The following is a 57,671-nucleotide window of genomic DNA, read 5'->3' on the forward strand; positions in this document are numbered from 1 at the left end:
GTATCTAAACTTAAAATATCGTTTTTTTACACAAGCTGTCATTGTGTAAGCCTTTATACTTACATACTTTTTTATTATTAGCAGCTAGATAACTAATTTTTATTGTTAACTTATAACTATTTCTTATGAAACATTCAACACAACTAATTCGAAGCTTGCTAGGGCTTACTGTTCTTCTGGCTTCTTGTCAAGTGGACGACTCACCTGGTATCTTATCTGACAGTGAAGCTCAATTATTCGTATCAGAGGCGTGTAATTATTATGAGCAAACTATCTCTGAAGCTGCAGAAAAAAGTAAATTAGTGCAAAACAAAAATATGTCACCCGGGGAAGTTACTCCTTGCTGGCATAAAGCTCACATTAAGCAGGATGCAAATTATGAGTATGTATATGTACCTATTATTGCCGGAAACAACTACATACGCCGAGTTAAAATAGGCAAACAGGGAGAGAAGAAGAACTACAGAATTCCGATTTCGCAAACACTGTGTGTACGGAGAGATAAAACGGGTAATTATGATGCAGCTTATGTGACGATAATGCCGTCCCTGAATTATTATCGTGCCAACAAAAGTACTTTCACTGAAAAGGTTATCCATGATAAAAGTCTATATGGCAATTTGTCCGGATATGTAGTGTATAACAACATAGTGAGCAGTAAGATGATAGTGGCAGACAGAGTAAAGTCTGGAAAGTGCTTATGGTCATATTCACCCGCTACATTCAAAGATAAAGCATTATCCCGGAAAATCAAAAAAGAGATCTTTCAAAATATTAATAATATTGGGATGAGCCTCACCCGAAATACGATAGACGGAGGATGGCTTGAAGAAGTTGACATAACACCGGATGGTGAAGATGATGATGATGATGACGAGGATTATTTTTGTGGCTTTTGTGCACAGTATGTACCTTATGGTCATATTTGTTCAGAGGATGAAGAGGTAGAGGAGATTCCTTCTGGTGGTGGAGTCTGGGGAGGAGGAGGCGGTTCGCCTGGTGGTGGATCATCAGGGGGAAGTTCTTCCGATCGTCCTTCTTTCATAAGTCTTCCTCCTTTTAGTACAATTACAGAGAAATTCAAAATCGTTGCTAAAATGGAGCCTATTGATGTAGCAAAATTAATAGGTGGAAAGGTACTTGTTAATTATCAAGGTAATCCAGCCTTTGTGAACGGATGCACAGTTAGATTAAGCTATGCATTAAATATGTGTGGAGGAAGCCATAAAATTCCATTTTCGTACGAAAAAACAATATCAGGAGATGCAGATCGTAATAGTCAGAATGAATGGTATTATTATAAAGTTGCCGATATAATTCCTTATCTTGATGGAAAATATGGTACACACCAGACTGTCACCTTGGAGGATATTAAAGGAAAAACTGGAATTATTGGACAAACAGATTGTGGTTGGGGTGCTGGAGGACATGTAGATATTTGGGATGGAACAAATACCATATCATCAGATCATCCGTACTATGAGTGTAAAAATCTATATTTTTGGAATCTTAAATAAAAGAAAGACATGAAAATAAATATTATAATAACAATACTTTTAGTGTTCATCTCAATGAACATGTATGCCCAAGATAACAAACTGTATATTTATTATTATCCTAATTTCGAGGCTGTTGATGCAACCCTTGGCTATGTAGATTCGAGTGGGAAAGTTATTATTCCTGCAGGGAAATACCCCTATCTTTTTACTGATGTATTTGATAAAATAGCATTTGTTCTTCTTAAGGATAAGAAAGGTGTATATGCAATTGACAGAAGTGAAAAAGTCCTATTTCAAGTTTGTAGTTTTGAACTCGGTCCGGATATAATATCGAATGGCTTATTTCGAATTATAGAGAATGGAAAAATAGGCTTTGCAAATATGAATGGGAAAATAGTTATTAAGCCCAATTGGGGGTTTATATTCCCTTTTCAAGAAAATGGTCTTGCTATATTTTGTGAAAAAGGAAATTGGATATGGATAGATAAAGAACATAGAAAATTTTCTGGTGGAAAATGGGGAGCAATGGATACAAAAGGAAATATCGTAATCCCAGCTATGTATGATGACGGAAAAGAAAATTATTTAAAAAAAGACGGAAAATGGTATAAGGTGAAGAGCTCTGGAGATTTAGAACCGGAATAGAAAAGTCATTAAATAAAGAAATTGTGCGGGGTGGGTGTTAGAGGATATGTAGATATCTGGCATAGAACAAATATATACGTATCCTCCTCCCCTGTCATCTACTTATAAAACTGTATTTTAGTGCTTAAATTAATAGAGGCATACTCCCCTAAATATACCAGTGAAAAGATATGAACTTTAAAATGCTAAATACAAGAATGAATTTCATGCTTTATTTTTTGCAGATATGCTTATGGGGGATACTGTTGCTACCTATCAATTTTATATATAAAACAATCTTATCAGACTATATCTTAATCTCCATAGAAACTATTATATCCGCTTGCTTGGCAATTGTCTCATTGGGATTAGCTATAAGGAACAAAAGGTTTCCCGAAATCTCAATGGTGGACATCATTATTGCCTGTTATGCCGGATATATACTTTTCAACAGCTTCTTCATACGCCCATTACCTGTTACAAATCTTTTTCTACTTAAGTTTCTGTCTGTTTGCCTTATTTATATATCAATCCGAATGATGACGGATAAACAGCAGAGAACGGGAAGTTTATCCATCGCAATAATTGGAACGTTGGAAGCAGTATTGGTCATTTTGCAAAACTACGGATGGGTGGAAAGCGAGCATCTGTTGTTTAATTGTACCGGTTCTTTTTTCAATCCTAGTCTTGCCGGAGGATTTCTCGCTTGTTCATTCTGCATTTCCGTTTATCTTCTTATAATAACACGTATTTGTTTCAAAAAAATATGCTTATTCATAAGCGGTGTTTTACAGATAAACGCTCTTGTACTGACTCATTCACGAGCCGGATGGATAGCTGCCATCATAGGATTATGTTATCTTTTATGGCATACGGATAGCATTGTCATTCAACGAAGTAAAGCATTTATTAAAAAGAGTCTTATTGTCCAATGTATAATAATAGGTATTGCCATAATCGCAGCAATATCTGCTTATCAATATAAGAAAGCATCGGCAGATGGACGTTTGTTCATTTGGGGTATCTGTTTGGACATGAGTAAAGACAAACTAATAACCGGGCATGGGACAGGAATGTTCAGAGAGAAATTCCCCAACTATCAGGCTGCCTTCTTTATGCAAAATCCGGACTCTGACAATGTAGACTATGCTGGCAACCCTTTATATCCTTTCAACGAATATTTGTCGGTACTTGTCACGCAAGGACTAATAGGAGTAGCTTTTCTAATCTTGATTGTAAATTCTTTGTCCTTTCATTCTTCTTCCAAAGGTGTCCGACAACAAAGGGCTTTTCTTCTAACCTGGGGAATTTTTGCCTGTTTTTCATATCCTATGGCGCACTATCGTTTAATGATTCTGCTACCTTTTCTAATAGCACTACTTCCGATAAAGAGTAGGATATTAAGAAACCACCTCGGATTGTGGACAAAAATTATTATTTTAGGAGTAATCATATCAGGAATATATGTAGGAATAAGTGGAATACTTACTTATTCCAAACTTGAAAAAGCCTATAATAAACATGAACGTATTTCACAGGAACTTTATAATGATATAAAATATGATCTTACTTTATTGAATCATTATTATAATTCCATAGCGAATAAATTACCTGCTTGCGAGGAATTCTATTTATTAAAAGAATATGTAGAATTATATCCTTCATCTTACGGATTGTGTGAGCTGGGAAGAAGGTATAAAAGCCGAAAACTTTTTAGTCGTGCCAAAGAGTGTTTCATTTTCGCATACCATATCAACCCTTCGTTAATTGTTCCCCAATATGAACTGTTTCTATTATATCGGGAAGAAAAAAACATGAATCAAATGGTTGCTATTGGAGAACGAATACTACACCAGCCTGTCAAACAAGAGAACACAATATCCATTAAGATCAAAACAGAAGTAAGAAAAATACTTAGGGATCATTTAACTAAAAACATGGTAACAAAGTAATGAAGAAATTAATTTTATTTTTAGTATTGGGAGTATTACTGTCTTGTCAGAGTACAGATAATAGAAGATTGGAAAAGACGCTCGATTTGGCGCAATCTAATCGTGGAGAACTGGAAAAAGTAATCCAATATTATAGCCAGAATGAGGCTGACAGTTTGAAATTAAAAGCTGCTCGATTCTTGATTATGAATATGCCCGGACATTATTCTTTTATTGGCAGAAACTATGAAAATTATTGTAAAGCATCGGAGAAAATTATTTTCTCCAAAACCTCAATGAACAAGAAGGTTGACAAGCTAAACAAACTGATACGCCAATATCCGGCGGAATGTTTTGAAAGGGTAGAGGATTGTTCCATTATCACGGCAGATTATTTGATACAGAACATAAACATAGCATTTGAAGATTGGCAACGAGGAAACTGGGCTAAAGGAATTACTTTTAATGAGTTCTGCGAATATCTATTACCATATAAATGTACAGAGACACAAGCTTTTGATAATTGGCGAACCGTCTTGCGTCCCATAGCCAATGATACATTGCAAGACTTCGAACACAACGATCTTTGGAACAAAACCTCTTATTGGGCTGCCGAAGCCATTAATATGAAATTGCATGATACGGTAATTATACATGTGAGAAAAAATATGAACGGGCATTATTTATACAAAGTGCCATTCTGGTGTAATATACCTTCTAATTCATGCGAAACGAGGACTACAACTGCGTTGGCTATTTTAAGAAGTAAAGGTTTTCCTGTTTCCTATGATTTTATTCTACAATGGGCGACAAATAACAATGCTCATTCATGGTTAAGTGTACTGACAGACCATAACCGAAGAATTCCATGTGAGGGAGGGCATGAGCCTTTCTTGGCAAGTGTCCGCCCCGGAGAATGTAAGGGAAAAGTATATAGAAGAACTTACTCTGCCAATCCTGATCTGGTTTTAATGAACCAACATTCTTCAGATATTCCACCGGTATTTCAAGACTTGTTTATGAAAGATGTGACCGATGAATATGCTGCGACAGAATCTCCCGTATTTCCCGTTTTATCAGAGAAAAAGGAGTCAAAGGAAAAATACGCTTATCTAACGATTTTTAATGGTGTAGATTGGACTCCTATTGGCTTTAGCCGGATAAATAGTCGGAAAAAAGTGACTTTCGAAAAGGTTGAAAAAGGAGCGGTATATATGCCGGCATACTATATAGACGGTAAAATTAAACCGTTTAATTATCCGGCATTGTTAAATGAAAGAGGGAGATTAGAGTTTCTTATACCGGGCAAGGAGAATATACAAAGTATCTTCGTTAAACGAAAATATCCTTTAATTCGCAAAGCTTTTATTGCGGCACAACGTTTAAAAGGAGGTATGTTTCAGGCGGCTAATAAAGAAGACTTCAGTGATGCGAAAACATTGCATACGTTTGACGAATATAGTGTTTCTGGAAATATACTTATTTCTGATACTACCCGGTACCGATATTGGCGCTATTTTAGTCCTCGACCCTTTCGCTGTAACATAGCTGAACTTATATTCTATACAGTAGGAAACAAAAAACTGACAGGTGAAATAATCGGTTCTGAAGAACGGAGTAGCAATCCAAATTATCTCCGGAAGGCTGCTTTCGATCTGAATCCATTATCATATTTTGCATCTAAAACGGTAAGAAACGGATGGGTTGGGTTGGATTTGGGGGAACCTAAGCAAGTAGAAAGAATTGGTTATATGATTCGCAATGATGGTAATAATATATGTGTTGGCGATACATATGAGTTGTTTTATTGGGATATAGATGGTTGGCATTCAATAGAGAAACAAATAGCAGATGATTTTGAACTGACATTTCACAATGTTCCGCAAAATGCTTTGCTGTTATTAAAGAATCGAAGTAGAGGAAAAGACGAACGAATCTTCTTATATCGAGATTCTAAGCAAATATGGTATTAATAGATTATGAAAAGTTTCGTTTCTTTCCATGAGTGCTCCGAATGATATGTAAAAGCCTTGCATTCGTATGGAGTAGTGAAATTAGCCGTATTGCCTTCCAGGACAAATCTATATATGTATACGCATTTGTATACGGTTGAAGTTTGCATTCTAATTTATAAATGTCGTCCTTTGTTACAACAAGAGTGATAAACTTTTATTTGCACTAATATTATGTAAAAATGAGCTCTTTATCTTATGTGATATGGACGAAACTGGAAAATGAGCTAAACGATTATTTACTAATATGAAGAAACGATTTAAGATTGTATTAAAGCCTATACTGAAATGATAAAGGCGAGAATAGAAGAATGTGAGCGAAGGAAGGGTAAGTATCCTATTTAGCATATCATTAAATGTTGAAATAATTATATCTATATTCTAATTTGTAATTGATATGAAAACAAAAAGGCAGGTCTTTATATTACTTGTTGTAGTGTTAGCGGGAATTCTCACTCTTTCTGCTCAAAACAGGAAGGAGCAAAGAGCGGAAGTCGTCAGAAATATTATCAGTTCAAAGAATTATAAGATATATGTGGACACTTACATCCCTCCATATAGAGATCCTAAACAATTGAATTACTTGGATTCGATAGAAATTAAAAATGATTCGGTATTTTCCGACCTCCTTTATCTCGAGGAATCTGATATTCCTTATAGCGATAGGGGAAATCAACTTATCTTTCAGGCTCCTATCAAAAAATATGTTATGGATATAGATGAAAAAGGGAATGCTCGTATCTGTTTTTCAACACGTACGACAGCAGACTATTTCAATTTTAAAATTGAGGTATATTCTAATGGAAGTGCGAACATCAATGTCACTATGCAACACAATCAAAGTGTAAATTATATGGGAGAATTGGATATGCGAAGAGAATGATCGAAATATACCCGCAATACCTGTAGACACTTCTCCGTGAAAAGTATCAGAATTGGAAGAATTATGCTGTGATACTGGAAAATGGAATAGAAGAGTGGGAGCGAGGCAAGGGAAAGTGTACTATTTTAGCGTATCATTAAAAATTGAAAAAGTATCTATATTCTAATTTGTAATTATTATGAAAACAAATAAACAAATTCTTATATTGTTTTTGATAATGTTGATAGGGGCTCCTATCCTTTCAGCTCAAAGCAAGAAAGAATATAATCCGGAAGTTATCGAAAAGATCGTTGCATCAGGAGACTATAAGATAAACGTAGGCACTTATATGCCTCCATCTGGGGAATACATAGAATTAGATTACCCCGAGAATTCGATAGAAATTAAAAATGATTCAGTCTTTTCCGATCTTTTTTTTGTTGAGGAATCTGATATACCTTATAGCGGCAGAGGAAATGAACTTCGCTTTCAGGTACCCCTCAAAAAATATACCATGGATATAGATAGGAAAGGGAATACACATATTAATTTTTCAGTACGGACAAAGGTTGATAAATTCAACTTTAAGGTTGTTGTGTATCTTGATGGAAGGGCGATTGTCAATGTTTTTATGCAACACCATCAAAATCACTTCCGGTCTTATGACTCATTCTCCCGGAATGCTGGGATTCGGAGCTAGTTACAGTATCAACAACTGGAATATTGATTTATATATGCGAACACCGTACAAGGCAGTCTCTAAAGGACACCTTCAACAAATTGGCTATGAAAGAAGAAGTGAAAGCCGAACACCTCGCGTCAGCGATCATGTGATTAGCTTATCAGTAAATTATCGTTTCACTTTTGGAAAGAAAAAACATAAATTCGACAACTCGGTTATAGAAGATACGAATCAGTCAACTATATCAAGAGATTAAAACAAATATATTATTGAACGGGAAAACTAATTGGTAAGGAGCATTCTTTAAAAAAACTAAATCAAAATAGCTCTTCTTAATATGAAGTTTGGGTGTAGTTGCTCTTTTGAAATTTAGTTGGGAAGCTCATAATGGTGCACAAAGTAATTAAATAGTGATTAACGGATTAGTAATTAATCGGTGTGGTTTTTAATTATTACAGAATAGAATGGATTTTCTCATCGGATATTTATTTTCAATCTTTCTATGTTTTCTTTCACCTTTTCTCTGTCTCTTCGATGAATAAGGAGTTTGCGGGTGAAGGGTAACAACTTCACCACCTCTTCACCTGTGGCGATTAGTTTCAAAAATAGTTTCACTGCTTGAAACGATTCGTTTCTCGGTGTGAAACACTTCGTTTCAAAGCATGAAACACTTTGTTTCTCGGCGTGAAACTTTTAGTTTCAAATAGGGTTGAAACTAATTACGAAATAGCTTTACTAATCTTGTTCAATGGTTAAATCAGGAAGCAGCTATTTGATTTGATTCACGATGAAGAGAAGGTGAAAGACCGACTATTCACCTGCAAACTCCTTATTCATCGAAGAAACAGAGGAAAGTGAAGGAGATGGAAGAATTGACCATGTTATAGAGAAAAGCATTGAATTGTTCATAACCGTACCGATTATGAACCAATGCAAATCATTGGTCAGTATATGGAAAAAATGACATAAATATGGATAATAATCCTTGTTTCGAAATAGCCTGCTAAGTTTTTTGTATTCATTATTCCTTTTGGCTAGTTTTGCTTGTGTAAATCTTAAAAAGTCATGAAACACATAACTAAAATAAAAGCAATTTTCGCTATTTTACTATTATATATTATAATAGTTCCACCATTATACGCCCAATCTATAAGTGTCCGTTCATTACCTGGCTATGTAAAAGCGATAAATCAATTCAATCAACTGAACCCTCAAGAAAAGGTGTATCTTCATTTTGACAATACTGGATATTATTTGGGTGATACTATCTGGTTTAAGGCTTATGCGGTATTTGCAGAGCAACTTCGTCCCACCACTTTAAGCAAAGTGTTACATGTAGAGCTGTTGACTCCACAAGGAATAATAGTGGATGACCGCCAATTAAAGCTTGAAAATGGCGAATGTCATGGTGAATTTGCCTTGAGTTCCCGTTATCATAGTGGGTTCTATGAAGTTCGTGCTTACACTCGAAGTATGTTGAATTTTGGTGACGATTGTATTTTTTCTCGTGTATTTCCTGTTTATGATTCTCCAGAAATAGAAGGGTATTATACTGATCGGAAGATGGATAGTGGTTTTGGCTTGAAAGACGAACGTAAAAAAAACACAAAAGCTAAGAAAGTCAACCTTTCCTTTTATCCTGAAGGAGGAAATGCTGTGGTTGGGTTACGTTCGAGAATCGGTTTCAAAGCTACAGGAGAGAATGGAGAAGATTTGAATATAACAGGTGCGGTATATGATTCTTCCGGTGAACTGGTTTCATATTTCTCCACTTATCACCAAGGCATGGGATTTTTTGAAATGATTCCTGATAAGATTACATATAAAATTGTAGCCGATTATGATGGAAAGAAATATGACTTTTCTTTTTCAAACATTATTTCTTCAGGATATGTGATGCGTGTGACAGATTTGGATGCAGAGACTTATCAGGTACATCTGCAAAAATCTCCGGACTTGCCGGCTGATACTTTAGCCGTTTCTGTATCATGTCGTGGTACAGTTTATTCAGCAGAAGCTTTAATTTTGGGTGATAAACCTTATATTTATCAATTGAATAAAGGAAAACTTCCTGCCGGTTGCCTTCAATTTACTCTTTATAATCAGGATGGCAAAATTTTGGCAGACCGTTTGGCTTTTAATCGTGCTCCGTTAGAATATTGCCGTGTTACGGTGGAGGCGGATAAACCTTTCTATAAACCTTTAGAAAAGGTGAGACTATCACTTGCTGTGAAAGATTTGTCCGGTAATCCTGTATCAGGCAGTTTTTCATTGTCTGTGCGTGATGCTGGCACAGAAATTCATACTGGTTATCATGAGAATATCCTGACAGACTTGTTGCTCTCTTCTGAAATACGAGGTTACATCGCTCATCCGATGCAATATTTCGGGACGGACGACCGTAGTAATCGTATGAAGTTGGACTTATTGATGATGGTACAGGGGTGGCGCCGTTACAATTGGCAGGTGATGGCGGGGGTATCTCCTTTTCATGTGGCACATTATGCTGAAGAGGGTTTACCAGTGAGTGGTGTAGTGAAATCTTTACTCAAGAATAAGGTGGAAGCGAATGTGGATGTTGTGTTTTGGATTGTTAAGGATAGTGCTTCTTTCCATGGTCATTGCAAAACTGACAAAAAAGGGCGTTTCCATTTCCTGTTGCCGGATCATGCGGCAGTAGACGGTGAATGGCAGCTGGCTCTTTCTGTGACTTCGAAAGGCAAACCGAAACATTGCAGGATTATGCTCGACCGCCTTTTTAGTCCGGAAGCCCGCAGTTATTCTATTTCGGACTTTCAGGTGAAGGATACGGTTATTGTTTTTGCAGATACTTCAGATAGTCTGGCCAATAGTAATGTTTTAGGTATGATACAGAATCTTCCTCAAGTGGTGATAAAGAAAAAACAGATAAAGAATGAGATATTTCCGGATCTGGTTTGTAATGTGGAAAAGGATATTAGTAGGCTGATGGATCAAGGGAAGGATTATCCAGGAACATTGGGGGAATATATGGAAAGAAATATTTCTGCGGTAAACATGGTAGATACTGCGTATACGTATGCTAATAGTGCTATTTGTTATATTTTAGATGGTGGAGGTTCTGTTAATCCGCGAAAGGGCATCGGTGCTTCCGATCATCCGATAGAGAATATAAAAACAATAGAAGTGTATGATGGAAATCTTCGGGCTTGGATAGTGAGAAACATAGATAGTAATTATGGCTATTATCCTCCGAGTGATCCGACATCAGATTTTTATAGTATGAGACATTTACATGATGCTGTTTTTCAGGCTAACCAAAGGCTGGTATTATTCATCGTCCGTTTATATAACGATGTGTTGCATGACAAGTATAAGAAGGGAATGCGTTATACTTTTTTCAAAGCCTTTTCTCCTGTAAGAGAATTCTATCAGGTAAATCATAGTAATAGTGTTCCGGGAGATATCGATTTTCGTCGAACTTTGTATTGGAATCCTGATGTGAGGACTGATAATAATGGAAAAGTGAACGTTAGTTTTTATAATAATGCTACTTGTCGACAAATGACGATCAATGCAGAGGGGATAAATCGTGGGAAGTGTATTATTAAAGAATAAATTTATATGGAGATTTTACTTTTTCATAGTGTTACATTCTATGTTGCAGTGCAAAAGATGTATCTTTGTAACCAGCAATCAAAATAACCCCAACCACTATATGAAATATAAATTATTATGCCTCTTCGTTTTGTTAAGTTTTTCTTTATCGGATTTGTATGCTGATATTGAACTTAGTTCCAAACAAATGAGAACCAGTGATGGGCTACCTAGTAATTCTGTACGATGCATGTTTCAGGACAGTAAAGGATTCTTATGGTTGGGTACTTTAGACGGATTGACCCGTTATGATGGAAATACTTTTCTTACTTATCAGTTGGAAAGCGGGAAACACGATCGGATTTCTTTAGCAGATAACAGAATAAAACATGTGGCAGAGGATAAGAATGGTTTTTTGTGGATAAAGACTGTGCCGGAATTATTCAGCTGTTATGATCTACAGAAAGCTTGTTTTGTAGATTTTACCGGTACCGGAAGTGATGGAGAGAACTATTCAGAAATATTTATGTCCTCTAATGGAGATGTGTGGCTTTGGCATAGAAGGAATGGTGTGCGTCAAATTGTTTGTGAGGATGATCGGACTATGACCTCTGTGAAGTTTAGAACGAAATTTGGAAACCTGCCCGATGACCGGATTAAATTTATAAATGAAGATTCTAGTGGCAGGATCTGGATTGGTACCATGCAGGGACTTGCGTTTGTTTATAAAGGGAAAGTTGAATTTATCGATAGGAAATTGAATTTTTCTTCTTCTTTCCCTCATGGAGAGGATATGTATTTTCTGACAAAGAGTGGAGATGTGTATCGCTGTGTAAATGGATCGAAAAAAATAGACTGTTTAGCGTCGCTGTCTGCTATTGCCGGTAATACATCTGTCAGTACACATTCATTGATAAAAGATAAATGGGTTATATTTACTTCCAGCGAAGGAGTATATGAATTTGATTTTCAGAATTTTCAAATAACTCCTTGCCGGGAATTGAAAATAAATAATGGAAAAGTGATTCATGACAATTATGGAGATTGTTGGGCTTACAATAACACTGGACGAATTTATTATATAAACTCGAAGAGCGGAGAAATAAAGAATTTTCAACTGATCCCTGAAGAGAAGATGAAATATATAGATTATGAACGCTATCATGTGGTGCGTGATGACCGGGGGATTGTGTGGATTTCAACTTATGGAAACGGACTTTTCACCTACGATATTCAGGAGGACCGGTTGGAACACTTTGTTTCCGAAGGGAAGAATGCAGGACCTATAGGGTCAGATTTCTTGTTATGTTTGATGAAAGACAGGACAGGAGGAATATGGGTAAGCTCCGAATATTCCGGTTTGTCTCATATTTCCATTTCAAATAAAGGCATTACACATGTCTATCCAGAATCACCGGATGTTTTTGACCGTTCGAATACAATCCGGTTACTGACTAAAATGTCGAATGGAGATATATGGGTAGGAACGCGAAGAGGTGGATTGTATAATTATGATTCTCATCTGAAAACTAAGATAGATAATCATTATTTGCCCTATAATATTTATGCGATTTCAGAAGATAGTCGGGAGAATATATGGATAGGAACCCGGGGAGACGGACTAAAAATAGGAGATACGTGGTATAAAACGGATCCGTCTAATCCTTTTGCCTTATCTCATTCTAATATTTATTCCATTCTTCGCGATAAGAAAGATCGTATGTGGGTGGGAACATTTGGAGGAGGACTGGATCTGGCAGAATCAACGGAAAAAGGACAATACAAGTTCCGTCGTTTCTTTCAAGGAAAGAAGTATGGCTTACGGATAGTCAGAGTAATGGCAGAAGATGAGAAAGGGATGATATGGATGGGCACAAGTGAAGGTATCTGCATTTTCCACCCTGACTCATTGATCGCTAATGAAGATAACTATCATTTGTTCAGCTACACCGATGGCAATTTTTGCAGCAATGAGATTCGTTGCCTGTTTCGTGATAGCAAAGGGCGCATGTGGGTAGGAACTTCGGGTGCCGGGCTGAATCTATGCGAACTGTCAGACAACTGTCAGTCTTTGAAATATACACATTATGGAATAGCGGAAGGACTGGTTAATAATATGGTGCAATCTATTTTGGAAGATCATTCGGGACAATTATGGATTGCTACGGAATATGGAATTTCAAGGTTCAATCCCAACAGCCATTCTTTCGAGAATTATTTCTTCTCATCTTATACATTAGGAAATGTGTATAGCGAGAACAGTGCGTGTATGGGGGCAGACGGTAAACTGATTTTTGGAACAAACTACGGATTGACGATTATTGACCCGAAGAAGATTCCAACAGAGAGATTGCTTTCTCCTATTGTTATCACAGGATTGTCCGTTAATGGAATTCAGGTGAAGCCTAATATGCCGGGTTCTCCTTTGCAAGAATCTTTAGCCTATTCGGATAAGATTACATTGAAATATTTCCAGAATTCTTTTATGCTTGATTTTTCTACTCTCGATTATTCGGATAATGGTCAAATCAAGTATATGTATTGGCTGGAAAACTATGACAAGGGATGGAATGTTCCGTCTTCGTTAAGTTTTGCCACTTATAAATATCTGGAGCCGGGCAGTTACATTTTCCATGTGAAATATTGTGATGGTGCCGGTATTTGGAATGATACCGAAACAACTTTGAAGATTGTTATCGTGCCTCCGTTTTGGAAAACAAATTGGGCTATGCTTGGATATTTCATCCTGATGTTAATAGCTTTGTACTTTACATATCGTATCATTTTTAATTTCAATAGGTTGCGCAACCGCATCAATGTTGAAAAACAACTGACAGAGTATAAACTGGTATTTTTCACAAATATCTCTCATGAATTCCGTACTCCGCTTACATTGATCCAAGGAGCATTGGAGAAAATGTACCGGATGGATGATATTCCACAAGCCTTATTGCATCCGTTGAAAGTCATGGATAAAAGTACACAACGTATGTTGAGGCTGATTAATCAGTTGCTGGAGTTCAGAAAAATGCAGAACAACAAGTTGGCTCTTTCTCTGCAGGAAACTGATGTAGTTGCTTTCCTGTACGAAATATATTTAAGTTTCAGTGACGTAGCAGAACAGAAGAATATGGATTTCCGCTTTTTGCCGTCTGTGCCATCCTATAAAATGTTTATTGATAAAGGTAATTTGGATAAGGTGGTGTATAACTTACTTTCAAATGCTTTTAAGTATACTCCTTCGGGTGGGACAATTCTGTTTTCTGTGAATGTGGATGAGGTGAAGAAGTGTTTATACATTCAGGTAGCGGATACCGGAGTAGGTATTCCTAAAGAAAAGCAGGGAGAATTGTTTAAACGTTTCATGCAAAGTAGTTTCTCCGGAGATAGCATTGGAGTAGGGTTGCATTTGAGCCATGAATTGGTGCAGGTGCATAAGGGAACGATTGAATATAAAGATAATGAAGGGGGAGGTTCCGTATTTACGGTATGTATTCCGACTGATAAAACTGTTTATTCGGAAAAAGACTTCCTGGTTCCCGGCAATCTCCTGTTGGAAGAAGCGAATATGCAGACTCACCATTTGCAGGAGCTTTCAGAGGAATGTCAGGAACATGAAAAGACAGTCACCACATCAAGAAAACATAAAATATTAGTCATCGAAGACGATAATGATATTCGTGGGTTCCTGCAGGAGGAGCTTAGTGCTTATTTTGAAGTAGAAGTGGCTGCGGATGGAATATCCGGATTTGAAAAGGCATGCAACTATGACGCAGACTTGATTATCTGCGATGTATTGATGCCTGGGATGACCGGTTTCGAAGTGACAAAGAAACTGAAAACTGAATTTGCGACAAGTCATATTCCTATTATTCTGCTGACTGCCTTGACTTCACCGGATAAGCACCTGGAAGGACTTGAAGCGGGAGCGGATGTTTATGTTGCAAAGCCATTTAGTTTTAAGCTTTTGCTTGCGCAGGTGTTCCGGCTGATAGAGCAATGCGAAAAGTTACGGAAGAAGTTTTCCAGTGAACCGGGGGTAGTGCGTCCTGCTTTATGTAACACGGACCGGGATAAGGAGTTTGCAGATCAGTTGGTGGCTGTGGTGGAAAAGATTTATTCTCAATACAACATTTCTATTGATGAATTTGCGCAGATGATGGGGATGGGACGAACTGTGTTTTATAAGAAATTACGCGGAGTGACAGGATACTCACCGAATGAGTATTTGCGTGTCGTACGAATGAAGAAGGCTGCCGAACTGTTTTTGACCGAAAGGGATCTGACTGTTGCGGAAGTTTCTTATAAAGTGGGTATTAACGATCCTCTTTATTTCAGTAAATGTTTTAAAGCGCAGTTTGGAGTATCTCCTTCGGCTTACCAGAAAGGGGAGAGAAGTAAAACGTAGTATATACTTACCTTGAATCCGGTTTGTGAAGGATAGACCGGATTCAAGATAAGTATGTTTATCAGTTACATATTGAGGTCTAATTTATAGATTTCACTTCCGGCAAGAAGGAAACATCCTGTTCCGAAATCCTCAAAATCAGGAACTTTGTCGTATGTGACAGGTTGACTGTCTTTCGGTTCTTTGCCGGTTCCCTGTACATAACCAAGAAAACCATTCGGGTGAACTGCATCCTTCACCATAGCATTCCATGCTTTTATGATTACAGGCAGATAGGTCTTTTTATCCAATAGACCGTTGCGTACGCCCCAAGCCATACCATATACGAAAAGAGCTGTGCCGGAAGTCTCTTTGCCTCCGAAGTTTGACGGATCGTGGAGGCTGACATTCCAAAAGCCATCTTCACGCTGGCATTGTTTCAGTGCTTTGCTCATAGCCATAAAATCATTGATGTAATCTTGGCGATGTTTTTCATCAGATGGAATTTCGTTCATTACCCGCACCAAAGCTGCGTATACCCATCCGTTACCACGGCTCCAATAACAGTTTTCGCCATTAGGCTCTTTGTATGGAGGATCGAAATTATGGTCTCTCCACCACAAACCTTCTTTGACATTGAACATTCCGTTCTCTCCGTGTTTATTACGGGTATATTCGTACATATCCCACATTTTGTCGAAGTACTTCTGTTCGCCTGTAAGTTTCCCCATTTTGGCAAATATAGGCATCCCCATCTGGATAGCATCTATCCACCACCAGTCGTTTATTTGTGGAGTATTGACCAGCATATCCATATTGGCTTTCGTTTTCCGTATTTTTTCAGGATCGGGGCAAATGTTGTATAAATCGAGATAGATTTGGCTGGCGCAGTAATTATCTGCATTACGGGTGGTTGTCCCACGGTGGAAGCCCCATTGGTGGTAATCCGCCCATTCTTTGGCATAGAGATAATATTCGTCTGCGGGATAGATGGAGTAGAGTGCCATTAAGCCTTCGTAATATACGCTTCGTGTCCAGATATTACTGGGGCGAACTACTTTTTTCACAAAGGAAGGAGTGCGATAGTCGGCATATTTCTTCATGAAATAGTCGTTCACATGAAGAGTTACTTTCAGAATTTCTTTTTTATCGGGAACTGTCTGTGCTTTTATGTTCCCGTAACTCAATATTACTCCTGCAAAAAATAGTATAAGATGCTTTTTCATTTTATAATAAATTAGATTACTATTGTTCTTAGATTTAGGCACACAAAGGTGAGCCTTTCTTTACCTGTTGCAAAGAAAATGCATTGTAAGGAAAGTGATATTGAAATTTGTACGGAAAATATGTAATATTAGACTTTATTCTTTATTCATATTAGTCATGGATAAGAACCAAGTATGAATAATTAGCAAGAGCGATTTTTTTGTAAGTCATATTGTTGTATTGATATTTATTGTATATTTGTAGAAGAGTAAGGGGAGACGAATATGAAAAGTCATACAAATAAAATATTAGAGTCTATTAAGCAGGCATTGACAGAGCATTTACCAAAAGGTGGCAAGGCTTTGTTGTTTGGTTCTCAAGCTCGTGGGGATGCACGGATTGATTCTGATTGGGATATTTTGATTATCTTAGATAAAGAAAAATTGGAGCCTGAAGATTATGATAAGGTAAGCTTTCCCTTAACTATGTTGGGATGGGACTTGGGAGCGCGAATTAATCCGATTATGTATACGATGAAAGAATGGGCTGCAAGTTGTATTACACCATTTTATAAAAATGTAGAGCAGGAAGGAATTGAATTAGTATGAAATTGACAGATGAAGAACGTAATTCTTTGGTGATATTACAGTTGGAGAAAGCTAAAGTATTTTTGAAACAAGCAGATGAGATGTTTGATCTGAAGTATTGGGATATTGCTTCCAATAGATATTATTATGCCTGTTTTCATGCTGTTCAGGCTTTATTAATACAAAATGGATTATCATGTAAAACCCATGATGGGTTGATAGCTTGCTTTGGCTTGAATTTTATAAAAACAGGCAAAATTAGTGCACGTTTGGGAAGTTTTTTGGCGCGTATGGAACAATTACGGCAAAAAGGGGATTATAATTGCATTTATTCAATATCGGAGGATGAAATCAGTACGATAAAAGCTCCGGCAAGAGAACTTATTGAGACTATTGAAGTTTTACTTGCCGAATCATAATTATTCTTGTAAGGATATCATCGTTAAAAGACCATTTTTTTTATTTTTTCGGCCACATCTGTCATATATGCCGGATTAAATTCTTCTAGTTCCGTGCGTGGTCGGAATCCCCATGTCACTCCGCAAGCGGTTACACCGGCATTGGCTGCTGTTTGCATGTCTACACCGGAATCACCTACATAAAGAACATCTTCTTTTCGTACATCGGCAAGTTTTAATATATCAAAAACGATTGTTGGATCAGGTTTGACATTTACTCCTTCCCGTTGGCCGAAAACGGCAGTGAAATGAATTTCCGGAAAGTAGTGGGCAACCAGTTTCTCGGTAGCGGCCTGATATTTGTTGGAGGCTACGGCAATCTGAATGCCTGCGGATTGCAGATAAGACAATAACGCTGAAATACCCGGGTAAGGACGACTATCGTCTGCATTGTGAATATCATAATAAGGAATAAACTCTTTTCTTACCCGGAGCACATTCTCTTCTGTCTTTTCTCCTTCGGGTAATGCACGTTCAAAGAGTTTGTTGATACCATTTCCTACCATGAAGTTATACTTTTCTACATCGTGTGTGGGGTATCCTAATTTATTCAAAGCATAATTAGTGCTATGGGCGAGGTCTGCGATAGTATTTAATAATGTACCGTCCAAATCGAATATTATTAGTTTTTTCATTAAGGCTTATGTTTATAGTTAATTCTATATTTAAATCTTTTATTCTGCAAAGGTATACTAAAAAAATGAGATTGGGAAGAATGAGGCAATAGTTTAGAGAATATCGAATGAACAACAAAGCCGGAAATATATTTGTTATTCTACCAGATTGGCTTAACTTTGCGAAAAACTAAAGAATAATGAATGCAGAATGGTTTGAGGCATTGCCTGAACAATGTCCCCCAACGGATGCGAAGCGGTGCGAAGGCTGTTATTATAGAATTGCAAATGGTAATCCTGTTACAACAGAAGATTTCTTTTCGCAAAGAAAAATGCAGCCGGATAAGGTCTTTAAAGGATTAGGAATAGATGAATGTGTGACAAGGGCAGTCTCTCTATTTTCAGAGAGGGAAGAAGCGGAGAAAAGATTAAAGCTTCCTAAGTTCAAGAAGGCAAATATTGCTTTAGTCATATTGGAACCAAAAGATGGAGTGTTAAAGAAAACATTTGATATAGCACATTATTCTTGGTGGAGAACAAAGGATTTTAATGTTTTACAAGCTAAAATAGTCTGATTATGGGAATGGAAGATGTGTTAAGGATAGACAAAATTCTGGATTTCTGTGATGTGCCTCAGCTTTTTGTGGCAAGAGATGCCTTTGATACACTGTATCTTTGTCTTTTATATGATGATGAGACGGTTTATCGCTATACGGGAATACGTATCTCTACACGTAGACTTGAATCCTTCTTAGCAGGTAAAGCCGATTTGCGTTTACTCTATCTACAGCCTGAAAATGAACATGAGTATTACGATGTTGTGTTTCAATCGGGTGAATACCAGAAAACGTTATTAAAGGAAAGTGTATTGTTGGAAGATAAATTGCCGGCTGAGGGATATGTTTTATCTGGAGAGAAGCGCGAGAATGTGGTCATTAATTTGCCAATAAAAGACCGTAGTCTGCTTGCAGAGCTTGTTCGTAAATTTGGCTGGGCTTGTATGTAAGTTTAAAGAAGATAAAAAAGATTGTCCCGCTACTGCTTGAAAGTTGTGGGACAATCTTTTTTCATCCTTATATATACTTTGATTACTTCTTCGTAATACGGAACCAGTCAACGTCTGCCCAACCGCCGTCATTCGTTTTAATAGCCGGACGCGTACAGAACATACCGACTTTGGCACCAATCCATTGTCCTTCTCTTGCCTGGAAAGGAACACCTAATGATTCATATTTCTTTCCGTCGAGGCTATAGCTGAAATTACACATCACAATGAGGTCATGTCCGCCTTCACTACCCTTGATTTTCTTTCCGTCACAACTGAAACGCACTTTCAGATAAACCGTGTTTTGCGAAAGATCAACAGCGGCTTTCACTTCTTCTGGTTTGCCTTTATCTGCTCTGTCACATTCAACTTGCGACAGAACCAAACCTTTGTCTGTATTTTCTAGAACAAGTCCGGCATAATCCCTGCCCATAACGACAAGTCCAGTGCGTTCGCCTTTATTCTTTTGGTTAGGGCTGAACGTCAGTTTCATTGTTGCGGTAAAATTATCAGAAGGAGTTTTTTGTAATAAGAGGTTGGCTACATCCCACAGGTTCTTATAATCTTCTACTACCGGATAAGAGTATAATCTGACATAGCTTTTGTCACCTGCATAATACGCCCATTTTTCATTAATGTTAGCATGCCATTGCCACTGCGGAGAAAGTGTATACCCATCAAATTCGTCACTTTCTTGTGGAGTGCAGATAGGATATGTTTTACCGACATTTGGCTTCTTGTAAGTCAAAACAGGTTCTCCGCAGCCGTCACCGTCTTTATCAATACCGATAATAGGCCAGTCGTTCACCCATTTCATCGGTTGGAGATGCATAATGCGTCCGTAAGCACCGACATCTTGAAAGTGGAGGAACCAGTCTTCTCCGGTAGGAGTATCTACCCATGCACCTTGGTGAGGACCGTTGACAGGAGAGTTACCTTGCGCAAGTACTGTTTTCCATTCGTAAGGACCGTAGATGTTTTTAGAACGTAATACGACCTGCCAGCCTGTCGGCACACCGCCGGCCGGATGGAAGATATAATAATAGTCGTTTCTCTTGTACATTTTAGGACCTTCGCAAGTCTGATGTGCTTCGTGACCGTCGAAAATTATACGGGAAGGAGTGATCGCTTTTGTTGCTTCTGCATTCAGTTCGCAGATAGTGATTACACTTTTCAGTCCGGCACGACTTCCTGCGTATGCGTGTACCATATATACTTTTCCGTCTTCATCCCAGAACGGGCAAGTGTCAATGATACCTTTTCCCGCTTTCACCAAGACCGGTTCGCTCCACGGACCTTTCGGATCTTTGGCTTTCACCATAAAAGCTCCCTGATCGGGATCTCCCCAAAAGATGTAAAACTCACCGTTGTGATGACGAATAGCCGGAGCCCATACACGATTGCCGTGTTCCGGCCGTTCCGGAGTTTCGATAGGGGAGAGGGCATTGGGAACTGCGGCACCGATGATTGTCCAGTTGACTAAATCTTTAGAATGAAGGATTTGCAATCCCGGCAAACAGTTGAAACTGGATGAAGTCATATAGAAATCATCTCCTACACGGCAAGCATCCGGATCGGAATAGTCGGCATAAAGCACCGGATTTTTGTATTTACCGTTTCCGAGGTCGGAAACCCATACTTCAGATACATAGTTCTTCTGTGCTACTGCGGTGAAAACCGTTAATAAGCAAAAGGCTAAAGTCTGTGTCAATCGTTTCATGTTATAGATAGATTATTTATAGATATGATTCGTTGGTTTTATCTGATGGCAAAGGTAAATAAAAAGACTCTGCACAAGGAGGAATATTTGTGCAGAGTCATAGAAAAATTGGTAGATACCTCGTAATTTTTGTTTAGTTGTATTTGTTTCTACCCTATTTATTGGGGCGGTTATCTTTTATTCTCACTGTCACCGGATGAGCCAGCTCTTCTTTCCATTCGCGGAGATGAGCAAACCATGCTTCCGGCGTTTTATATCCGAATGTCTCTTTCATCGAGGTGAAAGTCGTGTGATACTGGAAATATTTATTTCCCGGGGCGGTAATTGTATAAAGGAAGTTGGCTTTATCCTTTTCTTCCGATTTTACATAACGTTGGGGAATACAAGTGCCCAGCCCTACAGTTTCTTTAGCATATTTTACGGTATCGTTTACCGGCCAGTCCGTTCCCCAACTTCCTACGAGTCCTTTATGATCGGAGAAAGATTTGGAAGTACCTACGATGTCTTGCACACCTGTGCAGAAAATTTCTTTATCGAGCGGTTCGTCAAAGAATGCTTCGATATGAAGATCGCGATGTCCGGCATAAAGCGTGTAGCGTGTCATCATATTCAGTTCCTGGTCCTGATATTTCCATCCGGTTACTTCTATTTCTGCAATTACACGTACCGGTCCATAAGAGACGATACGTTCTGTACGAGTGTCCACTGGAGTAATATGGGTTGCCTTTTGTCCGTCCCAACCTTTCAATGCACCCGGTCCGCAACTGTCGAACACGCGAAGTACGTCATCTCCGAATCCTTTAGCTAACTGCTCATCCGTCGGATAGAACTGCGATTCTTTGATTTCCAGTCCTTTGTTGAACTTGCCGTAAATATCCGGTGTCTGTTTTTCATTGAAATAAAGACGGTATCCTACCAGTTCCGATTCCAAAACCGGACCGTGAGGACGTACCATGCTGTATATATTGCTAGTGCCGGGAACGGTGATAGCCTGTACCCGTTGATGTTTACCTTTCTTGTTGTCTACAATAAACATATCGGCATAAACTCGTTCAGGATAAGTCTTTGTACTCTTTTCCGAAGAAAGTGTAACCTGAAATGTTTTTCTACCATGGGCAGGAAGATCGGCAACAAAGACCAGTTCGTCCATCTTGCGGTCCCGGTTCAAATCGTCCAACTGCGAAGGAATTTCCTTCCTTCCTTCCATGACAACGGCTGATTTTACTTTGAAACCAGCGTGCAACTCATGTAGATTGATAACAACCGGAGCATCCGCTTTGGGCTGATTCCAGTTGTTTTGTACTTCAACTGTGATGGTTTTCTCCTGTTTCTGCGTTTGGGCAGACAGGCTGAAAGCTCCTAAAAAGAAAGTAATAATAAAAAGATTCTTCTTCATGTTTCTAAGGCTGAAATTATACGTCGTATTTCTCCTTGCAAAAATAGCAGAAAAAATAGCAGACTGTGTCTCTTTTGAGGAGATTATAGTCTGCTATTTGAGCTTTTTACTCTATATAATGATATTGTGGTTTCTATTTTGCATCACAGAATGGCAATGAGTTTTTATTTGAGACTTAAAATCTCCTCTTTTGCACCTAATTCCTCATATACCTTTCCGTCTATAGTCAGATTCTTGGCATTCTTAACGTTTAATATATTGTTACCTTTAGAAGATTCTACATAAATATTTTCCAAAGTAACTCCGTCTACCTGACTGATAACAACTCCATCCGCAGCTTCCGTCATCACAACGTTTTTAACGGTAATATTGCTGATGGGCATTTCCGGCAGTCCGTTGAAGAACATGGCACGTCCCGAACCTCTGCAAACAATATTGGAAATATGAATATTGCGGAAAGCTGGTGTTTCTTCTGTCACCGGAGGAATGGCAGTTTTCATACGGCTCAACAGATCTTCTTCCGATTCTTCACCGGCACCTTTTCCACCGTAGAACAAGTCGAACAATAAGGGTTCATTCGGAATATTAATCATATTGATATTGTTAATGTAGATGTTTTCTACCACACCGCCACGTCCGCGGGTACTCTTGAAACGTAAACCTACATCTGTACCCATAAATGTGCAGTCCTCTACATAGATATTCTTCACACCGCCGGACATTTCACTACCTACCACGAATCCGCCATGTCCGTGCAATACTGTATTGTTTTTCACGATAACGTTCTGGCAAGGTTCTCCACGACGGCGTCCATCTTCGTCTTTACCGGATTTGATACAGATGGCATCATCTCCCGCATCAAACACACTATTGATAATTAGAGCGTTTTTACAAGATTCCAAGTCGATAGCATCACCGTTTTGAGAATACCAGGGGTTGATGACCATGATATTATTTACTGTGAAATCTTCGCAAGACAATGGGTGCAGACACCAGCTTGGTGAGTTTTTGAAAGTAACTCCTTCCAACAGCACCTTCTTGCTTTTGACGATGCTTAACAACACCGGACGTAACCATGGACGGATTTCAGCCCATTCTTCATCTGTGTTGATACCTTCGGGGACATTGAAGTCTTTGCAAGCCATTGCACCTCTCAGTGAGCCGGCAGTGGGATACCATATCTCTTGTTTCTCGTCGAGAACACCTCCCGAGTTTACCAGCTTTTTCCATTGTGAAGCAGTCAGCTTTCCTTTTTTTACCGGACGCCAGCAGTCACCGTTTCCGTCAAATGTACCATGTCCGGTGATAGCTATATTTTCTGCATTGCGTGCTGAAATCGGTGATTGGCAACGACGAGTCTCGAGTCCTTCGAAAGAAGTGGCAATGATAGGATATGCTTCAAAATCACCGGTAAAAAGTACCAGCGCATTTTGTTCCGTATATAGATTTACATTGCTCAACAGCTCGATCGGACCAGTCAACCAGACACCTTCCGGGATAATCACTTTACCCCCTCCGCGTTGATTCACGTCTTTAATAGCATCGTTGATAGCTTTGGTATTCAGGAACAGACCGTCTCCTTTGGCTCCGAATTTCTCAATGTTTACTTCGTAAGCAGGGAAAACCGGTTGCTGTACTTTCGGCATTTCAAAAGGTAAATTCTGGTAAAGAGCGTCACTGATGGAGCTTTCTTTTACGGTAGTCTCGCTTTGTTTACATCCTGATGAGATAAACGGTAAACAGCATAGGGCCATCCAGAAGAGTCTTTTTGTCAATGTGTTCATTTAGTAACTTATTTCTATAGGGTTATACATCTATTGTTTTTCTTGGTAATTGGGTGATGATTAATGAGGGCGATTTCATAATTCTTATGTCCTTCCGCAGGCGATCTGTCGCAGGCAGCCTGCAGGAGAGGAATAAGACAAATTCATGTTAACCTAATTCTAACCTTAAATAAATATTATGAAAAAACCTCTTAATTATCGATTGCAAAGATAGGTGGCAAACCCCAAGAGGATGTGGACTAATTGATAGAATACGTGTATTTTTTGTCATTTCTGTCTATTATTTGCACACTTCTCGTGTTTTTATGCAGAAAGTTCCTATCTTTGCACAAAATTTAACTATTAAAAGATATGAGTTATAACTTGTTGAAAGGAAAAAGAGGTATTATCTTCGGTGCTTTGAACGATCAGTCTATTGCCTGGAAAGTAGCAGAGCGTGCCGTAGAAGAAGGTGCAACTATTACATTATCAAATACTCCGATGGCTATCCGTATGGGAGAAGTCGACGCTTTGGCCCAGAAATTAAATTGCCAGGTTATTCCGGCAGATGCCACCAGTGTAGAAGATTTGCAAAATGTATTCAAGACCTCCATGGATATACTGGGTGGACAAATTGATTTTGTACTCCACTCTATCGGTATGTCTCCCAACGTGCGCAAAAAACGTACTTACGATGACCTTGACTATGGAATGTTGGATAAGACATTGGATATTTCAGCTGTTTCATTCCATAAAATGATTCAGTCGGCCAAGAAATTGAACGCTATTGCTGATTACGGTTCTATCGTTGCTTTGAGCTACGTGGCCGCGCAGCGTACTTTCTACGGCTACAATGATATGGCAGATGCAAAGGCATTGCTGGAATCTATTGCACGTAGCTTTGGTTACATCTACGGACGCGAACATAGCGTACGTGTGAATACTATCTCGCAGTCTCCTACATTTACTACTGCCGGTTCGGGCGTGAAGGGTATGGATAAACTGTTTGATTTCTCCAACCGTATGTCTCCTCTCGGAAATGCTACGGCTGACGAATGTGCCGATTATTGCATCGTGATGTTCTCCGATCTTACCCGTAAGGTAACTATGCAGAACTTATTCCATGACGGTGGATTCTCCAGTGTAGGTATGAGTCTTCGTGCCATGGCTACTTACGAGAAAGGACTCGATGAGTATATGGACGAAAATGGTAACATCATTTACGGATAAAAAAATATGAAACTACGGATCTCTCTTCTTATTATTTTAATGAGTATGCTTTTCGCCTCCTGCGGGATAAGCACAGGAAAGGGTACGGAGCAGAAGGAAGAAGAGATTTCTGTTCTGAGATATGATAAGCTGTTGAGCGAATATGTTCGCTCCAACAGTTTTTCTGCTATGCAGAAGTTGACGATGGACTACCGTATGCCGACGAAAATCCTGATTGAGGATGTATTGTCTATCGGTACAGTGAAAGATGATACCATCTCGCAACGTCTGCAAAAATTCTATTCGGATACGACTTTGGTTCGTTTGCTTAGCGATGTAGAAGCAAAATATCCTAATCTGGATGAAGTGGAAAAAGGACTTAGCAAAGGATTTCGGAAACTGAAAAAGGAAGTGCCTGATACGAAAGTGCCGTTTATCTATTCGCAAGTATCCGCTTTCAACGAATCTATTATTTTAGTGGATTCTTTATTGGGAATCAGTCTTGATAAATATATGGGGGAAGATTATCCTCTTTATAAGCGTTTCTATTACGATTATCAATGTCGCTCGATGCGTCCGGAACGGATTGTGCCGGATTGTTTTGCTTTTTATCTTTTGAGCCGTTATGGAATGAACTATCATGAGGGTACTTGTTTGATTGACTTGATGATGCATACGGGGAAGATCAATTACGTAGTGCAAAACTTATTGGGATATAGTGATATTGGTGAAGCAATGGGGTATTCTAAGGAGGAAAGCGACTGGTGCAAGGATAATGAAAAGGAGATATGGAATTATATCTGTACCAACGATCATCTGCATGCTCGTGACCCGATGGTGATCCGCTATTATATGAAGCCTGCTCCTGCTGTTGATATGTTGGGTGCTCAAGCTCCGGCATTGATAGGTACATGGATGGGAGCAAGAATCATTGCTTCTTACATGAAAAAGCATAAGGATATGAAGCTGAAAGATCTTCTGGAATTTACTGATTACCACGAAATGTTAAGTGAATCTAACTACCTGGCTTCCTGAATCGTTTCTCTTTCTTATTTCTCAATTTTTAATTTTCAATTCTCAATTTAATAAGTGGAAACTGCCCTTTATTTGTTGCCCGTGACTTTAGGCGATACACCTATTGAAAAGGTGTTGCCTTCTTATAATAAGGAAATTATTTCCGGTATCCGGTATTTTATAGTCGAAGATGTTCGTTCTGCCCGTCGTTTCCTGAAAAAGGTGGACCGGGAGATTGATATTGATGCGTTGACATTTTATCCGTTGAACAAACATACTTCACCTGAAGATATTTCCGGTTATCTGCAACCTTTGGTAGGCGGAGCTTCAATGGGAGTTATCTCCGAAGCCGGTTGTCCGGCGGTAGCTGATCCGGGAGCGGATGTGGTTGCCATCGCACAACGTAAAAAACTGAAGGTAGTTCCTTTGGTTGGACCCTCTTCAATTATTCTTTCCGTGATGGCTTCGGGCTTTAACGGGCAGAGCTTTGCGTTTCATGGTTATCTGCCGATTGAACCGGGGGAACGTGCCAAGAAACTGAAAACATTGGAGCAGCGTGTGTATGCTGAAAATCAGACACAACTTTTCATTGAGACGCCTTACCGGAATCATAAGATGATAGAAGATATTTTGTTAAACTGTCGTCCTCAAACAAAGCTTTGTATTGCTGCCGATATTACATGTGAAGGAGAGTATATACAGACGCGTACTGTGAAGGACTGGAAGGGACATGTGCCTGAATTGTCTAAGATTCCCTGTATTTTTCTCTTATATAAATAACGTCTTTTAGGTGTTCATATTCATCTTCGAAACAGCTACTGAAGAAGCCTTTTCCCAAGTTTTCCTCTATCTGTTTGAAGCTCCATAGCTTACTGTTCTTAAAGCGAGGGGTACAAAGGATGGAATCATCCTTGATATCAACGATGAATAAGTAGATAAGACGATTGGTTACTTCATTCTCAAAGTGATAAACGATATTGAACTCTGGCTTGATATCTTTTTCGTGCGGGAAAGCATTGTTAATCAAACGGGTGGCACCCGCCTCTAAAGATTCTCCATATCGGAGATAACATTCCATGGGAATGTCCACTTTTCCTTTGTCCAAAATGGCTGTTGACGGTCTGTCGCAAAGGAACAGCATTCCATGAGTGGATATGGCAATTCTTATCACCGGATTGATGTATGCGTTCTTATAATTAACAGCTTCTATCGCAGGGGTTTTCCCGATCACGTCTCCTTTGGTATTCACAATAGGAACATATTCTGTGTGAGACATTAGGTGATTGAAGAAACGGATAGCGATCTGGTTGAACAGGATGCTCATAAGAAAGACAGTAGGAGGTAACACTTTATAGAGTACAAACAGACTTGTCTTACTTAGTGGGTTTTGGAAAATGACGGTGATGCTGATTATAATAAAATGCAGTATTCCGAAAATCAAGGCAATGCGAGCAGATACAACGGCGGCTTCTGCTCCCTGAGCATATAAACGTTTGTTGCAAGAACCTATCTGTTTTAAGAAGTGGTTGATAAACCTTTTCTTATGCATATAAAGACTTAGCATTGGAATGAGAATACTGACTTCCAGAGTAAGCGGGAGCGCACCGGGGGGAACATAATCACCAGGAATGAGAGCTGCTACGGATAATAGTGCCAGCACTCCGGTCGCTATATAGAGGATAAAATTAGGAATTAACAATCCTTTACGTCGATAAGAAAGGTATATTCCTATAATACCTATACCTGTACCGATGTAAATAGCCGTGTCTTGCGTTATAAGTTCACACAATAAAATGGAAATAATAACGGGGATAAAACCCAGCGACATGTTAAATGCGGAAGAAAGTATTCCTTTATGATCCATCTCTATATTTATGTTTATTTGTCGGTTCTATCTATAAAACAAATAGTGTATGTGTTTTGTTTGCTAACGAATATGTTTCTCTGCATGGTAGGAGGAACGAACAAGGGGAGCACTCTCTACGATGTTGAATCCTTTCTCTAAACCAACTGTTTTATATTTCATGAATTGCAGCGGAGTGATGTATGCCACAACGGGATAATGCCGATGACTCGGTTGCAGGTATTGCCCTATGGTAAGAATCTGGCAACCGGTTGCTAGCAGATCGTCCATCAATGTTTCGACTTCCTCCGGAGTTTCACCCAGTCCGACCATTATGCCGCTTTTAGATTTGACTCCCTTTTCGGAAATATGTCTGATAACCTGTAAGCTTGTATCATAATTTGCTGCACTGCGGACTAGTGGACTAATGCGGCGCACAGTTTCCATATTGTGTGATATGATGTCGGGCCGGGCGTCAATTACTAAATCTACCAACTCCATTCTGCCTTGAAAATCCGGAATCAGTACTTCAATGGTTGTCTGTGGATTCAACCGTTTTATCTCCCGGATGGTACGTGCCCAATGCTCTGCACCCAAATCAGGTAAATCATCCCGGTCTACAGAGGTGATGACGGTATGATCCAATTTCATCAGTGCGATGGATTCTGCTACATGGGTAGGCTCGTTTGCATCTAACGGATGGGGACGTCCTGTCTGTGTGTTGCAAAATTTACAGCTACGCGTGCAGATGTCACCGCCAATCATGAAGGTGGCTGTTCCTTTTCCCCAACATTCCCCCATATTAGGGCAACGCCCACTGCTGCATATCGTGTGCAAGCAGTGGGAGTCGACAATTCGCTTTGTTTCGGTGTATCGTTCGTTGGCACCGATATTAATTTTCAGCCATTCGGGCTTACGTACTCTATCCGTCATTATAAGTTGTTCAAGAAGAAGTTGGTCAACCGTGTGTACAAGTGTTGGCGGGTGTTGCCACCATATATTCCATGATTACGGTTCGTGTACACTTGCATATCAAATTGTTTTCCAAGCTGAACTAACTGTTCGGCATATTCTGCACAGTTCTGGAAGTGAACATTGTCATCTGCCATACCATGTACCAGCAACAAGTTGCCATGAAGTTTGTCGGCACGGGTGAAGGCTGATGATTCCTTATATCCTTCCGCATTTTCTTTGGGAGTGCGCATGAAACGTTCGGTGTAAATCGTATCATAGAAACGCCAGTCGGTCGGTGCGGCTACTGCTACTCCGGCTTTGAATACGGGAGTTCCTTCGCTCATGCTCATAAGAGTCATGTATCCGCCATAACTCCAACCCCAGATACCGATGCGGTCTTTGTCCACATACGTTTGTTTGCCTAGGTAAAGCGCTGTTTCCACCTGGTCTTTGGCTTCTTTGACGCCAATTTTTAAATAGGTACATTTCTCAAAAGCTTCTCCACGGCCTCCAGTGCCACGACCATCTACACATACCACGATATAACCGAGGCTTGCCATGTATGTCTCCCAGCTGATTCCCCAAGTATCTAATACCTGTTGGGAACCCGGGCCACTATATTGATACATCAGTACCGGATATTTTTTGGATGCGGAGAAATTAACCGGTTTCATCATCCAGCCATTCAACTTCACGCCATCTGTAGTCTGGAAAGTAAAGAACTCTTTTTGTGGTACTGCATATCCGGACAATGTTTGCTTCAACGCATCATTTGTAATAAGCGTTTTGAGCGTTTTGCCTGAATTATCGTTCAAGGTAACCAACATAGGAGTATCCAAGCTGGAGAACTTGTTCATATAATACTTCATCGATTTGCTGAAGAGAGGCGTATTGGTTCCTGCCTGTTGAGACAATTTGGTCTTTTTGCCTTTCTTATCTATTTTATAGACAGCCTTGCGCAGAGGACTCTCTTCGTTGCTGGTATAATAGAAAGAACCATCTTCTTCATCATATCCCAGAAAATCTTTCACTTCGAACTTACCGTTAGTAACCTTTTTAATCAAGTTACCTCCCATGCTATACCAATAGAGATGACTGTAACCGTCACGTTCGCTAAGCATGCTGAAATATTCGGGATAGAACTGGATGTTATCGAAAATATTCTCCTTTATGTAATAAGGAGATTCATCACGGAGCATTAGTTTGCAAAGTGTTGAGCGAGGATCGGCAAAGTAGAGGTCGAAACGGTCTTGATGACGGTTTAATGTCATGATAGCCAATTTGTTGGCATCCTTTGTGAAACGGATGCGTGGAATGTATCCATCTGCATCCAGCGGGAGTTTCATCGTACGGGTGACGTGTGACTTGATGTCATACGTGCGTACTTCTACTTTCGAATTCGGGTATCCGGCTTTCGGATACTTGTAGGTATATTCACCCGGATAATCTTTTAAGGCATCAATACGGGGTGCCTGTCCGGCAAATACCGGAAAAGAGTAGGAGGGAACTTCTGACTCATCGAAGCGGATGAAAGCGATCAGTGTATTATCAGCGCTGAATTCCAAAGCACGGTCGAAACCGAACTCTTCTTCATACACCCAGTCGGGGATGCCGTTGATTACAGAGTTCTGTTTGCCATCCTCCGTAATTTGGCTTTCACTGTTGCCATAAAGCAGCTTAACAAGAAATATGTTATTGTTGCGGACAAAAGCAATCATTGTACCGTCTGGAGAAAAGACGGGGACCTGTTGAGGTCCACCGTCAGACAGCCGTTCAATAATGTTGTTTGTCGTAACGCCCTTATCATTTCGTTTCAAAGGGTAAATGTAATGTACAGCTGTGTATGAATGCCTATATATAGGTGTCGTTTTAGTAGCAATCAGCAATTTCTGACCGTCGGGCGAGAACTGGTAACTGTCGAAGTTCTTGAAGTCACATTCGCGTGTAGTGCTTACATCGAAAATCACTTCTACTTTCTCGCCTGTTTTGAAAGAGTATTTAATGATCTGCGTGCCGTCGGCGTTCATCTGCGTGTAGTGTTCGCCATCAGGCATGGGGATTACTCCCTGGATATTTTCCGGGCGGAAACGTCCGGAGGTGATATCTTTTAAATCGAGTGCCTTTTGTCCTTGTGCCATTCCGGTCAGACAGAGAAGGCAGAGTAATAAAGTGATGCTGATCTTTTTCATCTGCTTTTATAATCGGTTTTGGTTTTAATTCGTACTTGCAAAAGTAACAATAAACTTAGATTCAACAAAGCCTGACCGATTTTTATATAGATTTGATAAGGATTATTGGGTGAGATTCAATATCTTTGTGAAAAGGACTTTAAACATTACCACTATGAATTCAAAAAGAAAAGACTTGCAATATGCTTCTGTCTTCTTATTGGCCGTAGCATTGACATTCCTGTTGGGGAAGGGGGATAATCTGTGGTTGGTATCGTGGGGTGACTTGATACCGAGTTTGTTTGTGCTGTTCATAGCAGGTGATTGTTTGCATAGTTCCCTGCTCCGTATCAAACGCGGCGAAGAGGATGGAGGAGCCCGGTGGAGTACTTGTTTCACTTTTCTGGTATTCAGTATTGTTTTTATGGGCGACTTATTTTATATCGGCAACTTTATTGTCAATAAACTGTGGAGCTAAAAGAGATGTAATAAATCTGTTTCACAGGTGTTTAATAGTAGATTATTCGTCTTAACTATATCTTTTAGTTTACTTTAACTAGATAAATTAGTTTATGAACTAAAACTTTTCGTTATTTGCGGCAAACAAAGTTGCAGATATGAAAGGATTAACAGCAAAAGAAGAAGAAATCATGGGCTTTTTCTGGGAAAAAGGTCCCTTGTTCGTGAAGGAAATGTTGGCTTTCTATGAAGATCCCAAGCCACATTTCAATACATTATCTACGATTGTGCGTGGGTTGGAAGAAAAAGGTTTTCTAGCTCATTATACTTTCGGAAATACCTATCAATATTATCCCGTAGTTAGTGAAGAAGATTTTCGTAAAGGAACGCTGCGGAATGTGATTAGTAAGTATTTTAATAATTCTTACCTGAATGCCGTTTCTTCTTTGGTTAAGGAGGAAGATATTTCCTTGGATGAATTGAAACAGCTCATCGAGGAAGTGGAACAGGCTGACAAAAAACACTAATCTATTAAACGAAAATCTATGCTATGGGAGTTTTCTTCATTTATATATTAAAATCATCTGTTTGTCTTGTTCTGTTTTACCTGTTTTTCCGGTTATTACTTAGCAAGGAAACCTTTCATCGTTTCAATCGTATGGCTTTATTGGGAGTGTTGTTCTTTTCATTACTCATTCCTTGTATCGAAGTAACTACCCGGCATCAGGTTGAAGTGCAGCAGGCTGTGCTTTCCATTGAACAATTGCTATTGATGGCAGAGTTGGAGACTACTCCTGCCAATGTCGGTGCAGTGCAGGAGACGTCGGCCATATCTTGGGTACAGATTGTTCTGCTGGTCTATTGGGCGGGTATTCTGTTTCTTGCCTGTCGCAATATCTATTCTTTGATTTGTCTCTTTCGGTTGGTACATTCCGGCAAACATGAGAAGTTGGAGAAAGGGGTTACACTTGTGGTGCATAATCAGGAGATAGCTCCGTTCAGTTGGATGAAGTATATTGTCATCAGCCGGAAAGACTTGGAGGAAAACGGGAGGGAAATCCTTATTCATGAAATGGCTCATATTCACCATCGCCATTCAGTAGATTTATTGGTGGCGGATATTTGCATCTTTTTTCAATGGTTCAATCCTGGTGCATGGTTGTTGAAACAAGAGTTGCAGAACATTCATGAGTATGAAGCGGACGAGACCGTCATTAATGAGGGTGTAAACGCGAAAGAATATCAACTATTATTAATAAAAAAAGCCGTTGGCACAAGGCTCTACTCTATGGTCAACAGCTTTAATCACAGTAAACTTAAAAAACGTATCACTATGATGTTAAAAGAAAAATCGAATCCGTGGGCACGGTTGAAGTACTTGTATGTACTTCCGTTGGCAGCTATTGCAGTAACTGCTTTTGCCCGTCCTGAAATCTCTGAAAAAGTGGAAGAGATTTCTGCAGTCAAAGTTAATGATTTGGCAGCAATTGTGGAAAAAAAGAGTGAAGAAAATGTTGTTAAGGAGCCTATTGATACTACCAAGAATAAGGTAGTAGTGGTAGGGTATCGTACAGAAAAAAAAGATTCTGTCTTAACATCCGGGAAAGAGAAGGTGGCTATTTTGGTACAAGGAATTTCCGGCGAAGGAAAACCTTTGGTTATTATTAATGGGAAGGAGTCTGATCGTGAAGTAGTAAATGCTTTGAATCCTGAACGTATTGAAAGTGTGTCTGTCATAGGTCCTGAAAAAGCTATTAAGATTTATGGAGAAAAGGCTAAGGATGGAGTGATGGATATAAAACTATATTCGGAAAAAAAGTTTGCGCCGAGAAAGATTGAAATCGAAGGCATTAATAAAACAAGGTTGGATGCATTAAATAGTGGGGCAAAGAGTTGGGGAGCTACGTTTCGTTCTGCTGATGGAGGTAAACCTTTGGTTATAATTGATGGCAAAGAGGCTACTGGTGATGATCCTTTAGCGAATATTTCTCCTGATCGTATTAGGAGTATATCTGTATTAAAAGATAAGACTGCATTGGCTGCTTATGGTGATAAGGGAAAGAATGGAGTGATTGAAGTAAATCTATTAGTGAAAGAAGAATATCAAGCCCGTCAAATTTCTATTCGTGCTATTAATGATACAGTGACTTCAACAATAAAAGTAACTGCATCTGAAGAATAGCAGTAGATTTTAGATGTCTTCTGTTTCTAAATATTGTCAAAATATAATGTTATAAAGATTGACGGAGGTACGCTAGTATCTCCGTTTCTTGTTCCGGGTGGAACCATTTTATTTCTTCATCTCTTTTGAACCAGGTCATTTGTTTACGCGAATAAATGCGGGAGTTTTGCTTGATTTTGTCTATAGCAAAGGGGAGTTCCCATTCTCCGTCCAGATATTTGAACAGTTCTTTATAGCCTACTGTATTGAGTGAATTGAGGTGACGATAGGGAAGTACGGAACGTACTTCTTCCAATAATCCTTCCTCCATCATCTGGTCTACCCGACGGTTGATACGGTCATAAAGTTCTTCCCGATCACGAGTCAGGCCGACTTTCAGAATACGGAAAGGACGCTGTTTTTTTTGTTGGGTGCGAAAAGAAGTATAAGTGCGTCCGGTCATATAGCAAATCTCCAACGCATGAATCACTCGCTTGGGATTCTTCAGATCTACAATCCGGTAATATTCCGGATCTAACAGTCGAAGTTCTGCGCAGAGTTGTTCAAGGCCTTCCTCTTCATACTTTTGTAACATGATTTGACGGGTTTCCGCATCAACGGTAGGAATATCGTCAATTCCCTTACAGATAGCGTCTACATACATCATTGAGCCACCAGTGAGAATCACGACTTCGTGTTGCGTGAATAATTTCTCCAGAATCTCCAGTGCTTCTGTTTCGTATTGGGCAGCGCTGTAATAGTCTGTGAGGTGGAGCGTGCCGACCAGTTGATGGGGGACACGTTTGAGTTGGTCGGGAGTAGGAGCTGCCGTACCTATTTTTAATTCGGCATAAAGCTGTCTCGAATCGGCAGATACAATACTTGTCTGAAATGTTTCTGCCAAGCGCAGGCTCAACTCCGTTTTCCCCACACCTGTAGGGCCTATAAGAACAATGAGAGTAGGCATAGATTTTTAAGTATTAAGTATAGAAATATTAAGTATTAAAGCGTACGGGACTAAAAAAATATTAGGTATTAACTGCTTGACACTACATAGCAATTAATACCTAATACTTGATGCTTAATACTTAAAATTTTTCTTCTTCGTATGGGCTGCTAGTGTCACCACCTATGTCAAATCCTTCCTGATCGAAGTCTTCCATGTCGAAGTCCTGGTCTCCATAGAAGTTTTCATCCAGATCAAGAGAACCGCTGGCAGCGGCCATTTCTTCAAAATCTACCGTTTGTTTAGGAGCATCTCCTGATTTCTTGGTACATTTGGCGCCATCCATATCTTTTCCGGTGATAATTTCGGATAGTTCGATGAAGAAACAACGTTCTGTTATGTAATCGAATACATATAGCAGTTTCTGTTTTTCATCTTCTACCAGTTCACTGATAGTAGTGTCTTTCATTACCCAGCTATCTATTTCCGGATTGTCGTCCATTTCTTCCAAGGTTACTTCTTTTCCTTTTTCCCAATCGTCATCGCAGATAAAGAAAGAAGTCATCTGGTCGTTTGTGTACCCTACTGATTTCAGTATTGCTTCATGGAAGTCATAAAAAGTAGCTTCCGGATCAATTTGTATTTCTCTGACAAAATCGTCAACTTCATCAGATATGATAGTAAATCTGTATATCATAATATGACTATTTTGAACTGTTTATTTAATGATACCACGTTCTGAATTACGGATGAAATCGATAATATAGTCAATTTCCGGACTTTTTTCAAATTCATCTTCTATTTTTTTCAATGCTTCTGTCGTGTTTAAACCACTTTGATAAATGATACGATATGCATTGTGAATACTTTCGATCACTTCATTGGCAAAACCACGACGACGCAGGCCGATGATGTTGATTCCACTAAAAGCAATCGGTTCGCGTCCTGCGATGATGTAAGGAGGAATATCTTTACTGAAGCGGCATCCGCCCTGAATCATTACATGACTCCCTACATGACAGAATTGGTGCATCAATACATTAGCGCTGACAATCGCATTATCATCAATGATGATTTCACCTGCCATTTTGGTAGAGTTACCGATGATACATCCGTTACCAACCAATGCGTCGTGTGCTACGTGTACACCCTCCATCAGTAAATTGTTATTTCCTACAATCGTGCGCCCTTTAGCTGCTGTACCACGGTTGATTGTTACATTTTCACGAATCAGATTATTATCCCCGATTTCGGCTGTCGATTCCTCACCGCGAAACTTAAGGTCCTGCGGAATGGCTCCGATTACGGCACCCGGAAAAATAGTGTTTCCGTTACCAATACGTGAACCATATAAAATATTGGCGTTAGCCATAATTTTATTGTTGTCGCCGATAACTACGTTCTTATCTATAAATACAAAAGGCGCAATTTCTACATTTTCCCCAATTTTAGCTTCGGGATGAATATACGCTAAAGGACTTATCATGCTTTTAATATATCAATTATTACTTATTTTTCACTATTTGTGCCATGAACTCTGCTTCGCAAACAACTTTCTCGCCAACAAATGCATATCCTTTCATAGTAGAGATGCCACGGCGGATAGGTGCCAGCATTTCTACACGGAAGATAATAGTATCTCCCGGCACTACTTTCTGGCGAAATTTTACTCCATCTATTTTCATGAAATAGGTAGAATAACGTTCAGGTTCGTCTACTGAATTCAAAACGAGTAAACCACCGACTTGTGCCATTGCTTCTACTTGAAGTACTCCCGGCATAACAGGTTCTTGTGGGAAATGTCCCTGAAAGAAAGGTTCGTTAGCTGTGATATTTTTGATACCTACAATGTAGTTAGCACCAATCTCAATCACTTTGTCAACCAGTTGGAAAGGATAGCGGTGTGGCAATAATTCGCGGATACGGTTTACATCCATTACCGGCTCACGGTTACAGTCGTAACTTGGCGCCTGTATTTCGTGCAAACGGATTTCTTTCCGCATTTGGCGTGCAAACTTATTATTGATAGTATGTCCGGGACGGGTAGCAATGATCCGGCCTTTTATCGGTTTACCGATTAAAGCAAGGTCACCGATCACATCCAACAATTTGTGGCGGGCACATTCGTTTGCCCAAACCAACGGTTTGTGATTGATATAGCCTAATTGTTCAGCGTCCATGTGAGGTACTCTCATCACATCTGCCAACTTGTCGAAACTTTCCTGTGACATCTTACGCTCGTAGATTACGATTGCATTGTCCAGGTCACCCCCTTTAATCAATCCAGCGGAGAGCAGCGGTTCTATTTCGCGAACAAAGACGAAAGTACGGCTGGCGGCCACTTCGTCTTTGAAATTATGCATATCCTCAAGTGTAGCAAACTGATTCGGGATAATGGTTGAATCGTAAGAAACCAGTACATTCAGACTGAAATTCTCGTCAGGAAGTACGATGATAGAAGAACCAGTCGTTTCATCCCGGAACTCAATTTTAGACTTGATAATATAAAAGTCTTTGACGGCATTTTGTTCTACTGTTCCTACACGTTCTATTTCTTGTACATAATATTGTGCACTACCATCTAAAATAGGAAATTCCGGTCCGTTAACCTGAATAAGGCAGTTATCAATGCCCAATGCGTAGAGGGCTGCCATACCATGTTCAACGGTGCTTACTTTGACTCCATTCTTCGACAATACAGTACCACGAGTGGTTTCTGTCACATTGTCGGCTACTGCATCGATAGTTGGTTGTCCTTCTACGTCAATGCGCTGGATTTTATATCCATGATTGTCCGGAGCAGGATTAAATGTTACAGTGAGATCAAGTCCAGTGTGAAGACCTTTCCCGCTCAGTGAAAAGCTATCTTTCAGCGTTTTTTGTTTCAGCATTGGTTACTTATTTACTTATTTAATAGTTGTTTTAATTCTTCTATTTCTTTGCGCAAATTACGCAATTCTTTCTGCATATCCGGTAAGCTTCTTTGTGCGACGGATGCTTTGAAGTATTGCTTCAGTTCCATAGGAGGAGTTCCGATAAGCTGGCTACCGGATTTAATGTCTCCGGGTACACCTGACTGTGCACCTAAACCAACTTTGTCTCCTATTTTGGAATGTCCTGCAATACCTACCTGACCTCCGATCATACACCATTCACCAATTTTGGTAGAACCGGCAATTCCGGCTTGTGCAGCCATTACGGTATGTGAACCTATTTCATCATTATGTGCTATTTGTATCAGATTGTCTAATTTGACACCACTATGCACTACCGTAGCTCCCATTGTAGCACGGTCTACACAAGTATTAGCACCTATATCTACTTTATCTTCCAGAATAACAATTCCGATTTGCGGAATCTTATCGTATCCATTCGGAGTGGGAGCAAAACCAAATCCGTCAGCTCCAATCACTGCACCCGAGTGCAGGATACATTCGTTACCTATGCGGCAATCATGATAAACATTTACATTGGAGTACAGCAAGCAACTGTTGCCTATCTTCACGCCGTCTCCAACAAAAGTGTGTGGATAAATTTGGGTATTATCTCCAATCACGGTATTTTCACCAATATAGGCAAATGCACCGATGTATACGTTCTCACCAATTTTGGCGCTGGGTGCAACGAAAGCTAATGAATCTATACCTTGTTTCTTAGGCTTGCTCATCTCATAAAGATTGAGCAATTTAGCCAGACTTTCATATGCATTGTCTACTTTTATCAGAGTAGTTTTAATTTCGTGCTCGGGAGTGAAGTCCTTATTAACCAGGACAATGCTTGATTGTGTCTCGTAGATGTAAGGTGTATATTTGGGATTTGACAGGAAAGAAATTGCTCCGGGCATTCCCTCTTCAATTTTAGCGAATGTGTGTACCGTAGCGTTTTCGTCTCCAATGATTTCCCCTTGGATAAATGCTGCAATTTGCTTAGCCGAGAACTCCATGTCTTTAATTTAAAATTTAATTAGTTCACAAATAACGGATTTTTTTTTCAGATTTCCGTGTTATTGCATGAATATTTTATACTTATCTGTGTAATCTCTGATAGCAGAGATAGTATTTCTTTACCTTTTTGGACAATAATGAGATGTTCAGCATGTCCGATGCTTCGGCAATATTTTTGATAGTACCGTCTTTGTAGATAATGTCAATACTGTCATCTGCCGGGTCATACATATTCTTTTCGATGCTGGGGGTAGAGACAAAATAGTTCGCTTCGGAAAGGGTTATGCCTAGTTGCTGGCTGATGTGCAAAGTTAATTCTTTTTTTCTGTCCTCACTAATAGGTTCCGACGAAATTTCCACTTTAAAGATATTTCGGTTTATCATTCCCGTGCTTAAAGTAGAAATTACCTTGTCTGTATGGGTGCTCCACACTTTCAAGGCTGTCCATATATCATTGTCGTCTAGCTGGATAAAATTCTCCAGACAGTCGGGATTGTTATAAAACTCCGTAGGATTGATATCATTGTAAAGGAAAAAACGCAATGCGGGTGATGCAAACAGTTCCACTCCTTGTGATGCCAGTTCTTTGGCACGTAATAGAGTACTAATCAGCATCTTTTCGTATGCGACGGATGTCTTATGCAGGTATACTTGCCAGTACATCAAGCGACGTGCCGTGAGGAAATTCTCGATAGAATAGATCCCTTTGGATTCGATAACGAGTCGGTCATCCGCTACATCAAGCATTTTGATAATTCGGGCGGAACCGATGTTTCCTTCTGTCACGCCTGTATAAAAGCTGTCACGGCGAAGATAATCAAGTCTGTCCATATCCAACTGACCGCTTACGAGTTGATGTAGAAAGCGTTTCGGATATTCGTCCTTGAAGATTTGGATGGCAAGACTAAGCTGACCGTTCATCTCTTTGTTCATCCGTTCCATCAGCATGAGGGAAATCTCTTCGTGGGAGACTCCTTTTACTATAGTATCTTCCAGTACATGTGAGAAGGGACCATGTCCTATATCATGTAACAGGATGGCCGCCTGTACAGCTTCCGCTTCGCTGTCAAAAATAAAATTACCTTTAGAAGCCAGTTGGGTGATAGCTTCACTCATCAGGTGAAAAGCACCTAAAGAGTGTTGGAAGCGGGTGTGTTGCGCACCGGGGTATACAACAGATGATAATCCTACCTGCTTGATGCGGGTAAGACGCTGCAAAAGGGGATGCCGTACTATATCGTACAGTAACCCCTTTGGAATATTGATGAACCCGAATACGGGGTCGTTAATTATCTTTCTTTCGTAAGGCATTCGTTTTCTTTAGAGATCCTTTTTCTCTTTTCAGAGAATTGCTTTGAGTTGTTCAGCCATTTGCGCCTGTACTTCTTGTGCGGCGGTGCGGGCAGCTTCTGCAAATTTCTCTGTTTTATCTACGTAGATAATACCACGTGAGGAGTTAACAATTAATCCGCATGTACTGTTCATTCCGTATTTACAAACTTCTTCGAGCGAGCCGCCTTGTGCTCCTACACCTGGTACGAGAAGGAAATGGTTCGGAACAATTTTACGAATATCTTCGAAAGCGCGTCCTTGAGTAGCACCTACCACATACATCATACGGTCGTCACTAGCCCATTCTTGTGATTTACGTAATACTTTCTCGAACAGACGTTCGCCGTTTACATCTTCTGTTAATTGGAAGTCATGCGAACCTTTGTTGGAAGTCAATGCCAACAGGATCACCCATTTACCTTCATAGGTAAGGAATGGAGTAACGCTGTCTTCGCCCATATAAGGAGCTACCGTTACAGAGTCGATATTAAGTTCTTCAAAGAAGGTGCGGGCATACATTGCAGAAGTATTTCCGATGTCACCACGCTTTGCGTCAGCGATGATGAATTGGTCCGGATAATTATCTTTGATGTATTTTACTGTCTTTTCAAATGCGATCCATCCTTTTACGCCCATGCTTTCATAGAAAGCTAGATTGGGTTTATAGGCGATGCACAAATCAGCTGTCGCGTCAATGATGGCCTTGTTGAATGCAAAGATCGGATCTTCTTCTTTCAACAGATGCTCCGGGATTTTCTTGATGTCAGTATCAAGTCCTACACAAAGGAATGATTTTTTGCGCTTTATGTTTTCAAATAATTGTTGCTTATCCATCTTATTATTTACTATTATACAATTTACTATTGACTATTTCTAAGAAATCATTCTCAACTATCAACTCTTCATTTTTCTAAAGTTCGCTTTCTTTCAAGCGTTCCGCGTTTTCTGCTACGATCAGGTGGTCGATACAGTCTTGAATATCCCCGTCCATGAATGCAGCAAGATTATAAATCGTGTAATTGATGCGATGATCGGTGATTCGTCCCTGTGGATAGTTGTAGGTGCGGATTTTAGCAGAACGGTCTCCGGTCGATACCATTGTTTTACGTTTAGAGGCAATGTCATCGATGTATTTCTGATGTTCCTTGTCATAGATAAATGTACGGAGACGGGCCAAAGCACGTTCCTTATTTTTCGGTTGGTCACGTGTTTCGGTACATTCAATAAGTATTTCTTCGGCAATGCCTGTATTCGGGTTCTTCCAGATATAACGCAGACGTACTCCGGATTCTACCTTATTTACATTCTGTCCACCGGCACCACCACTTCGGAAAGTATCCCATTTGATTTCTCCTTCGTTGATGACTACATCGAATTCTTCAGCTTCGGGAAGTACCGCCACTGATGCGGCAGAAGTATGAACACGTCCTTGTGTTTCGGTAGCAGGAACGCGCTGTACGCGGTGTACTCCCGATTCATATTTTAAAATTCCATATACATTATCGCCCGTGACACTACAAACAACTTCTTTGAATCCTCCTGCTGTTCCTTCGTTTGCATTGGAGACTTCCATCTTCCAACCTTTGGTTTCACAGAATTTGGCATACATACGAAAGAGGTCACCGGCAAAGATAGCTGCTTCATCACCTCCTGCACCGCCACGGATTTCAAGAATTGCGTTCTTGCTGTCTTGCGGATCGGCAGGGACAAGCATCAGTTTGATTTCTTCTTCCAATACCGGAAGGCGCTCTTGACTATTGTCCATTTCTTCTTTCGCCATCTCGCGCATTTCAGCATCCGATTCATTAGCAAGGATATTTTTAGCTTCTTCAATATTACCCAGTAATTGGATATATTCTTTCCTTGCTTTCATCAAGTCGTCTAATTCCTTATATTCTTTAGTCAACTTGACATAACGTTTCTGATCGGCAATCACTGCCGGGTCTGTGATAAGGGTAGATATTTCTTCAAAACGGGCTACGAGTCCGTCTAATTTTTCTAATATGGTACTGTTATCTGCCATTCTTTAGTATCTAAATTCTCCGAATTCGCTCTTAATGATTAATTCTGTTTGCTCACATGCTTCAACACGTCCTACAATCTGTGCCGGAATACCGAATGACTCGGAAATAGCAATTACTTCTTCTGCATGTTCCGGTGACAAATAAACTTCGAGGCGATGTCCCATATTGAATACCTTGTACATTTCTGCCCAGTCCGTACCACTTTGTTCTTGAATAGTTTTGAATAAAGGAGGAACAGGGAAAAGATTATCCTTTACTACACGAACGTTTTCAACAAAGTGTAAAACTTTGGTTTGTGCACCACCGGAGCAGTGCACCATTCCGTGGATTTCCGGGCGCAGTGCATCGAGTAATTTCTTCACTACTGGTGCGTATGTACGAGTAGGGGAGAGCACTAACTTGCCTGCATCAATTGGAGAGTCTTCTACACTGTCTATCAATTTTAACTTGCCGGAGTAAACTAATTCTTCAGGAACTGCGGCATCATAGCTTTCCGGATATTTTTCAGCAAGATATTTTCCGAATACATCGTGACGGGCACTTGTCAAACCATTGCTGCCCATACCGCCATTGTATTCTTTTTCGTAAGTAGCTTGTCCGTAAGAAGCCAAACCAACGATCACGTCACCCGGACGAATATTGGCATTGTCGATAACGTCTGAACGTTTCATGCGACAAGTTACGGTAGAGTCAACGATGATCGTACGAACCAAGTCGCCGACATCAGCAGTTTCACCACCGGTTGCGTATACCCCTACACCCATTTCACGGAGTTCGGCCAGCAATTCATCTGTTCCATTGATGATGGCGGAGATTACTTCTCCGGGAATCAACAGTTTATTACGTCCAATGGTAGAAGAGACAAGAATATTGTCTACGGCACCTACACAAAGCAGGTCGTCGATATTCATAATCAATGCATCCTGCGCAATACCTTTCCAAACGGACAAATCACCCGTTTCTTTCCAGTACATATAAGCGAGAGATGATTTGGTTCCGGCACCATCGGCATGCATAATATTGCAATATTCCGGGTCACCTCCCAATATGTCCGGGATAATTTTGCAAAACGCTTTTGGAAAGATTCCTTTGTCGATGTTCTTGATGGCGTTGTGCACATCTTCTTTTGATGCGCTTACTCCACGCATCATGTATCGTTGATTACTCATGAGTTATAGAATTATATTGTATACGGCTGCAAAAGTACAGCTTTTTTTTGGTACAGCCAACTAGGTACTGGCAAATGTTAATCATTAACTATTTTACTTTAGAATATTCTCTTGAAAAGGAGAATAATAATAGAAAATTAAGAGTTAAAATCATAGTAATGAAAACTGTGATTTTAACTCTTAATATATAAGGGTTTTATCTAATGAAAAAATGTCAGAATAAATATTTCAGATAATATCTAGTCTCTCTCTTTGTAAATCATTTTTTTAGAATTCTACTTTCGGAGCCTTCTCACTACCTTCCTCTGCTTCAAAATATGCTTTCTTATCGAAACCGAACATTCCCGCGAAAATATTCTTCGGGAAACGGCGGATATTGGTATTATAAGCTTGTGCTGCATCATTGAAGTCTTTGCGTGCTACATTGATGCGGTTTTCTGTTCCTTCCAGTTGAGCTTGAAGTTCCAGAAAGTTCTGGTTAGCTTTCAGATCCGGATAATTCTCGGTAATAGCTAATAATTTGCCTAGTGCTGATGTTACAGCACCTTGTGCCTTTTGATATTGCGCTAACTTTTCCGGTGTCAGATCGGCAGCGTCTACTTTGATTTGAGTAGCCTGGCTACGTGCGGCAACAACTCCTTCCAATGTTTCCTTCTCATGTGTCGCATATCCTTTCACTGTGTTTACCAGATTAGGAATCAAGTCGGCACGACGTTGGTATTGAGTTTCTACATTTGCCCATTTACCGGTAACATTCTCGTCCATAGTAACCAGACCGTTATATACACTTACTGCCCATATGACAAGGATAGCCACAACGGCTAAGATGATAATAATTGACTTCTTCATGTTTCTAATTATTCTATAGTTTTTGTTAATTTATCAGGGTTTTGACGAACGTCCCAGACTGTCACAATGATTACATCCTTATTAGCATCAACGTAATAAATAAGTTTATAATTAGTGTCTACTACTAATGCTCTGTAACAGAGTGTAACTCTTTCTGAAGTGTTTAGAATGTTTCCCGCATTTGGGAAAGTTTTAAGTATCTCTGCTTCTTTGATAAGTTTATTATGCAATTTAGCAGCTATACGTTCGTTTTTTGTATATTGTAATGTTTGTAAATAAACTAATTCTAGCGTTTGCAAAGCCGATTGAGTCCAAACAATATTTGTCATTTCATATAATATTTGAGAACATCCTCATGTGAAACAATCCTTCCTGCCTTGACATCTTCCATACCTCTGTTGATTGCGGTCTCTAATTCTTCTTGAGTATGTGGTAATAACCATGATTTTTGTTCCAATTCGTTGGAGAATCGAAGCATTTCTTTGAGCTGATTATCTTCCATTAACATTACTCGTTCCATAATTTTCTGTCTCATGGTGATGGTATCCATACCGTAAGAACCAGTTGGTTCATGGACAACTTTTTCTTGTTTCTTTTTTTTCTTGATATTCTTTATTCTTTTTCATTTTTTCTGTCTTAGTCATTAGGTAAAGTTACTAATTTATTTCGAAACTAGGGCATTGGATAACATTTATTTTAGAAACGAGAGCCGGCACCACCACCGCCTCCCATTCCTCCGCCAAAGCTGCCTCCACCGAAACCGCCTCCGCCTCCGAAACTACCTCCGCCGAAGCCTCCAATAAATGGACCACCTCCGCCACCTCCCCGGTGGTGGTAATCATTATCATAACTTTGTTGGCGGCGTATGATGGTATGTCCGCAGTTTCTACATGTATAGGTAACATCCTCGGTTTTCACCCCGTTAATTCGGGATACGACAGCACTTCCGCTTCTCTGTAATTGATGTTTACCACAATTCGGACAACGGCTTTGTTTGCGTGCCGAAAAGAAAGCAAGACCTCCGCCAATAGCAATAAAACAAAGAATGGCAAGAACAAAATCAAAAGAACCACCGCTGTTCGAATCGGAGAGAGCATCATTTTCCATAGAACCGTCAAGCCGCTGACAAGTCGCTTTTAGGCCGGCCACCATTCCGGCATCCCAATTTCCGTCTTTCAGGTAAGGAATCATATATCTGGTTTGAATCCTTTTACAGATCGCATCGGGGAGCACTCCTTCCAAACCATAACCGGTATAAAACTGGATACAACGTTGATCTGTAACCAACAAAATAACCAATCCGTTATTTTTATCTTTCTTCCCTACACCCCATTTATTAAGTAACTGATGGCAGAAGTTGAAACAATCTTCTTCTCCGATTGATGGAACTACGGCAACCACCGTTTCAATTCCTGTTTGTTGTTCCAAGGCATAAAGCATGGAGTCTATACTGTCACAAGCTGCCTGTGAAAGTATGCCGGCCGGGTTGCAAACATATTGCATTTTGTTTTGCAGGTGAACTTTTGGGAGGTTGTCCACCGTGTATACTTTCTCTTGAGCTTGTAGTGGGAACAGAAGAAAAGTAGCTAGTATAAAAGTCAATATTGATTTCATAACGATTATTTTACGTTTGCAAATATAGAAACTTTTTCTGTTATGAATCTAAAACTCCTTGTTATAATAGGTTTAATGAATGTATCGCCCGACGAATGCACGGACTCGGTCGGTGTATTCCTGTTTATTCTCTTTGTATGAAACTGCATGAGCCGCTCCTGGAACAATCCATAGTTCTTTGGGTCCCGGTTTGGCTTCGTAGAGCGAATATACCATCCAGGTAGGCACATACGTGTCTTTATCCCCGTGAATAAACAGCATCGGAAGCTGTGATTTGGCTACTTGTTTCAGTGAGGAAGCCTCTTTAAAATTCCATCCATATTTCTTCTCGCAAAGCCAGCTTGTGGTATACATGAGTGGAAAAGGGGGAAGGTGGAAACTAGCTTTAAGCTCATGTGAGAATTCGTCCCATACACTGGTGTAGCCGCAATCTTCCACAAAGCATTTAACAAATGGTTTCTGTTCCTCACCGGACACCATCATGGTTGTCGCACCTCCCATTGAAATGCCGTGTACAACCATTTGTGTACTATCTCCGAAAATCTCATTGGCAATGTTCATCCATTGCAATACGTCCCAACGGTCTTTCCATCCCATCTGGATGGCTGGGCCTTCACTTTCTCCCTGATGTTGCAGGTCGGGAAGTAATATGTTATATCCTAAATCTCGATTATACAGATAACCAATCATAAACATACGGATAGCATTATCTGTATGTCCATGCACAATGACTGCTGTCTTACTGGTGGGTTGGGGAGCAGCAACATAATACGCATGAAGTTGTATTCCGTGCGGATTGATGATGAATGTATCTTTCAGTGCATCCACTTGTTTCAGGCTGTCCACCCATGGACGTAGGAAAGGGTAGTTTCTATACATGAAGGGATAAGAGTCAGCATCTTTAGACAAAATCTTGGCATTCGGAGTCAATGAAAAGTTTAACATATAAAAACTTCCTCCGATGGTGCAGCCGGTCAATGCCAGCATGATAATAATGATGCTATATACAACTTTTCTCCTCATAAAAACTCTCTCTAATCCTTATTTATGCCATATCTCCCATGCGGCAAATGCCTGGAGCAGCAGCATTTCCAGACCGTTTTTAACAACAGCCCCTTGTGCTTCTCCTTTTTTCATGAACAGCGTAACATTCGGATTATATAACAAATCATAGAGCAAATGGTTTGGAGTCAGTAGCTCATAAGGAATATTAGGGCAGAAATCTACCTTAGGAAACATACCTACGGGAGTACAGTTGACGATGATTGTATATTCTGCCATAATTTCGGGAGTCAGTTCCTCATAAGTCAGCATATCATCGGCTTTGTGGGTGCGTGATACGAATATACTTTCAATACCCAGGTTTTTCAGCCCGTGGTAGACGGCTTTGGAAGCTCCGCCGGTACCCAGAATCAATGCTTTTTGGTGATGAGGCTGCAATAAAGGTTGAATGGATTGAGTAAATCCGATGATGTCGGAGTTGTAGCCAACCAGTTTGACTTTCCCTTTCTGCTGGCGGATGATTTTAATGACATTCACAGCACCTATCTTTGCGGTATCACGGTCGAGTTCATCCAAAAAAGGAATCACTTGTTCTTTGTAGGGGATAGTCACATTAAGCCCGCATAAATTGGGATTCTCTTCGATAACTTCCATGAAGTTATTAATGCTGGGAATTTCAAAATTCACATACTCTGCATTGATACCTTCGGATTTGAATTTCTCATTAAAGTATCCGATAGAAAAAGAATGTCGCAGAGGGTAGCCGATTAAACCATATTTTTCCATAATCATTTATTGCTTAGTTGGGTTATTGGGTTTACTTTTTAGAAGACGTACTATTTCTTTTACTTTACCGTCAGGGTATTTGTCTTTATAGTATTCCGTCAAATCTTCGTATATCCAGAAATTATAAGGGCGGCCGATAAAGATATTGAAAGTGTTAGATGACTTCTCGCCGTCAATGCCTAATTTCAATTTTATATGGTTGTATATTTGGTCGTCAGGAGGAATAAGTCTGCAAGTTTTGGCTATTTCAGTCGTTATTCCATACATACCATGAGCTTCTGCTTCTTCGATTGCGAATTCCTTTTTTGTTATAGGAAAGCCATCAGAATTGAGTAATGTATATGTACCGGAGTTCTTTTCCTGAATAGATATACTGTATGATTCTCCATTGGTATAGGGAGATTTACTCTCTAAATCGGCTTTTATTTTTTCTTTAATTTCGTCCGTTTCTACATCTATGCCATATTCTACGGCAACGATATCGAATTTCTGTTCAGATTGAGAGGGGGGGCTGGTAATTACTAAACCTTGTTTCTGGTCAATTTCTTGTCCGTTCAGGCAGAATTTCCGGTCGAATACGGGTTCTTTCTTTGATTTCCAGGTCAGTTTACTGGAAAAAGTGATGACAGATGGTTCTTTTCCGTCATTCCAGTCTATTTCTACTTTCTCATTATCGAATGTATGATCGCCATTGAATTCCCCGAAAGTCAGATAATATTTTCCGTCTTTGCTTACTCCTGTTTGCAGACCTGTGAAATAGGCCATATAAGCTCTGGTGCGTTCGTTTAGCGGAGCATCTTTTTCGTAAGTCTCCCCTTTGTAGATCGCTTTTATTCCTTGATTGGCGATAGAGCCTTTGGTGAGTGGATTCAGTAAGTCATTGCCTTGAGCATCCTGTACTGAAATGTAAAGAACTATGGGAGCAAAATCCCATATTAGGTCATCTCCTCCATTGTTTGCCGGATCACAAGAGGTGAAATTGATACAACAAAAAATGCAGAGTAGAAATAGTCCAATTGATTTTGTTGTTTTCATAAGGTTACATTATTAGGTTATTTGGTTGCGGTATAAAGAGTGCAGATACCAAAGGTCAGCCGTTTGAAGTTGACTTCGCTAAAACCGGCTCGGGCGATGACTCCTTTCATGACTTCCCCTTGAGGAAATACTTTGATGGTGTCCGGCAGATAGCGGTAGGCACTGTTATCTTTGGATAGAAGCTTACCCAATAATGGAATGACGACTTTAGAGTAGATGGAAAACAGTTGTTTCATCGGGAAGCGGTCCGGAGTGGTAAGTTCCAGAATAACAAGATGACCGCCCGGTTTCAGTACGCGGCACATCTCGGAGAGCCCTTTGTCGAGGTCTTCGAAGTTGCGGATACCGAAAGCTACAGTAATAGCGTCAAAATCATTGTCGGCAAAAGAGAGTGAAGTGCAGTCCTCCCGGGCAAAAGATATTTTATCCGACAGTCCTTCCTTTTTTACTTTTTCACGTCCCACATTCATCATACCTTCCGAGATGTCCGTGCCGATTAGTTCGGCAGGTTGCAGTTTGCGGCAGGCGAGGATGGCAAAATCCCCTGTACCGGTCGCTACATCCATCATTCGCTGCGGTTGAAAAGGGTGTAACCAGGCAATAGCTTTTTTGCGCCAGCTGCGGTCGATACCTAAAGATAAGGTATGGTTCAGCTTGTCGTAGGCATGTGCGATGTTGTCGAACATACGTTCCACTTGCTCGGTCTTTTTTCCTTCTTCGTCGTAAGGCTTGATATGTTGTTGCGGGTAATCCATTTTTTAGTTGATAGTTGATAAATGATAGTTGATAGTTGAAGAAGATAGTTGATAAATGATAGTTGGAAGATGACAGAGTTAATAGTTATATGCGATAAGCTGCATATTAACTATCATTTATCATCTATCAACTATCATTTATTATCTGTCATTTATCGCTTATCAGCTGTTCAAAAAAGTTTCGACGTTTTTGAATATACGTTCAGCGATATTGCTAGTATCTTCTTTCACGAATTTCTCACCGGTGATGTTTTCGAACAATTCGATGTAGCGGTCACTGATACTTTGTACGATAGCCGGAGTCATTTCCGGTACTTTCTGACCGTCTTTGCCTTGGAAGCCGTTTTCCATCAACCATTCGCGAACGAATTCTTTAGAAAGTTGTTTCTGCGGTTCGCCTTTTTCGAAACGTTCCTGATAACCTTCAGAGTAGAAATAGCGGCTTGAATCCGGAGTGTGGATTTCGTCCATCAGGTAGATAGTGCCATTGTGCTTACCGAATTCGTATTTTGTATCTACGAGGATCAGTCCGCGCTCTGCTGCGATTTCAGTACCGCGTTTGAAAAGGGCTAATGTATATTTTTCGAGAATTTCATACTCTTCCGGAGTAGCCAGTCCTTGTTTTAGGATTTCTTCTTTAGAGATGTCTTCGTCGTGCAATCCCATTTCAGCTTTCGTAGTCGGAGTAACGATGGGTTCCGGGAATTTCTGGTTTTCGCGCATTCCGTCCGGCAACTTCACGCCGCAAATTTCGCGTACGCCGCTTTTGTAAGTACGCCATGCGCTACCACACAGGTAACCGCGTACAATCATTTCTACCGGAAAACCTTCACACAATACGCCTACCGTTACCATTGGGTCCGGAGTAGCCATTTTCCAGTTCGGACAGATGTCAGTAGTGGCATCGAGGAATTTAGCTGCAATCTGGTTCAGCATTTGTCCTTTGTAAGGAATACCTTCAGGAAGTACTACGTCAAAGGCCGAAATACGGTCGGTTGCTACCATGACGAGTTTTTCGCCGTTGATGTTGTACACATCGCGCACTTTTCCGTGGTACACGCTTTTCTGTCCCGGAAAGTTGAAATCTGTTTTTGTTAATGCTTTCATTGTCTTTATTATAATTACAAATTACAAGTTACAAATAACAAGTCGCAATAGGATTCCGAATCTAAAGACGATTAGTCTTTGGCCAGTTTCACCGGACGTTCGCCGTTGATAACCAGTTGTTCGTTTTTCCGTTTCTCCCGTTCGGCTTTCGCTTCTTTGTCGAATTTTTCGTAAGCATCCACGATACGTTCCACCAGTTTATGGCGTACGATATCTTTTTTATTCAGTTCAACAAAACTGATACCTTTCACTCCCTTTAAGATGCGGAGAGCTTGCACCAATCCCGATGTTTGTGAAGCGGGGAGGTCAATCTGTGTCATGTCTCCCGTCACAATCATTTTGGTGTTCATACCCATACGGGTGAGGAACATTTTGATTTGCTGTGTGGTAGTATTCTGGGCTTCGTCCAAAATGACGACCGCATCATTCAGCGTGCGTCCGCGCATAAAGGCTAACGGGGCAATCTGGATAATGTTCAATTCCATGTATTCCTTTAACTTGGCAGCAGGTATCATATCTTGCAGGGCATCGTATAAAGGTTGCAGGTATGGGTCGATCTTATCTTTCATGTCGCCGGGCAGGAAACCGAGCTTTTCTCCGGCTTCTACGGCGGGGCGGCTAAGGATGATTTTTTTGATTTCTTTATTCTTCAATGCACGTACGGCGAGGGCGATAGCGGTGTATGTCTTTCCCGAACCTGCCGGACCGATGGCAAATACCATATCATTCTTGGCGAATCCTTCTACCAGTTTCAACTGGTTTTCACTTCGGGGGATGATAGGTTTTCCTGTGACACTGAACACAATCACGTTTCCTGTCTGTTCCGCTTGCGGCGCATTTCCTTTTATAATGTCAATGATAACTTCTTCTTTCAGTGAATTATATTCGGCGCAGTACTTTTCAAGTTTGGTGATATTTTCTTCGAAAGCACACATTTCTTCCTCGTCGCCCAGCACTTTGATGACATTGCCTCGGGCAACTATGCGTAGCTTTGGATATAAAGCTTTAATTAACTGTATGTTGGCGTTGTTTACGCCGTAAAAAATAACCGGATCAATGTCCTCAAGAACAATCAGCTTCTCTATCATTAAGTTGTATTAAAGAAAAATTTCTGCAAATTTAATGAAACGTTTTGGATTCTCTGATTGTTTGGAGGTGAATTTTACTGCAATTTACATTCATCTTCCGTTCATCGGGCAGTAATATGGAAACAACCTTGCTTCAGTTCGTATTTGATATAGCATTTTTCAGCTTGTCGTAGATCTCTTAAAACTTCGGATAGAACAAGTTTCAGTGTGTCGGCACTCACGTCCTGCATAGGGCGACCGTCTTTATCTTCCACTTTCTTAAAACGTTTCCAACTAACATCAAAAGTAGCCCCGAAACAATGTGCCGAGTTGGCGGAGGCATTTCCATTGCGACGGCGGAGACGTTTCACATCGTTTTCAGTACGTAGTACGGAGGTGATGATTACCTGATTGGGATTCAGCCCTTTGGCAGCCAATGAATCGAGAAAGTTGGAGCCGATTGTATCGAGCAATGCGCTGGCACGTGGAACGAGGTAGGGAATGGAATGTGTCAATGAATCCACTGCATAAAATTCATTATCAGTGATATGAGTCAACTTTTCTTTCATTGCTTCCGCTTCCTCTCGGTCTGCCAGCGGGCTAATACCTATCTTTTTAGCGACTTCCAGATGTGCATCGTTCAAATCAGGGAAAGAACGTTTGTAACTGACAACGCCACGAATATTGTGCGGCTTGTTCAATTTCAGTGACATGTCTTTCTTTTTGCAGCTTGAAGTAAGCGTTGTAAGCCCAATAACAAGTAAAAATAGCGGTAATATGCGAAGCTTGTAAGTAGTCATTTTGTATTTTTTGCCCGCAAATATACGCTATTTTTTCATACATTCTATGCTTTGCATTATTTTCCGCCTCATATCTTTTACGGGTCACTCTAAAATATTTTCCGGTATTTCCGGATGGGTATCAAGAGTGCCTATAATGGTATAGTCCGTGTTATCTATTGTTGTCTTCAGCGTTGGTATTATCAAATAGTCACTTCTAGTAAGAGCCTTGTTAATCAGTTGCTCCCAATCTACCTTTAAATATCTTTGTATAAGATTGATAACTGCATTTACACTTGTAACTCCATCAAATAGTTCAAATCTTAATTTGTGAGGGGTGGGAGGGGTTGATGCATCCGTGAAATTTCCTTGTTCGTCAGATGCATAATTTAATGTTAAATAAGGTATGGCGTATGTAGGAGATGAGTTGCCGAAACCATTTTCTAATTTGACTGAAAAATCGTATGTTCCTTTGGCTATCGGATTTTGGGATAGTTCGTTTTTGGAGTCGCTATATCGGAAGAAATAGCAATCTTTAGATTCATTGTTAATCAAATAGACCACAGTGCCATTGGACAGTGCCGGATGATTACTTTCTTTTATTGCGTATGCCAAATAACTGTCTATAATTTTAATTTTTAATTCAACTATTTCGTTGGTGATATTATCTTTTACTTTCACCTTTGTTTCTCCTTTCTTTTTGGGGGTAACTTTTAAACTTCCCATTCCTATTGAGCTGGATAAATCTACATCGATGCTTAAAATATCAGTTTCTTCTACAGTCACGGTATAGTCTCTGTTTCCACCTCTAATGGTAATATCTGTTGCTCTTAATAAAGGTTGTTCGTAATACTCTTTTTCAAAGGATAAAGGATATATCTTTTCTTCATTATTATTGCCACAGCTAAAAAAGATAATTGTACAGAGGAATGAAAGTAGTGCTCCAAGTAAATGTTTTGTTTTCATGATTATTTTGTTTTATAGTTTTGCAGGAGAGATATAGTCTTATAAGTTCCTGTGTTGACGTTGGAGGCAAATATAAAGATTTTATCGATATGTTGGAGTAAATAGTGTATTTATTTCCTGTCCTCCAGCTATTTTCATACATTTGTAGCGGTTTATAAAAATAGGCCACTTTCCCACTAAACATAACACACATGAAAACAGATTTCGATTACAATTCTATGCCCGTTAGCTTCGCTCATTGCTTGAATGGACATTGTTTGCGTGCGGACAAATGTTTGCGGCGACAAGTAACTCTCCGAATGCCGAAAGAGCGGGCTGCTGTAATGGTTATTAATCCCGAACATGTCACTTCCGATGGTGTAGACTGCACTTACTTTATTGATGAAAAGCCGGTGTTGTTTGCACGGGGTATGAAACATTTGCTGGATCGGGTGCCGCTTGCTGATGCCACCGTTATCAAACGACAGATGATAGCCTACTTTGGCAAAACGATCTATTACCGTTGTTGCAACAAGGAGCGGCTGATTAAACCGAAGGAGCAGGAATACATACAGGGACTTTTCCGCAGGCGGGGAGTTACAGAAACGCCTCAATTTGACGAATATATAGAATACTATGATCTTGGGTAAGTATATCCGTTAGTTCCGGTAGTCCCACATATTGTGGGAAAGTATTCTTTTATATTATGGGAATTTATTCCCGCAAAATAAGGGAATAAATTCCCTCCAGCTAGGGAATCTTTTCCCATAATATATGGGACTACCGGGAACTGTAATACCCTGATAATAGTTGACTGCCTTTTTTCTTATCTTCGGGTTGGGTTGACATTTATTATGTAGGTATTATATAGCAGCCCCGGTATGAGAAATGCATGATGAAAGTATGAGAAATACCGGTTTTTTATGACATTTCAGGCAAAATACTATGAGAAACAGCTTTTTGAAAAGTATTTCTCATAGTGCTATTGCTTTGAATTACAGGTAATTATTCTATGGATTATGAGAATATGAGAAATGATTTTGCAAAATCATTTCTAGTGGCGCGACATTCCGGGATTATTGTAATTGTATACAAAGAATGAGCGATATGGCTTCACGACTTATTACATATTTTATGTAACATAAAGAACGTAATAAATCCGGAATGTTCAAAGAAGATTTATTCGAGTTATATATAAAAAACAAACGCTGATGAGAACAAGTAATCATGCTTTTCTCATCAGCGTATATTATGTTGGATTACAACTATTTCTTATCTTTTTTCTCGTCAGCTTTTGTTGCAGGCTTTTCCTCCGTTTTGCTTTCCGGATTGATAATACCCTTCACTGTTTCACCGATAGGAAGCTTGTCCAATACGCCAAGGCTCGGAGCTACTGTCTTTACTAATGTGTTCAGGAAATTGCTAGTTCCACCGTTTCCTCCGTCGAATACAGTGATATTTCCTAAGTTCATGTGTTCGAACGCCTTCACCTGTTCGCCGGCGATTTCCTTCCACTGGTCTACCATCTTATATTGGATAGCGATAGCTGGATTCGATTCAGCTGCTCTTACCATTGCTTCGAAACCTTCTGCTTCCGCAAGTAATGATTTCTTCTTACCTTCCGCTTCTGCTTCCAGTTTCAATTGGATAGCTTTTGCTTCCGCTTCGGCTTGTGCTAAAGTAGCCTTTGCGCGTGCTTCCGCTTCGCGGGTAATCTTTTCAGCGATGGCATTTGCTTGCAGGATAGCTTCCTGTCTGGCGATTTCCGCAGGAACAATTTTTTCAGCCTTCAATGAAGATTCCACTTTCCGTGCCTTAGCTTCTTCCACTTCCTTTTGCGCAATTTCGCGTGCAGTTTGTACGGCAGCTTCCGATTTTGCGGCAGCTTCACCTGCTTGCTTATCGGCATTAGCTTGTGTTACAGCTAGTTCTGCATTGGAGAGTGCTACCTCTTTCTGTGCGTCATTTCGTCCGATGGCAGCTTTCTTGGCAGCTTCCGCCTGTTTGATTTCCATATCCGAGTTTAGTTCGGCAACACGGCTTTCTTTTTCTGTATTTGCCTGCTCGATACGGATATTCTTTTCAGCTTCAGCCTTTGCTACTTGTGATTCTTTTTCTGCATTGGCAATGGCTACTTGTGAGATTCTGTCCTTATCTGCATTTGCAACGGAGATTTCCTGTAGTTTTTTGGTTTCTGCAATAGCAATATCCTGATCTTTGCGGGTTTCTGCTACTTTTGTTTCACGCTCCTTTATTTGATTAGCAATTTTGATAGCACCCAGCTTTTCCTGTTCTTCGATGTTAGCCTGTGCCTCGTTCAGTGCTTTACTTTCAGCTTCCTTACCTAAATTGACAATGTAGTTGGCAGCATCGCGAATATCACTGATGTTGATGTTCATCAGATACAAACCGAATTTGCGAAGTTCAGTATCAATATTATCTTTCACTTTAGCCAGGAACTTATCCCGGTCAGAATTTAACTCTTCGATAGTCATATCGGCGATCACCATACGCATCTGACCATATACAACATCAGTAATTAAGTTCTGCTTGTCATCCATCGTCAGACCCAGCATACGTTCTGCGGCATTCTGCATCACTTCGGGATCTGTGCTGATGGCTACGGTGATTGTAGTCGGCACATCTACACGAATATTCTGAGCGGATAGCGCACCGGTCAGTTTACATTCGATCTGCATGGGTTTCATGGACAGGAATTCGTAGCCTTGAATAATAGGCCATACGAAGGCTGCACCACCGTGGTATAGTTTTGCCGACTTTTTATCTCCTCCCGTTTTACCATATACGACGAGTACCTCGTCACTCTTACATTTGCGGTAACGGGAAAGGATACCAATGAAGGTAAGCAAAATGACTGCCACTAATATAGCAGCCATTATCAACATTTCTTGTGTCATAAAATTATGTATTTGAATAGTTATTGAATGAACAGTGTTCCGTCTTTGTAACTGGTGATGATTGTTCGGTCTCCAGTCTGGTATGTTTTTCCGGATTCGGAGATGACGTCTACTTCACGCATGGCTCCGTCCCGGGTGGTCTGTACAGTATATTTGCTGTCGCTTTGCTTGAAGTAGATGGTACATTCTCGTCCCACAAGTTGATCTGTCTGTTCAGAATGATTCACTTGTTGCAGTTGATAAGCTTTCTTATAGAGAAACCACACAGCGAGAATAAAGAAAAGACCCACCAGAATTCCGATGACATAACTTTGAATTTCAGTGTTTCCCGCTAAATACATGTACCAGCCGAATCCGATTCCAAAATGAGTTAGTCCTTTAAAAGAAACTACGCTACTGATGTCAGCATCTACGTCTACATCTGCATCTATGTCTCCGAAAAAGATGGATAGAACGAATTGGATTACAAATATTCCTGTTGTCACAAGGGCAATAATAAGGAAAATGGTACTACTCATAATTGTGAGGTATTAGTGAATCATGATTATTTTGTTCTCCAAATATACAGGTTTATGCGAATTATACAAAGATAAATGAGATAAAATGACTACTTTTGCGCGCGAAAACCCTAAAAAAGAGGAATTAGCGTGCAAAGGTATTTTATTTATTTGGCTTACGACGGAACCAATTATCACGGTTGGCAGATTCAACCGAATGGGATTAGTGTGCAGGAATGTCTGATGAAGGCATTGTCTACCTTTCTGCGTCGCGAAATTGAAGTAATAGGAGCAGGCCGGACGGATGCGGGAGTGCATGCCTCTCTGATGGTTGCTCATTTTGATTCCGATGAACTGTTGGATACTACTTCTGTTACTGATAAATTAAATCGTCTGCTACCTCCCGATATTTCCATTTATCGTGTTTGCCGGGTTCGGCCGGATACCCATGCCCGTTTTGATGCGACTGCGCGAACTTATAAATATTATGTGACGACATCGAAATATCCTTTTAACAGGCAATATCGCTGGCGTCTTTATAACCAGTTGAATTATGAACGCATGAACGAAGCAGCGCGTATCCTTTTCGAGTACAACGATTTTACGAGTTTCAGTAAACTTCATACGGATGTAAAGACCAATATTTGTCATATCACTCATGCAGAATGGACGCAGGAAGAAGATGCTACCTGGGTGTTTACCATTCGTGCCGACCGTTTCTTGCGGAATATG

The 57,671-nt window shown here is 40.0% G+C and carries 51 protein-coding genes (1 of these 51 only partly in view); 20 read left to right on the forward strand and 31 right to left on the reverse strand.

Annotation, left to right across the window (positions count from 1 at the left end; genetic code table 11):
• The first annotated feature begins 125 nt into the window (after positions 1-125).
• From HMPREF9010_RS04750 to HMPREF9010_RS04715, 8 genes are all read left to right on the forward strand, one after another.
• A complete protein-coding gene (locus HMPREF9010_RS04750; RefSeq protein ID WP_008650818.1) occupies positions 126-1,517 on the forward strand; it encodes a T6SS effector amidase Tae4 family protein in 1,392 nt (463 codons plus the stop codon).
• A gap of 9 nt (positions 1,518-1,526) precedes the next feature.
• Entirely contained in the window at positions 1,527-2,144 is a 618-nt protein-coding gene (locus HMPREF9010_RS04745) for a WG repeat-containing protein (RefSeq protein WP_008650819.1), read from the forward strand.
• A gap of 515 nt (positions 2,145-2,659) precedes the next feature.
• Complete coding sequence (locus tag HMPREF9010_RS04740) at positions 2,660-4,075, forward strand: O-antigen ligase family protein (protein ID WP_232284372.1); 1,416 nt, start codon at positions 2,660-2,662, stop codon at positions 4,073-4,075.
• Positions 4,075-6,027, forward strand: coding sequence for a discoidin domain-containing protein (locus tag HMPREF9010_RS04735; RefSeq protein ID WP_008650821.1), 1,953 nt, complete (start codon positions 4,075-4,077; stop codon positions 6,025-6,027). Before HMPREF9010_RS04740 ends, HMPREF9010_RS04735 begins: the two co-directional genes overlap by 1 nt.
• A gap of 436 nt (positions 6,028-6,463) precedes the next feature.
• On the forward strand, positions 6,464-6,949 hold the full coding sequence (locus HMPREF9010_RS04730; RefSeq protein ID WP_008650822.1) for a DUF4251 domain-containing protein: 486 nt from the start codon (positions 6,464-6,466) through the stop codon (positions 6,947-6,949).
• A gap of 178 nt (positions 6,950-7,127) precedes the next feature.
• Positions 7,128-7,628 (forward strand): DUF4251 domain-containing protein, encoded by a 501-nt coding sequence (locus HMPREF9010_RS04725; RefSeq protein ID WP_008650823.1) that lies wholly within the window; start codon positions 7,128-7,130, stop codon positions 7,626-7,628.
• A gap of 1,047 nt (positions 7,629-8,675) precedes the next feature.
• The gene (locus HMPREF9010_RS04720; RefSeq protein WP_008650825.1) at positions 8,676-11,207 is read left to right on the forward strand and encodes a hypothetical protein; all 2,532 of its coding nucleotides are present in this window, start codon (positions 8,676-8,678) and stop codon (positions 11,205-11,207) included.
• A gap of 100 nt (positions 11,208-11,307) precedes the next feature.
• Entirely contained in the window at positions 11,308-15,594 is a 4,287-nt protein-coding gene (locus HMPREF9010_RS04715) for a two-component regulator propeller domain-containing protein (RefSeq protein ID WP_008650826.1), read from the forward strand.
• Between the two features lie 65 nt (positions 15,595-15,659).
• Here the strand turns inward: HMPREF9010_RS04715 and HMPREF9010_RS04710 are convergent, their stop codons facing one another.
• On the reverse strand, positions 15,660-16,799 hold the full coding sequence (locus tag HMPREF9010_RS04710; RefSeq protein WP_004320924.1) for a glycoside hydrolase family 88 protein: 1,140 nt from the start codon (positions 16,797-16,799) through the stop codon (positions 15,660-15,662).
• Positions 16,800-17,063: 264 nt separating this feature from the next.
• Here HMPREF9010_RS04710 and HMPREF9010_RS04705 point away from each other — a divergent pair, with 264 nt between their 5' ends.
• Positions 17,064-17,387 carry a nucleotidyltransferase domain-containing protein gene (locus HMPREF9010_RS04705; protein WP_004301671.1) on the forward strand — a complete coding sequence of 108 codons (324 nt, stop codon included), beginning with the start codon at positions 17,064-17,066 and terminating at the stop codon, positions 17,385-17,387.
• A complete protein-coding gene (locus tag HMPREF9010_RS04700) occupies positions 17,384-17,785 on the forward strand; it encodes a HEPN domain-containing protein (RefSeq protein WP_004301673.1) in 402 nt (133 codons plus the stop codon). Before HMPREF9010_RS04705 ends, HMPREF9010_RS04700 begins: the two co-directional genes overlap by 4 nt.
• Positions 17,786-17,808: 23 nt before the next feature.
• On the opposite strand, the gene HMPREF9010_RS04695 is transcribed toward HMPREF9010_RS04700, so the two are convergent.
• Complete coding sequence (locus HMPREF9010_RS04695) at positions 17,809-18,459, reverse strand: HAD family hydrolase (protein ID WP_004301675.1); 651 nt, start codon at positions 18,457-18,459, stop codon at positions 17,809-17,811.
• A gap of 179 nt (positions 18,460-18,638) precedes the next feature.
• Here HMPREF9010_RS04695 and HMPREF9010_RS04690 point away from each other — a divergent pair, with 179 nt between their 5' ends.
• Positions 18,639-19,013 (forward strand): hypothetical protein, encoded by a 375-nt coding sequence (locus HMPREF9010_RS04690; protein ID WP_004301677.1) that lies wholly within the window; start codon positions 18,639-18,641, stop codon positions 19,011-19,013.
• A 2-nt stretch (positions 19,014-19,015) separates the two neighbouring features.
• Positions 19,016-19,444: a DUF6575 domain-containing protein gene (locus tag HMPREF9010_RS04685; protein WP_004301681.1), complete on the forward strand. Its 429-nt coding sequence runs from the start codon at positions 19,016-19,018 to the stop codon at positions 19,442-19,444.
• Positions 19,445-19,526: 82 nt separating this feature from the next.
• Here HMPREF9010_RS04685 and HMPREF9010_RS04680 read toward each other — a convergent pair whose 3' ends face one another.
• The 3 genes from HMPREF9010_RS04680 to HMPREF9010_RS04670 form a co-directional block, all read right to left on the reverse strand.
• On the reverse strand, positions 19,527-21,203 hold the full coding sequence (locus tag HMPREF9010_RS04680) for a glycoside hydrolase 43 family protein (protein ID WP_004301683.1): 1,677 nt from the start codon (positions 21,201-21,203) through the stop codon (positions 19,527-19,529).
• A gap of 154 nt (positions 21,204-21,357) precedes the next feature.
• A complete protein-coding gene (locus tag HMPREF9010_RS04675; RefSeq protein WP_004301684.1) occupies positions 21,358-22,599 on the reverse strand; it encodes a DUF4861 domain-containing protein in 1,242 nt (413 codons plus the stop codon).
• A gap of 164 nt (positions 22,600-22,763) precedes the next feature.
• Positions 22,764-24,383, reverse strand: coding sequence for a glycoside hydrolase family 28 protein (locus tag HMPREF9010_RS04670; RefSeq protein ID WP_008650832.1), 1,620 nt, complete (start codon positions 24,381-24,383; stop codon positions 22,764-22,766).
• Between the two features lie 351 nt (positions 24,384-24,734).
• Here HMPREF9010_RS04670 and HMPREF9010_RS04665 point away from each other — a divergent pair, with 351 nt between their 5' ends.
• From HMPREF9010_RS04665 to HMPREF9010_RS04655, 3 genes are read left to right on the forward strand one after another with little or no spacing between them, the layout of a single operon-like run.
• The gene (locus HMPREF9010_RS04665; protein ID WP_004301687.1) at positions 24,735-25,592 is read left to right on the forward strand and encodes an enoyl-ACP reductase; all 858 of its coding nucleotides are present in this window, start codon (positions 24,735-24,737) and stop codon (positions 25,590-25,592) included.
• 6 nt (positions 25,593-25,598) lie between these two features.
• On the forward strand, positions 25,599-26,606 hold the full coding sequence (locus HMPREF9010_RS04660) for a hypothetical protein (protein WP_008650833.1): 1,008 nt from the start codon (positions 25,599-25,601) through the stop codon (positions 26,604-26,606).
• A 54-nt stretch (positions 26,607-26,660) separates the two neighbouring features.
• Complete coding sequence (locus HMPREF9010_RS04655) at positions 26,661-27,365, forward strand: SAM-dependent methyltransferase (protein ID WP_004304520.1); 705 nt, start codon at positions 26,661-26,663, stop codon at positions 27,363-27,365.
• Here HMPREF9010_RS04655 and HMPREF9010_RS04650 read toward each other — a convergent pair.
• The 3 genes from HMPREF9010_RS04650 to HMPREF9010_RS04640 form a co-directional block, all read right to left on the reverse strand.
• A complete protein-coding gene (locus HMPREF9010_RS04650; protein ID WP_008650834.1) occupies positions 27,331-28,449 on the reverse strand; it encodes a hypothetical protein in 1,119 nt (372 codons plus the stop codon). The genes HMPREF9010_RS04655 and HMPREF9010_RS04650 overlap by 35 nt on opposite strands.
• Positions 28,450-28,512: 63 nt before the next feature.
• The gene (gene lipA / locus HMPREF9010_RS04645; RefSeq protein WP_008650835.1) at positions 28,513-29,361 is read right to left on the reverse strand and encodes a lipoyl synthase; all 849 of its coding nucleotides are present in this window, start codon (positions 29,359-29,361) and stop codon (positions 28,513-28,515) included.
• Entirely contained in the window at positions 29,361-31,571 is a 2,211-nt protein-coding gene (locus HMPREF9010_RS04640; protein ID WP_008650836.1) for a S9 family peptidase, read from the reverse strand. Before HMPREF9010_RS04640 ends, lipA begins: the two co-directional genes overlap by 1 nt.
• A 154-nt stretch (positions 31,572-31,725) precedes the next feature.
• Here HMPREF9010_RS04640 and HMPREF9010_RS04635 point away from each other — a divergent pair, with 154 nt between their 5' ends.
• The 3 genes from HMPREF9010_RS04635 (at position 31,726) to HMPREF9010_RS04625 (ending at position 34,191) form a co-directional block, all read left to right on the forward strand.
• Positions 31,726-32,028, forward strand: a complete 303-nt coding sequence (locus tag HMPREF9010_RS04635; RefSeq protein WP_008775454.1) for a hypothetical protein — start codon at positions 31,726-31,728, stop codon at positions 32,026-32,028.
• A 139-nt stretch (positions 32,029-32,167) separates the two neighbouring features.
• Entirely contained in the window at positions 32,168-32,536 is a 369-nt protein-coding gene (locus tag HMPREF9010_RS04630) for a BlaI/MecI/CopY family transcriptional regulator (protein WP_004301694.1), read from the forward strand.
• A 23-nt stretch (positions 32,537-32,559) separates the two neighbouring features.
• A complete protein-coding gene (locus HMPREF9010_RS04625; RefSeq protein WP_008650838.1) occupies positions 32,560-34,191 on the forward strand; it encodes a M56 family metallopeptidase in 1,632 nt (543 codons plus the stop codon).
• Positions 34,192-34,240: 49 nt separating this feature from the next.
• Here the strand turns inward: HMPREF9010_RS04625 and miaA are convergent, their stop codons facing one another.
• The 21 genes from miaA to HMPREF9010_RS04525 all read right to left on the reverse strand — a co-directional run bounded on the left by miaA (position 34,241) and on the right by HMPREF9010_RS04525 (position 53,545).
• Positions 34,241-35,137: a tRNA (adenosine(37)-N6)-dimethylallyltransferase MiaA gene (gene miaA, locus HMPREF9010_RS04620; protein ID WP_008650840.1), complete on the reverse strand. Its 897-nt coding sequence runs from the start codon at positions 35,135-35,137 to the stop codon at positions 34,241-34,243.
• 121 nt (positions 35,138-35,258) lie between these two features.
• A complete protein-coding gene (locus HMPREF9010_RS04615; protein WP_008650842.1) occupies positions 35,259-35,813 on the reverse strand; it encodes an IS1096 element passenger TnpR family protein in 555 nt (184 codons plus the stop codon).
• A 21-nt stretch (positions 35,814-35,834) separates the two neighbouring features.
• A complete protein-coding gene (lpxA, locus tag HMPREF9010_RS04610; RefSeq protein WP_004324969.1) occupies positions 35,835-36,602 on the reverse strand; it encodes an acyl-ACP--UDP-N-acetylglucosamine O-acyltransferase in 768 nt (255 codons plus the stop codon).
• Positions 36,603-36,621: 19 nt separating this feature from the next.
• Positions 36,622-38,007, reverse strand: a complete 1,386-nt coding sequence (locus HMPREF9010_RS04605; RefSeq protein WP_004304529.1) for a bifunctional UDP-3-O-[3-hydroxymyristoyl] N-acetylglucosamine deacetylase/3-hydroxyacyl-ACP dehydratase — start codon at positions 38,005-38,007, stop codon at positions 36,622-36,624.
• Positions 38,008-38,018: 11 nt separating this feature from the next.
• A complete protein-coding gene (lpxD, locus tag HMPREF9010_RS04600) occupies positions 38,019-39,059 on the reverse strand; it encodes a UDP-3-O-(3-hydroxymyristoyl)glucosamine N-acyltransferase (protein WP_004304530.1) in 1,041 nt (346 codons plus the stop codon).
• Between the two features lie 82 nt (positions 39,060-39,141).
• On the reverse strand, positions 39,142-40,371 hold the full coding sequence (locus HMPREF9010_RS04595) for an HD domain-containing protein (RefSeq protein WP_008650845.1): 1,230 nt from the start codon (positions 40,369-40,371) through the stop codon (positions 39,142-39,144).
• A 30-nt stretch (positions 40,372-40,401) separates the two neighbouring features.
• Positions 40,402-41,226: an orotidine-5'-phosphate decarboxylase gene (gene pyrF, locus HMPREF9010_RS04590; protein WP_004304532.1), complete on the reverse strand. Its 825-nt coding sequence runs from the start codon at positions 41,224-41,226 to the stop codon at positions 40,402-40,404.
• A gap of 76 nt (positions 41,227-41,302) precedes the next feature.
• Positions 41,303-42,415, reverse strand: coding sequence for a peptide chain release factor 1 (prfA, locus tag HMPREF9010_RS04585; RefSeq protein ID WP_004304534.1), 1,113 nt, complete (start codon positions 42,413-42,415; stop codon positions 41,303-41,305).
• Between the two features lie 3 nt (positions 42,416-42,418).
• Complete coding sequence (locus HMPREF9010_RS04580) at positions 42,419-43,585, reverse strand: AIR synthase-related protein (protein WP_004304535.1); 1,167 nt, start codon at positions 43,583-43,585, stop codon at positions 42,419-42,421.
• A gap of 267 nt (positions 43,586-43,852) precedes the next feature.
• The gene (locus tag HMPREF9010_RS04575; RefSeq protein WP_008650853.1) at positions 43,853-44,434 is read right to left on the reverse strand and encodes a LemA family protein; all 582 of its coding nucleotides are present in this window, start codon (positions 44,432-44,434) and stop codon (positions 43,853-43,855) included.
• 8 nt (positions 44,435-44,442) lie between these two features.
• On the reverse strand, positions 44,443-44,763 hold the full coding sequence (locus HMPREF9010_RS04570) for a type II toxin-antitoxin system RelE/ParE family toxin (RefSeq protein WP_008650854.1): 321 nt from the start codon (positions 44,761-44,763) through the stop codon (positions 44,443-44,445).
• On the reverse strand, positions 44,760-44,954 hold the full coding sequence (locus tag HMPREF9010_RS26630; protein WP_232284373.1) for a hypothetical protein: 195 nt from the start codon (positions 44,952-44,954) through the stop codon (positions 44,760-44,762). Before HMPREF9010_RS26630 ends, HMPREF9010_RS04570 begins: the two co-directional genes overlap by 4 nt.
• A gap of 176 nt (positions 44,955-45,130) precedes the next feature.
• Positions 45,131-46,048 carry a TPM domain-containing protein gene (locus HMPREF9010_RS04565; protein WP_004304539.1) on the reverse strand — a complete coding sequence of 306 codons (918 nt, stop codon included), beginning with the start codon at positions 46,046-46,048 and terminating at the stop codon, positions 45,131-45,133.
• Between the two features lie 72 nt (positions 46,049-46,120).
• Positions 46,121-47,071: an alpha/beta hydrolase gene (locus tag HMPREF9010_RS04560; RefSeq protein ID WP_004301723.1), complete on the reverse strand. Its 951-nt coding sequence runs from the start codon at positions 47,069-47,071 to the stop codon at positions 46,121-46,123.
• Between the two features lie 18 nt (positions 47,072-47,089).
• A complete protein-coding gene (locus HMPREF9010_RS04555; RefSeq protein ID WP_004304542.1) occupies positions 47,090-47,836 on the reverse strand; it encodes a shikimate dehydrogenase family protein in 747 nt (248 codons plus the stop codon).
• 6 nt (positions 47,837-47,842) lie between these two features.
• On the reverse strand, positions 47,843-48,871 hold the full coding sequence (locus HMPREF9010_RS04550; RefSeq protein ID WP_004308551.1) for a hypothetical protein: 1,029 nt from the start codon (positions 48,869-48,871) through the stop codon (positions 47,843-47,845).
• 17 nt (positions 48,872-48,888) lie between these two features.
• Positions 48,889-49,626, reverse strand: coding sequence for a bifunctional demethylmenaquinone methyltransferase/2-methoxy-6-polyprenyl-1,4-benzoquinol methylase UbiE (gene ubiE, locus HMPREF9010_RS04545; protein WP_004308553.1), 738 nt, complete (start codon positions 49,624-49,626; stop codon positions 48,889-48,891).
• A gap of 162 nt (positions 49,627-49,788) precedes the next feature.
• Positions 49,789-50,733: a phosphoribosylaminoimidazolesuccinocarboxamide synthase gene (locus HMPREF9010_RS04540; protein WP_004301731.1), complete on the reverse strand. Its 945-nt coding sequence runs from the start codon at positions 50,731-50,733 to the stop codon at positions 49,789-49,791.
• Positions 50,734-50,804: 71 nt separating this feature from the next.
• On the reverse strand, positions 50,805-51,821 hold the full coding sequence (locus HMPREF9010_RS04535) for a PhoH family protein (RefSeq protein WP_004301740.1): 1,017 nt from the start codon (positions 51,819-51,821) through the stop codon (positions 50,805-50,807).
• Positions 51,822-51,922: 101 nt separating this feature from the next.
• The gene (locus HMPREF9010_RS04530) at positions 51,923-52,600 is read right to left on the reverse strand and encodes a DUF5715 family protein (RefSeq protein ID WP_004301742.1); all 678 of its coding nucleotides are present in this window, start codon (positions 52,598-52,600) and stop codon (positions 51,923-51,925) included.
• Between the two features lie 84 nt (positions 52,601-52,684).
• Entirely contained in the window at positions 52,685-53,545 is an 861-nt protein-coding gene (locus tag HMPREF9010_RS04525) for a hypothetical protein (protein ID WP_004304548.1), read from the reverse strand.
• A 191-nt stretch (positions 53,546-53,736) separates the two neighbouring features.
• On the opposite strand from HMPREF9010_RS04525, the gene HMPREF9010_RS0124720 reads away from it, so the two are divergent.
• Positions 53,737-54,174 carry a DUF6078 family protein gene (locus HMPREF9010_RS0124720; RefSeq protein WP_004304549.1) on the forward strand — a complete coding sequence of 146 codons (438 nt, stop codon included), beginning with the start codon at positions 53,737-53,739 and terminating at the stop codon, positions 54,172-54,174.
• 615 nt (positions 54,175-54,789) lie between these two features.
• Here the strand turns inward: HMPREF9010_RS0124720 and HMPREF9010_RS04520 are convergent.
• Positions 54,790-56,442, reverse strand: a complete 1,653-nt coding sequence (locus HMPREF9010_RS04520) for a flotillin family protein (protein ID WP_004304550.1) — start codon at positions 56,440-56,442, stop codon at positions 54,790-54,792.
• A gap of 20 nt (positions 56,443-56,462) precedes the next feature.
• Positions 56,463-56,960 carry a hypothetical protein gene (locus HMPREF9010_RS04515; RefSeq protein WP_008650860.1) on the reverse strand — a complete coding sequence of 166 codons (498 nt, stop codon included), beginning with the start codon at positions 56,958-56,960 and terminating at the stop codon, positions 56,463-56,465.
• A gap of 129 nt (positions 56,961-57,089) precedes the next feature.
• Here HMPREF9010_RS04515 and truA point away from each other — a divergent pair, with 129 nt between their 5' ends.
• A protein-coding gene (gene truA / locus HMPREF9010_RS04510) for a tRNA pseudouridine(38-40) synthase TruA (protein WP_004320895.1) crosses the window boundary here: on the forward strand, positions 57,090-57,671 show its 5' portion. Its footprint extends 222 nt past the window's final position; the window shows 582 of its 804 coding nt (coding positions 1-582); the start codon lies at positions 57,090-57,092; its stop codon lies beyond the right edge, outside the window.

This window comes from Bacteroides sp. 3_1_23 (genome assembly GCF_000162555.1).
Taxonomy (GTDB): domain Bacteria; phylum Bacteroidota; class Bacteroidia; order Bacteroidales; family Bacteroidaceae; genus Bacteroides; species Bacteroides ovatus.

What these genes read in the sequence shown, in the direction of transcription:
- HMPREF9010_RS04575 (WP_008650853.1), bottom strand. Translation starts at nt 44,434, where the DNA reads ATGAAGAAGTCAATTATTATCATCTTAGCCGTTGTGGCTATCCTTGTC.
- HMPREF9010_RS04515 (WP_008650860.1), bottom strand. Translation starts at nt 56,960, where the DNA reads ATGAGTAGTACCATTTTCCTTATTATTGCCCTTGTGACAACAGGAATA.
- HMPREF9010_RS04615 (WP_008650842.1), bottom strand. Translation starts at nt 35,813, where the DNA reads ATGATATACAGATTTACTATCATATCTGATGAAGTTGACGATTTTGTC.
- HMPREF9010_RS04595 (WP_008650845.1), bottom strand. Translation starts at nt 40,371, where the DNA reads ATGCCTTACGAAAGAAAGATAATTAACGACCCCGTATTCGGGTTCATC.
- lipA (WP_008650835.1), bottom strand. Translation starts at nt 29,361, where the DNA reads ATGACGGATAGAGTACGTAAGCCCGAATGGCTGAAAATTAATATCGGT.
- HMPREF9010_RS04560 (WP_004301723.1), bottom strand. Translation starts at nt 47,071, where the DNA reads ATGAGGAGAAAAGTTGTATATAGCATCATTATTATCATGCTGGCATTG.
- HMPREF9010_RS04605 (WP_004304529.1), bottom strand. Translation starts at nt 38,007, where the DNA reads ATGCTGAAACAAAAAACGCTGAAAGATAGCTTTTCACTGAGCGGGAAA.
- HMPREF9010_RS04680 (WP_004301683.1), bottom strand. Translation starts at nt 21,203, where the DNA reads ATGAAACGATTGACACAGACTTTAGCCTTTTGCTTATTAACGGTTTTC.
- HMPREF9010_RS04675 (WP_004301684.1), bottom strand. Translation starts at nt 22,599, where the DNA reads ATGAAGAAGAATCTTTTTATTATTACTTTCTTTTTAGGAGCTTTCAGC.
- HMPREF9010_RS04670 (WP_008650832.1), bottom strand. Translation starts at nt 24,383, where the DNA reads ATGAACACATTGACAAAAAGACTCTTCTGGATGGCCCTATGCTGTTTA.
- HMPREF9010_RS04660 (WP_008650833.1), top strand. Translation starts at nt 25,599, where the DNA reads ATGAAACTACGGATCTCTCTTCTTATTATTTTAATGAGTATGCTTTTC.
- HMPREF9010_RS04705 (WP_004301671.1), top strand. Translation starts at nt 17,064, where the DNA reads ATGAAAAGTCATACAAATAAAATATTAGAGTCTATTAAGCAGGCATTG.
- HMPREF9010_RS04715 (WP_008650826.1), top strand. Translation starts at nt 11,308, where the DNA reads ATGAAATATAAATTATTATGCCTCTTCGTTTTGTTAAGTTTTTCTTTA.
- HMPREF9010_RS04725 (WP_008650823.1), top strand. Translation starts at nt 7,128, where the DNA reads ATGAAAACAAATAAACAAATTCTTATATTGTTTTTGATAATGTTGATA.
- HMPREF9010_RS04530 (WP_004301742.1), bottom strand. Translation starts at nt 52,600, where the DNA reads ATGACTACTTACAAGCTTCGCATATTACCGCTATTTTTACTTGTTATT.
- HMPREF9010_RS04520 (WP_004304550.1), bottom strand. Translation starts at nt 56,442, where the DNA reads ATGACACAAGAAATGTTGATAATGGCTGCTATATTAGTGGCAGTCATT.
- pyrF (WP_004304532.1), bottom strand. Translation starts at nt 41,226, where the DNA reads ATGGATAAGCAACAATTATTTGAAAACATAAAGCGCAAAAAATCATTC.
- HMPREF9010_RS04555 (WP_004304542.1), bottom strand. Translation starts at nt 47,836, where the DNA reads ATGGAAAAATATGGTTTAATCGGCTACCCTCTGCGACATTCTTTTTCT.
- HMPREF9010_RS04730 (WP_008650822.1), top strand. Translation starts at nt 6,464, where the DNA reads ATGAAAACAAAAAGGCAGGTCTTTATATTACTTGTTGTAGTGTTAGCG.
- lpxA (WP_004324969.1), bottom strand. Translation starts at nt 36,602, where the DNA reads ATGATAAGTCCTTTAGCGTATATTCATCCCGAAGCTAAAATTGGGGAA.
- HMPREF9010_RS04735 (WP_008650821.1), top strand. Translation starts at nt 4,075, where the DNA reads ATGAAGAAATTAATTTTATTTTTAGTATTGGGAGTATTACTGTCTTGT.
- HMPREF9010_RS26630 (WP_232284373.1), bottom strand. Translation starts at nt 44,954, where the DNA reads ATGGAACGAGTAATGTTAATGGAAGATAATCAGCTCAAAGAAATGCTT.
- HMPREF9010_RS04540 (WP_004301731.1), bottom strand. Translation starts at nt 50,733, where the DNA reads ATGAAAGCATTAACAAAAACAGATTTCAACTTTCCGGGACAGAAAAGC.
- ubiE (WP_004308553.1), bottom strand. Translation starts at nt 49,626, where the DNA reads ATGGATTACCCGCAACAACATATCAAGCCTTACGACGAAGAAGGAAAA.
- HMPREF9010_RS0124720 (WP_004304549.1), top strand. Translation starts at nt 53,737, where the DNA reads ATGAAAACAGATTTCGATTACAATTCTATGCCCGTTAGCTTCGCTCAT.
- HMPREF9010_RS04700 (WP_004301673.1), top strand. Translation starts at nt 17,384, where the DNA reads ATGAAATTGACAGATGAAGAACGTAATTCTTTGGTGATATTACAGTTG.
- HMPREF9010_RS04720 (WP_008650825.1), top strand. Translation starts at nt 8,676, where the DNA reads ATGAAACACATAACTAAAATAAAAGCAATTTTCGCTATTTTACTATTA.
- HMPREF9010_RS04550 (WP_004308551.1), bottom strand. Translation starts at nt 48,871, where the DNA reads ATGAAAACAACAAAATCAATTGGACTATTTCTACTCTGCATTTTTTGT.
- HMPREF9010_RS04650 (WP_008650834.1), bottom strand. Translation starts at nt 28,449, where the DNA reads ATGGATCATAAAGGAATACTTTCTTCCGCATTTAACATGTCGCTGGGT.
- HMPREF9010_RS04695 (WP_004301675.1), bottom strand. Translation starts at nt 18,459, where the DNA reads ATGAAAAAACTAATAATATTCGATTTGGACGGTACATTATTAAATACT.
- HMPREF9010_RS04745 (WP_008650819.1), top strand. Translation starts at nt 1,527, where the DNA reads ATGAAAATAAATATTATAATAACAATACTTTTAGTGTTCATCTCAATG.
- HMPREF9010_RS04525 (WP_004304548.1), bottom strand. Translation starts at nt 53,545, where the DNA reads ATGAAAACAAAACATTTACTTGGAGCACTACTTTCATTCCTCTGTACA.
- HMPREF9010_RS04580 (WP_004304535.1), bottom strand. Translation starts at nt 43,585, where the DNA reads ATGAGTAATCAACGATACATGATGCGTGGAGTAAGCGCATCAAAAGAA.
- HMPREF9010_RS04685 (WP_004301681.1), top strand. Translation starts at nt 19,016, where the DNA reads ATGGGAATGGAAGATGTGTTAAGGATAGACAAAATTCTGGATTTCTGT.
- HMPREF9010_RS04635 (WP_008775454.1), top strand. Translation starts at nt 31,726, where the DNA reads ATGAATTCAAAAAGAAAAGACTTGCAATATGCTTCTGTCTTCTTATTG.
- HMPREF9010_RS04570 (WP_008650854.1), bottom strand. Translation starts at nt 44,763, where the DNA reads ATGACAAATATTGTTTGGACTCAATCGGCTTTGCAAACGCTAGAATTA.
- HMPREF9010_RS04740 (WP_232284372.1), top strand. Translation starts at nt 2,660, where the DNA reads ATGATGACGGATAAACAGCAGAGAACGGGAAGTTTATCCATCGCAATA.
- miaA (WP_008650840.1), bottom strand. Translation starts at nt 35,137, where the DNA reads ATGCCTACTCTCATTGTTCTTATAGGCCCTACAGGTGTGGGGAAAACG.
- lpxD (WP_004304530.1), bottom strand. Translation starts at nt 39,059, where the DNA reads ATGGAGTTCTCGGCTAAGCAAATTGCAGCATTTATCCAAGGGGAAATC.
- HMPREF9010_RS04710 (WP_004320924.1), bottom strand. Translation starts at nt 16,799, where the DNA reads ATGAAAAAGCATCTTATACTATTTTTTGCAGGAGTAATATTGAGTTAC.
- HMPREF9010_RS04535 (WP_004301740.1), bottom strand. Translation starts at nt 51,821, where the DNA reads ATGATAGAGAAGCTGATTGTTCTTGAGGACATTGATCCGGTTATTTTT.
- HMPREF9010_RS04625 (WP_008650838.1), top strand. Translation starts at nt 32,560, where the DNA reads ATGGGAGTTTTCTTCATTTATATATTAAAATCATCTGTTTGTCTTGTT.
- HMPREF9010_RS04565 (WP_004304539.1), bottom strand. Translation starts at nt 46,048, where the DNA reads ATGAAATCAATATTGACTTTTATACTAGCTACTTTTCTTCTGTTCCCA.
- HMPREF9010_RS04640 (WP_008650836.1), bottom strand. Translation starts at nt 31,571, where the DNA reads ATGAAAAAGATCAGCATCACTTTATTACTCTGCCTTCTCTGTCTGACC.
- HMPREF9010_RS04665 (WP_004301687.1), top strand. Translation starts at nt 24,735, where the DNA reads ATGAGTTATAACTTGTTGAAAGGAAAAAGAGGTATTATCTTCGGTGCT.
- HMPREF9010_RS04750 (WP_008650818.1), top strand. Translation starts at nt 126, where the DNA reads ATGAAACATTCAACACAACTAATTCGAAGCTTGCTAGGGCTTACTGTT.
- prfA (WP_004304534.1), bottom strand. Translation starts at nt 42,415, where the DNA reads ATGGCAGATAACAGTACCATATTAGAAAAATTAGACGGACTCGTAGCC.
- HMPREF9010_RS04690 (WP_004301677.1), top strand. Translation starts at nt 18,639, where the DNA reads ATGAATGCAGAATGGTTTGAGGCATTGCCTGAACAATGTCCCCCAACG.
- HMPREF9010_RS04630 (WP_004301694.1), top strand. Translation starts at nt 32,168, where the DNA reads ATGAAAGGATTAACAGCAAAAGAAGAAGAAATCATGGGCTTTTTCTGG.